Raw genomic sequence first — 57671 nt, 5'->3', positions numbered from 1 at the left:
GTGCCCGGCGGGCGCGGAGCAAGGGGGGAGAAGGGCGGGGGAGACGGAGCGAAGGACACGGGAACCACCACCTGTCACGAGGAATCGGCTTGCAAGGCCACGATGAGGCCTCGCGCCGTCCCCCGCCGAGACAGGTGGATCACCTACCGGTTGTGGACAACTCCCTCACTCGAACGAGCAGTTCCGCCCGTGCAGGGGCCGGGAACTGTTGGGGTTTGGCTGAGCGCGGGTGCGTTCTGGTGTGTGTGAGTGAGGCGGAGGGTCTGGGCGGGTGGCTGGGGGTTGCCGTCCTGAGAGGGGGATCGGAGTTCGTTCGTCGAATGTGTGACCTTTCCGGGCGGGGCTCGTTCATGTGATGACCGGGTTTTCTGGGGACCGTATGGGGTTGTGGGATGGGCGGGTTGCGGGAGCTTGCAGCGTCGTTTGTCGTGCCCGGCCCCTCGGGGGTGGCGGCCCGTACGAGGCTCAAGCAGCTCACGCCCGCCGATGAGAAGGTGCTCGCGCTGGTCGGTGCGCACCTCGGCTCTCTCGCCTCCCAGGACTTGAAAGTGCGGTGCTCGGCGGGGCCTGGAACATTCCGCGGAGACGTGGGCCGCGCGTAAGCGGGCTCTGACGGCTGTGTCGTCGTCGCGGTGGGGCAACAGGACTCACTCCCGCTCAGTCTTCAGGAACGGTGCTGTTCTCCGCAGCGCTACGGCAGTTCGAACCCGGGATCCATGCCGCCCAGCGCCGTTGTGCACAGGCAGTCCCGCTCTTCGTTCGCCGGCAGCGCGGCCACCGCGTCGAACAGCACCCCCCGCAGCCGGTCCACGTTCGCCGCGAACACCCGCAGCACCTCGTCGTGCGAGACGCCCTCACCGGTCTCGGCGCCCGCGTCGAGGTCCGTGACCAGGGTCAACGACGTGTAGCAGAGCTCGAGTTCACGGGCGAGCGCCGCCTCGGGGTGCCCGGTCATACCCACCACCGACCAGCCCTGCGCCCGGTGCCACAACGATTCGGCACGCGTCGAGAAGCGCGGCCCCTCGATCACGACCAGGGTCCCGCCGTCCACCGCCTCCCAGTCCCGGCCGTGCGCGGCCTTCAGCGCGGCCGCCCGCCCGACGGGGCAGTAGGGGTCGGCCAGCGACACGTGCACCACGTTGGGCAGGCTGCCGCCCGGCAGCGCCAGCCCGTCGAAGTACGTCCCCGCGCGGGACTTCGTACGGTCGACCAGCTGATCCGGCACGAGCAGCGTGCCCGGCCCGTACTCGGGGCGCAGCCCGCCCACCGCACACGGACCGAGGACCTGGCGTGCCCCGACCGACCGCAGCGCCCACAGATTGGCGCGGTAGTTGATCCGGTGCGGCGGCAGATGGTGGCCGCGTCCGTGCCGGGGCAGGAAGGCGACCCGACGGCCCGCTATCTCACCGAGGAACAGGGAGTCACTGGGCGGTCCGTACGGGGTGTCCACCTGGATCTCGGTCACGTCGTCGAGGAACGAGTAGAAGCCCGAGCCGCCGATTACGCCGATCTCTGCGTTCGCCATGACCCGCACACTAGCTGGCCCCGGCAGCGGGCAGAGAAGAGCTCCGCAAACACCGAGGACCCTGTCGTCGTACGACAACAGGGTCCCGTGAGTGCGTCTCTAGGCGGCGGAGGTGCTGCTGGAGGAGGTGCCGGTGCTCGACGACTTCGAGTCCGAGGACGACGACGTCGAGGTGGACGAAGAAGGCGTCGACGTCGAAGGCTTCGACGCCGGCGAGCTGCTCGACGAGGAGCCGCGGCTGTCGTTGCGGTAGAAGCCGGAGCCCTTGAAGACGATGCCGACTGCGGAGAACACCTTCTTGAGGCGGCCCTGGCAGTTGGGGCACTCGGTCAGAGCGTCGTCGGTGAACTTCTGCACCGCCTCGAGGCCCTCGCCGCACTCGGTGCACTGGTACTGGTAGGTCGGCACTGTCTTCCTCCTGGCACTCTCACTCATTGAGTGCTAACGAGGGTCCATAGTGACGTATTCCCGAGGATCAGTCCACCGCCACCGGCACGCGGTGACCGACGCCACGTGCGACGGTCCGGGTCCGGGGGCGTGTCGTCAGGCGTGACCGGAGGGCCAGCAGGGTCGCCAGGGCGAGCAGTGTGCCGACCATCGGGACGAGGAACCCTGCACCGTTCCAGAAGCGGTCCTCCAGCTGTCCGGCAGCCGTGACGGCGGCCGCCTGGCCGAGCGCCACCGCGCCGGTCAGCCAGGTGAAGGCCTCGGTACGGGCACCGGCCGGCACCAGGCTCTCCACCAGCGTGTAGCCGGTGATCAGCGCGGGCGCGATGCACATGCCGACCAGGAGGCCGAGCCCGGCGAGCGCGAGCACCGAGTGCGCGGCCCACAGTCCGGAGGCCACCAGCGCGAGCGCGCCGTACCCGACCACGAGGCGCTGCTGCGGAGCCACCTTCCACGCGATGGCACCGCAGACGATCCCGGAGAGCATGTTGCCCGCGGCGAAGACGCCGTACAGGACACCGTTCAGACCGGGCTCGCCGATCGAATCGGTGAACGCGGCCAGCGAGACCTGCATACCGCCGAAGACGGAGCCGATGCCCAGGAACGTCACGATCAGCACGCGCACGCCAGGCACGCGCAGCGCGGAACCGTGCTCCACGCGTGCGTGCCCGTCGAGGGTGACCAGTGGCTGCGTGCTCTTCTGCGCGGCGAACAGCAGACCGCCGAGCAGGGTCAGTGCCGACTCCGTCAGCAGGCCCGCGGCCGGGTCGACGGCGGTGCACAGCGCGGTGGCCAGCAGCGGGCCGAAGACGAAGGTCAGCTCGTCCGTGACGGACTCGAAGGCCGCCGCGGTGGTCATGAGGGGCGAGCCCTGGAGCTTCACGCCCCAGCGCGCGCGCACCATGGGACCGACCTGCGGCACCGAGGCGCCGGTGGGGACGGCCGCGGCGAACAGCGCCCACAGGGGCGCGTGCGAGAGCGCGAGTGCCGTCAGCGTCAGACCTGACGCCGTGTGCACGATCACGCCGGGGATCAGCACGGCGCGCTGCCCGTGGCGGTCGGCGAGGCGCCCGCTGTAGGGCGCGAACAGTGCCATGGAGACGCCGGTGACGGCCGCGGCGGCGCCCGCCGCGCCGTACGAGCCGGTGGTGTGCTGCACGAGCAGCACGATGGAGATCGTCAGCATCGCGAACGGCTGACGTGCCGCGAAGCCGGGGAGCAGGAACGTCCAGGCGCCGCGGGTGCGCAGCAGCTGCCCGTATCCCGGGCGTGCGGTGACCGTGGATGCCACGGCCCGTGCCTTTCTGCCGCCTGGTAGCGCGCCTGTGCGGGGGCGCCGAGAGCTGTCCTCTTGCGCGCACTGCGGTAGATACCGGGCCCACTGCGGAGGGGCGTTTCGGCCGCCATACGGTCGCGCCAGCAATGCGTCAGGCAGAGTTGGTTCGATCAGAATGCGCCTTCATCGTACAGGGATCAACGCCTGGTGCGCCTGTGAAAACGAGCACCATGAGCCGTGTTCACCTGCGATTATCGGGGGTGTGAACCGTACGAAACGCGCCCTTAACGACATGGGGCGACGTGGAGCGCGCGGCGCGCATCGAGATTGTGCGCTCCTGCACAAGCCGTGCGCGCCCCCACGGCGCGCACCGCCGAACGCACCCGCGCCCCCACCTCCGAGGCCGCGCCGCCCGGTCAGCGCCGCGGCGTCTTCCCGTTCCCGTTGGTGCCCAGCCACCCGGCCAGCTTTCCGTTGTGCCCCACCGCGCGCAGCCGCCGCTCCGCGGCGTCCCGCACGGGATCCGTGGCGACCACCAGCAGCTCGTCCCCGCGCCGCAGCACCGTCGTGGGCAGCGGAACGAACGATTCTCCATCGCGGACGACGAGGGTGACGGCGGCCCCGGCCGGCAGCCGCAGCTCGTTGACCTCGACGCCGTGCATCTTCGAGCCGTCGGGGATCGCGACGGACAGCAGGTGTCCGCGCAGCCGCTCCAGAGGCGCCGACTCGATGCCGAGGTCGGCGGCCTCCGCGTCCCCGCCCAGACGCAGCTGACGCGCGAGCCAGGGCAGCGTCGGTCCTTGGACCAGGGTGTAGACGACGACCAGGACGAAGACGATGTTGAAGATGCGGCGGCTGCCGTCGACACCGTTCACCATGGGGATCGTCGCCAGGATGATGGGCACGGCGCCGCGCAGCCCGGCCCAGGACATGAGGGTCTGCTCCTGCCACGGCACCCGGAACGGCGTCAGGCACAGCACGACGCTCAGCGGCCGCGCGACCATGGTCAGCACCAGGCCGATGACGAGGGCGGGCCACACGTCGTCGCCCAGCTCGTGCGGGGTGACCAGCAGGCCGAGCAGGACGAACATGCCGATCTGGGCGATCCAGCCGAGTCCTTCGGCGAAACCGCGTGTGGCGGGCCAGTGCGGCAGCTTGGCGTTGCCCAGCATCATGGAGGCGAGGTAGACGGCGATGAAGCCGCTGCCGTGCGCCAGCGCGCCGGCCGCGTACGCCGTCACGGCGATCGCCATGACGGCGATCGGATAGAGGCCGGAGGCGGGCAGCGCGACATGCCTGAGGCCCCAGGAGCCCAGCCAGCCGATCGCGATACCGATGGCGGTGCCGATGGCCAGTTCCAGGGTTATCTCGCCGAGGAGCATGTACCAGTGCTCGACCGGGCCCGCGGTGGAGAAGGCGACGACCAGGATGACCACGGGGGCGTCGTTGAAGCCGGACTCGGCCTCCAGCGTGCCCGTCACGCGCGCGGGGAGAGGGATCTTGCGCAGTACGGAGAAGACCGCCGCCGCGTCCGTCGAGGACACGACCGCCCCGATGATGAGCGCCTGGCGCCACTCCAGCCCGACGAGATAGTGCGCGGCTGTCGCCGTGACCCCGACGCTCACCGCGACCCCGACCAGCGCCAGCGCGGTGGCGGACGGCAGCGCGGGCTTGACCTCCTTCCACTTCGTGCCCAGTCCGCCCTCGGCCAGGATCACGACCAGGGCCGCGTATCCGATGACCTGGGTCAGCTCGGCGTTGTTGAAGTGGATGTCGCCGACGCCGTCCTGGCCCATGGCGACGCCGATGCCCAGATATACGAGCAGGCTGGGGAGCCCGCTGCGCGAGGAGATCCGGACCGCTGCGACGGCGACGAGCAGGACGAGCGAGCAGACGAGCAGAAGCTGGTTGAGGTCGTGGACGGTCAGCGGCTGTTCCCTTCCCTGGCCCACGGGCATCACGCGCGCGTGGGCTCACGTACATAGGACACGAAGAGGTGGACCTCCGCATCCAAGTACTTCGTTACCTTACCTAACTCTTGACGATTTCTTGACACTCCTGAAGGCAAGATCGAACGTCCGTCCGTGCTGGTACCCGACTCCGCGTCAAGTGGCGTCGGGCCCTGCGCCTATGGTTGCTCCAGCGCTCATTCAAAGTCACAGCCCCGCCTGCCGCTCGCGTTAGGACAGCAAGGACAGCGATGCCCCCCAACACCACCGCCTCATCGGGTCCGAAGCCCGGCAAGTCCGGCAGGAAAAAGGGGCGCAAAGCCCGTCTGATCGTCCTCGTCCTGGTACTGGCCATCATCGGGGGCGTCGCCTACGGGGCGTACTGGTCCATCAGCACCGTCCGTGCCTCCTTCCCGCAGACCAAGGGTTCGATCACGCTCGAGGGCCTGTCCGGACCGGTCGACGTGAAGCGCGACGGCTACGGCATCCCGCAGATCTACGCCTCCTCCGACGAGGACCTGTTCATGGCGCAGGGCTACGTCCAGGCGCAGGACCGGTTCTACGAGATGGATGTGCGCCGCCACATGACCTCCGGGCGCCTGTCGGAGATGTTCGGCACGGGCCAGGTCAAGAACGATGAGTTCCTGCGCACGCTCGGCTGGGACCGGGTCGCGAAGAAGGAGTACGACACCAAGCTGTCGGCCTCCACCAAGAAGTACCTCCAGGCGTACGCCAAGGGAGTCAACGCCTACCTGCAGGGCAAGGACGGCGAGGAGATCTCCCTCGAGTACGCGGTGCTGGGCTTCGCCAACGACTACAAGCCCGAGCAGTGGACCCCGGTCGACTCGGTGTCCTGGCTGAAGGCGATGGCCTGGGACCTGCGCGGCAACATGCAGGACGAGGTCGACCGCGCCCTGCTCACCAGCCGCCTCGGCCCCAAGCAGATCGAGGACCTGTACCCGGGCTACCCGTACGGCCGCAACAAGGCGATCGTCCAGGAGGGCCAGTACGACGAGCTGACGAAGACGTTCGAGCAGGGCAGCAGCACCTCGGGCACGGGTACGGGCACAGGCACGGGAACGGGCACAGGCACGTCCACCACGGGCACGAGCGGCACCACGGGCACCGCGTCCGCCTCGGGCACCACAGCCCTCACGAGCCAGCTCTCGGGCCTCTACGGCGTCCTGGAGGACCTTCCCGCCGCCGTCGGCGTGAATGGCAACGGCATCGGCTCGAACTCCTGGGTCGTCGCGGGCTCGCACACCATCACCGGCAAGCCGCTGCTGGCCAACGACCCGCACCTGTCGGCCTCACTGCCGTCCGTCTGGTACCAGATGGGCCTGCACTGCCGCACCCTCTCCAGCAAGTGCCAGTACGACGTCTCCGGCTACACCTTCGCGGGCATGCCCGGCGTGGTCATCGGGCACAACCAGGACATCTCCTGGGGCATGACCAACTCCGGGGTCGACGTCACCGACCTCTACCTGGAGAAGCTCAGCAGCAACGGCTACCTGTACGACGACAAGGTGAAGCCCTTCACCACGCGCGAGGAGACCATCAAGGTCGCCGGCGGCGAGTCCAAGACGATCGTCGTCCGTGAGACCAACAACGGCCCCCTGCTGTCCGACCGCGACGACGAGCTGGTCAAGGTCGGCAAGAAGGCCACCGTCGACACCGCCGCCCCCGACCGCGGCGACGGCTACGGCATCTCCCTGCGCTGGACCGCCCTGGACCCGGGCACCTCCGTGGACGCCGTGTTCGCGATGGACAAGGCGACCAACTGGAACGACTTCCGTGCGGCCGCGACCCTCTTCGACGTGCCGTCGCAGAATCTGGTCTACGCCGACACCCAGAACCACATCGGCTACACCCTCCCCGGAAAGATCCCCACGCGCGCGCAGGGCGTGGACGGCTCGATCCCGCAGCCCGGCTGGGACTCCAAGTACCGCTGGACCGGCTACATCCCGCAGGACCAGCTCCCCTACGAGTACGACCCCGCGCGCGGGTACATCGTCACCGCCAACCAGGCCGTGGTCGACAAGGACAAGTACCCCTACACGCTCACCACCGACTGGGGCTACGGCGCCCGCAGTCAGCGCATCACCGACCTGATCAAGTCGAAGATCGACGACGGCGGCAAGATCTCCACCGACGACATGCGCCAGATGCAGCTGGACAACAGCAGTGAGATCGCCAAGCTGCTCGTGCCCAAGCTGCTGAAGATCGACATCGAGGACAAGGACGTCCGCGAGGCGCAGAAGCTGCTGGAGGGCTGGGACTACACCCAGGACGCCGACTCGGCGGCCGCCGCTTACTTCAACTCGGTCTGGCGCAACATCCTCAAGCTCGCCTTCGGCAACAAGCTGCCCAAGGAACTGCGGGTCAAGGGCCAGTGCCTGTGGGTCGACCCCGTCAACACCACCGGCCCCGCCGACGAGGCGGAGAAGGTCCGCGAGTGCGGCCAGCGTGACGCCGACCAGGCGCAGCCGGACGGCGGCGACCGCTGGTTCGAGGTCGTGCGCAACCTCATGGAGGACGAGAAGAGCGACTGGTGGAAGACGCCCGCCGGGGTGGGAGACCGCCCCAAGGCGGAGAACCGCGACCAGCTGTTCAAGCGCGCCATGATCGACGCCCGCTGGGAGCTCACCGCCAAGCTCGGCAAGGACATCGACACCTGGAGCTGGGGCCGGCTGCACCGCCTGTTCCTGAAGAACCAGACGCTCGGCACCGAGGGCCCCGGCTTCGTCCGGTACATGCTCAACCGCGGCCCCTGGAAGCTCGGCGGCGGCGAGGCCACGGTCAATGCGACCGGCTGGAACGCCGCCGGCGGCTACGGCGTCGTCTGGGTGCCGTCGATGCGGATGGTGGTCAACCTCGGCGACCTCGACAAGTCGAAGTGGATCAACCTCACCGGAGCCTCCGGGCACGCCTACAGCGCCCACTACACCGACCAGACGGGCAAGTGGGTCAAGGGTGAACTGCTGGACTGGTCCTTCTCGAAGGACGCGGTCGACCAGAGCACGAGCGACACACTGGTGCTGAAACCGTGAGCCACTGACGGCGAATCGTCGAAGGGGCCCTCCACACACGCGTGGAGGGCCCCTTCGTATGCGCTCACATGCCGCGGCTCACGCGTCGTCCCGGAAGCGACGCACGCCCGACGGCGTCACCACCGCGTGCACCGCCTGGTCGTGCGCCTCCTCGGGGACGCGCTCGACGATCTCGGAGTCGTAGAGCAGCACGACCAGAGCGGGGTGTGCGCCCGCGCGCTCCAGGCGCGCGAGCACCCGGTCGTACGACCCTCCGCCGCGCCCCAGCCGCATACCGCGCGCGTCGACAGCCAGGCCGGGCAGCAGCACGACGTCGGCGCCGGTCACGGCTTCCGGGCCCAGACGCTCCCCGGAGGGCTCGAAGAGGGCCATCTTTCCGCCGTGTTGGACGCGCGCGAGGGAGCCCGCCCCGGTGTACGCGCCCCAGTCCAGATCGTTGTCGGGCAGGAGCGCCGGGAGCAGGACGTGCACGCCCCGCGCGCGCAGCGCGTCCAGGAGCGTGAGCGTGCCGGGTTCGCTCCCCACCGAGACGTACGCCGCCACCGTGCGTGCCCGCGCCAGCTCGGGCAGTTCGAGCGCCCGCCCGGCCAGCGCGGTCGCGGATTCGCGCACGTCATCGGCCGTCAACCTGTTCCTCACCGCGAGGAACTCTCGCCGCAACATTCGCTTGTCAGGCTCTCCAGGACGTCCGTTGTGACTCAAAGGTCGCTCCCGTACCCTTCCAATACGCTCATATCAGAGCTAATTAACCGGAGCCTCAGATTCCCTGCAAAGGCACCGGATAAGGTTGCGTGCATGACTCAGTCTCACCCTCGGATCAGCAAGGCTGTCATCCCCGCAGCAGGCCTCGGCACCCGGTTCCTGCCGGCCACCAAGGCCACTCCCAAGGAGATGCTGCCGGTCGTCGACAAGCCGGCGATCCAGTACGTGGTCGAGGAGGCCGCCTCCGCGGGTCTCGATGACGTCCTCATGATCACGGGCCGCAACAAGCGGCCGCTCGAGGACCACTTCGACCGCAACTACGAGCTGGAATCGGCGCTTCAGAAGAAGGGCGACGCCGGCCGGCTCGCGAAGGTGCAGGAGTCCAGCGACCTCGCCACCATGCACTACGTCCGCCAGGGTGACCCCAAGGGCCTCGGTCACGCCGTCCTGTGCGCGGCGCCGCACGTGGGCCACGAGCCCTTCGCCGTCCTCCTCGGCGACGACCTGATCGACCCGCGCGACCCGCTGCTCAAGCGGATGGTCGAGGTCCAGGAGCGGCATGGCGGCAGCGTCATCGCGCTCATGGAGGTCGAACCCGAGCAGATCCACCTCTACGGATGCGCGGCTGTCGACGCCACCGAGGACGCCGACGTGGTCAAGGTGCACGACCTCGTCGAGAAGCCGTCCGCGGCCGACGCCCCGTCCAACTACGCGATCATCGGCCGCTACGTCCTCGACCCGCACATCTTCGACATACTGCGCAAGACCGAGCCCGGCCGCGGCGGCGAGATCCAGCTCACCGACGCCCTCCAGCAGCTCGCGGCGGACGAGAAGGTCGGCGGCCCGGTGCACGGCGTCGTCTTCAAGGGCCGCCGCTATGACACCGGTGACCGTGGTGACTATCTGCGTGCCATTGTCAGACTCGCGTGCGAACGTGAAGACCTGGGCCCGGACTTCCGGACCTGGCTTCGCAGTTACGTAGCCGAGGAGATGTAGCAACGTTGAGCAGCGCCGCGCCCCACACCACCGGCCAGGACCACCTCTGGTCGGTGGACGAGCACCTGGAGGACATCCTCGCGACCGTCCGCCCCCTGGAACCCATCGAGCTGCAACTCCTCGACGCCCAGGGCTGTGTCCTGGTCGAGGACGTCACGGTGCCGGTCTCCCTGCCGCCGTTCGACAACAGCTCCATGGACGGGTACGCGGTGCGGGTCGCGGATGTCGCGGGCGCGAGCGAGGAGTTCCCCGCCGTCCTGGACGTCGTCGGGGACGTCGCGGCGGGCCAGGCCGAACTGCTCCACGTGGGCCCCGGCCAGGCCGCCCGCATCATGACCGGTGCCCCGCTGCCGCCCGGCGCCGAGACCGTCGTCCCCGTCGAGTGGACCGACGCAGGCCTCGGCGAGGGGCCCGCGACCGGGATGCGCGCCCGCGCCCTGGCTCCCGAGGGCGCCGAGGGGCACGTGCACGTGCACCGGCCCGCCGAGGCACGCGCGCACGTACGCGCGAAGGGCAGCGACGTGAAGGCCGGTGACCGCGCCCTCGAGGCCGGCACCGTCCTCGGCCCGCCGCAGATCGCACTGCTCGCCGCGATCGGCCGCGGCACGGTACGCGTCCGCCCGCGCCCGCGCGTGGTCGTCATGTCCACCGGCAGCGAACTCGTCCAGCCCGACGAACAACTGGGCAACGGCCAGATCTACGACTCCAACAGCTTCGCCCTCACCGCCGCCGCCCGCGACGCCGGGGCCATCGCCTACCGCGTCGGCGCCGTCGCGGACGACGCCGAGACCCTCCGCAACACCATCGAGGACCAGCTCGTCCGCGCCGACCTCATGGTCACCACGGGCGGCGTCAGCGTGGGGGCGTACGACGTCGTCAAGGAGGCGCTGTCGTCCGTCGGTGACGAGGACGAGGCCGGCAGTGGCATCGACTTCCGCAAGCTCGCCATGCAACCCGGCAAGCCCCAGGGCTTCGGCTCCATCGGCCCCGACCACACCCCGCTCCTCGCGCTGCCGGGCAACCCCGTCTCGTCGTATGTCTCCTTCGAACTGTTCGTCCGTCCCGCGATCCGCGCTCTCATGGGCCTGGAGGACGTGCACCGGCCGCGCGTGACCGCGAAGCTGACCGCCGGCAAGGCGCTGACCTCGCCGAAGGGACGCAGGCAGTTCCTGCGCGGGACCTACTCCGACGGCACGGTGACCCCGGTCGGTGGCGCCGGGTCGCACCTGGTGGCGGCCCTCGCGCACGCGGACGCGCTGATCGTCGTCCCGGAGGACGTGGAGTCCGTCGAGCCCGGCACCGAGGTCGAGGTGGTCCTGCTCGGCTGAGTGCTCCTGGTTGGCGGTACCGTGTCGCGCACAACAGGCCCGCGCGCCGTACCGCGAAGGGCCGGGACCGGGAGCGCCGCACAGCATGAGTACGCAGGACCGACTGACTCACATCGACGAGGCGGGCGCCGCCCGCATGGTCGACGTATCCGACAAGGACGTGACCGCGCGCACCGCCCGCGCCAGCGGCCGGGTCCTCGTCTCGCCCCGCGTGATCGAGCTGCTGCGCGGCGAGGGCGTCCCCAAGGGCGACGCCCTCGCCACAGCGCGGATCGCGGGCATCATGGGCGCCAAGCGCACCCCGGACCTGATCCCGCTGTGCCACCCGTTGTCGGTGTCGGGTGTGAAACTGGATCTGTCGGTCGTGGACGACGCGGTGGAGATCCTCGCCACGGTCAGGACGACGGACCGCACGGGCGTCGAGATGGAGGCCCTCACCGCGGTCTCCGTCGCCGCGCTCACCGTGATCGACATGGTCAAGGCGGTCGACAAGGGAGCGGTCATCACGGACGTTCGGGTGGAGGAGAAGACGGGCGGCAAGTCGGGCGACTGGAGCCGGGCATGACATATCGCGCTCTTGTGGTCACCGCCTCCAACCGGGCCGCCGCCGGGGTCTACGAGGACAAGGGCGGCCCGTTGATCGCCGCGGGCCTGAAGGGCTTCGGCTTCGACGTCGAGGGGCCGCAGATCGTGCCCGACGGGGACCCTGTCCGGGCGGCCCTGCGCGCCGCCGTCGACGCCGGGTACGACGTCGTCGTCACCACCGGCGGCACCGGCATCTCGCCCACCGACCGCACCCCCGAGGCGACCCGCGAGGTGATCGACCACGAAGTGCCCGGCATCGCCGAGGCCATCCGGGCGTTCGGACGGGAGAAGGTGCCGACCGCCGTGCTCTCGCGGGGCCTGGCCGGAGTGGCGGGACGGACCCTGATCGTCAACCTGCCGGGCTCCACCGGCGGAGTGAAGGACGGGCTCGCTGTCCTGGAGCCCCTGTTGGTCCACGCCGTCGACCAGATCCGCGGCGGCGACCACCCCAGACCCGGGGCCGGCACTGGGGGTGCGAGCTGAACAGCCCATCCTGGCCCGTCGTACTGGCGGACGGCGACGTCGTCCTCCGGCCCATAAAGGTGCGCGACCAGCGGGCCTGGCGCGAGGTCAACCGGCGCAACCGCGACTGGCTGCGCCCCTGGGAGGCGACCATCCCGCCGCCCACGCCCAGCGGGCCGATCGCGCACCGGCCGACCTACCGGCAGATGGTGCGCCATCTGCGGGCCGAGGCGAACGCGGGCCGGATGCTGCCGTTCGTCATCGAGTACCAGGGACGGCTCGTCGGACAGTTGACCGTCGCCGGGATCACCTGGGGCTCGATGTGCTCGGGACACGTCGGCTACTGGGTGGACGAGTCGGTGGCCGGCCGTGGGGTGATGCCGACGGCCGTGGCGCTCGTCGTGGACCACTGTTTCCGGAGCGTCGGACTGCACCGCGTCGAGGTCTGCATTCGCCCGGAGAACGGGCCCAGTCGCCGGGTCGTGGAGAAACTCGGATTCCGTGAGGAGGGGCTGCGGCCCCGTTATCTCCACATCGACGGGGCCTGGCGCGACCATCTCGTCTTCGCGCTCACCGCGGAAGAGGTGCCGGATGGGTTGCTCGGGCGATGGCGACGGGCACGTTCACAGAAGGCGCCGCACACCACGCCCCGGAACCCGCAGAACACGCCGGGGAATCCCACGTAGCCAGGAAAACGGCCGAGGGAAGTGACCCCGGGAATTGAATAAATGTTCGAAAGTGATCGGGCGGCGATCGTCTCAGGGCATTAAATTCACGGCTCCGGCAGCCTGCTGATCGCATCGGTCACAAAAAAAGCTCGAAATATCAGCCAGATCGTGCGACACACCGGCCCAATTGGCGGATGGCCTCACGCGAATCCCTCTACCGTGTGAGGCGTGAGCAGCAGCGGCCTCATCTACGCAGTCATTGTCGGGGCCTGGGCCGCCTACTTGGTGCCGATGTGGCTCCGTAGGCAGGACGAGCTGAACGAGGCCCGTCCGACGGAACGCTTCAGCACCGCCATCCGGCTGCTGTCCGGACGGGCGGGGATGGAGCGCCGGTACGCCAAGGACCTGCGGGCGCGCTCCACCGAGGAGGGGGAGCCCAGCGCCGTCGACCCGGATGCCGTCACCGACTCGGTGGACGTCCGGGCCTTCGCCACGCCTCCGACGCGCCCGCAAGTGCGCGCGGACGTGCACGCGGAGGCGTCGGCGCGCAGGGAAGCGGCGCGTGAGTCGGCACGCGAGAGAGCGGCCGACCCGGCAGCGCACGCCCCGGCATCCGTCTCCGCACCGGCGCCCGCATCCGCTCCGGCACGCAGGCAGGTGCCCGCAGCCCGGCGTTCGCCCGCTGCGGAAGCCGCCGCGGCGCGCGCCCGGCGCACGAAGGCACTCGCGCGCCGTAGGCGCACCACCGTGGTGCTCTTCATCGCTTTCACGCTCGGAGCGGTCGTCGCCGCCGTCGGAGGGCTCGCGTTCCTGTGGGCGCCCGGCGTGCCCGCCGTCCTGCTGAGCGGGTACATCGCCTACCTGCGTTCCCAGGAGCGCCGCCGCTTCACCTACCAGATGGACCGGCAGCGGGCCGAGGCGGCGGCGCGGCAGCTGAAGGAGCGTGCGCGTCAGCCGCGCCGGCGCCCGACGGCCGAAGCGATCGACGCGGACGAACCGGACGAAGGACCAGAGCCGGGGCAGGACCCCGGGCTGTCGGCGCTCGCCGCCGACCGGCGCGCCCTCGTCGAGCAGACCGACCACGCTGAGTGGGTCGACCAGCAGCGCGAGCGCCAGCGCAGGCCGGGGCACGGGGACAGCTGGGAGCCGGTGCCGGTGCCGTTGCCGACGTATGTGACGGCGCCGGTCGCTCCGCGGGCCACCTCGGAGGTGGACCTGGGCGCGCCGGACGCGTGGAGTTCGGCGCGGTCCAGCTCGGTCGCCGGGGAGCGGGAGGCGCGTGGCGCCGGTGCCGAGTCCGGTGCCGGGCAGGACGGTGCGGCGCAGGACGCCGAGGCGGGGGAGTCGTCCCACGCCGAGGACAAGACGGAGGACGACGAGCGCTGCGACGCCCGCCGGGCCGCGTCCGCGCGACGGGCGCGTGAGCGGGGACGTACGCCCCTCTTCGATCAGTACGAGGACGGGGAGCGGCCGCGCGCGGCCAACGAGTAGGCGCGGCGGCCCTGAGCGCCGCGCCCCGCCGTCGCGTCCCCCCGTCCCACCTGTGGCTGTACCGCAGCCGGGGCCGGGAACGGATTTCCAAGCACCCCGATCGGGGTGCTAAGGTTTCACTCGTTGCAAGGGCCTGTGGCGCAGTCTGGTAGCGCACCTCGTTCGCATCGAGGGGGTCTGGGGTTCAAATCCCCACAGGTCCACGCAGCATAGGGGCCCGTTCCTGATATCAGGAACGGGCCCCTTGCCATGCGTACGGCAGTGACGTACAGCGACCGCGTGGGCTGATCCCGCGTCAGAAGAATCGGCCGCGGCTATGGAGAGGTTTTCCGGCGCAGGGCATGAGCCGCCGAAAGCACCGCCGATACGACGGCGAGGAGCGCGCACGCGCCTGTGGCCGCGCCGAGTTCGGGCCAGGGGAGGCGGAGCGGGGAGCGTGCCGACAGCAGGTCCAGGGCGCCCCACATGCCGCCGAGGTTGAGAGCCGTCACCAGCAGGCCGAGGAGTGCGCCCACGGCCACCACCACCAGGGCCTCCGTGGCCACGAGGCGCAGCACCTGGCCGGTCGTGGCGCCCGCCAGCCGCAGGGACGCGAACTCGCGCTTGCGGTCGGACGTCGCCATGAGCAGGGTGTTGGCGAGGGAGATACCCGCGTACAGCAGCGCGATGCCCAGGACGAGGAGCAAGCCGAGGCGGGTCTTCTCGTCGGTGTCCGTGAAGGTGGCCGTGGGGTAAGTGGTCCGCAGCCACTCGTCGCGGGTGAGGACGGAGACGTCCGTGGCTCCCAGAACCCTGCGTAGCCCTGCCGCCGTTCCTCCCGTCACCTCGACCCGGTCGACAGCGGCCCCGCGCGCGTTGGCCGGCGTGACGTACACCCCGTTGTCGCCCGTGCCGACCGGCATCACCGCGGCGATGCGGAGCGACCTGCGGGTGCCGTCGCCGAGCCAGACGGTGACCCGGCGGCCGACTTCGTGCCGCGCCCACTCCTCGTTGACGATGACCGAGTCGTCGTCGAGGTCGGTGACGCGGCCCGCCGTCAGGGGCAGGCGCGTGGTCGCCGCTAGGGCCCTCGGATCGGCCGCGCGCGCCTCGGACTTGATGAGGGCGACCCCCTCCTCGAGGACGTACACGGAGCTCGACGCGGTCGCCGAGACCTCGGCGTCCGGGATCGCGTGCAGGTGGCGGAGCGTGTCCGGGGCGAAGCCGGTCGGCGACGTCAGCACGAAGTCGCAGACCGTCCGCTCCCGCGCCTGCGTCGCCCTCGCCTCGTTCAGCGTCGCCGTGGCGCCGAGCAGCGAGCCCGTCAGGGCCACCATGATCAGGACGGGGGCGGCGACGGCGGCCGTACGGCGGACAGCGGCGCCCGCGTTCGAGCGGACCAGCATGCCGCACGGGGCGAGGACCCTGGTGAGGGGGCGGACCAGAGCCGGGGCCAACAGGGCCGTCGCCGTGATCAGGAGCATCGGGCGGCTGACGTACGTCTTGCGGTGCAGCAGGTCGCCAGGGTCCGTCACCAGCGCGATTGTGAGGGTGACCGCGGCGGTGATCAGCAGGGCCGCCCCGCACAGCAGGCGGCCGAGCGGCAGGGCGCGTTCGTCCACCGCTGCCTCGCGCAGCGCCTGCGTCGGCGCGGTCCGGCCCGCCCGCCAGGACGCGGCCACCGCCCCGCACAGAGCCACCGACAGACCGGTCCAGAAGGCGAGATGGTACGGCCACACGTGGTCGCCGATCGCGAACCAGGCCGGTGCGACACCGCCGTCCACCACGCGCTCCGCCAGCCACGGGGCGGTGTACGCCCCCAGCGCGCAGCCCGCCGCGGACGCCGGTCCGCCGACGAGCAGCGCCTCAGTCAGCACCGTGCGCCGGATCTGTCCCGGCGTCGCGCCGGCCGTGCGCAGCAGGCCGAACTCCCGGCGACGCTGGGCCACCGCGAAGGCGAAGGTCGACGCGACGACGAACACCGACACGAACCCGGTCACCCCGCCCGCCGTGCCGAACAGGGCGTTCAGCGTCGTCAGCGCCTCGGCGTCCCGCTCGGGATCGGCGTCCGCGAGCCGGCGCTCGTCACCGGCCAGCACCCGCGCGCGGCCGTCCACCGCGCGCCGTACCGACGCGGCGTCCGCCTCCACCACGAGCTGTGTGCTGACCGGAGACAACGCGGCCGCCCGCGCATCCGTGTAGAACAGCGCGTTCTCGAAGCCGAGCGCGCCCACCGTGCCGACCACGCGCACCACCCCGCGCCCCGTGCGCAGGCGCTGTCCCACCGTCGTCCGGTCGTCCGTGGCCACGACCTCGTCCGCCGCGCGGGGTGCGCGGCCCGCGGTCAGTTCGTACGGTGCGAAGGCCGCGGTCGACCATGGATGCCCCACCAGGTCGCCGTGTACGACGAACGTGCGGTCCTGCGTGACCCTGCCCAGCTCCCGCAGCGCCGCCACCGTGCCCGCGGGCACGGGCCGCGGCTGGGCCAGCCTCTGGGTGCGGTCGCCGATGGAGGTCGGTACGTGCAGGGTGTCCTGGCCCTTCACCACGACCGGGGCCGCGGCGAAGCGTTCCGGTGCGCGCTCGGGGGCGTCGAGAGAGGAGGCGAGGGCAAGGCCCATCACGGCGATCACGGCGACGCCGAGGGCCAGGGCGACGAAGCTGCCGATGAAGGCGGTCCAACGGGAGCGCAGGGTCCGCAGGGCGAGCATCAGCACGGGACGACCTCCGAGGCACCGGTTCCCGAAGGCTTGGTCCCCGGAGCCTTGGTCACCGAGGCACCGGCCTCCGCCGCACCGACCTCCGAGCCCCCCGCCGACGCCCCCGTCTCCAGCGACGTCACACGCGCCGCGATCTCCCCCGCCGACGCCCCCACCACCTCCCCGTGCACGTGCCCGTCGACCAGGAAGACCACGCGGTCGGCGTACGACGCGGCCACCGGATCATGCGTGACCATCACGATCGTGCGGTCCTCGGTGTCGACCAGTGAGCGCAGCAAGGACAGCACCTCACGCCCGGCGGCGGAGTCCAGCGCACCCGTCGGCTCGTCCGCGAACAGCACGTCGGGGCGGGGGATCAACGCGCGGGCCAGGGCGACGCGCTGCTGCTGGCCGCCGGACAGCCGGTCGGGCCGGTGCCGGGCCCGTTCACCGAGCCCCACCCGCCGCAACGCCTCACGCGCGCGTGCCTTCGCTACCCGCCGACCGGCCAGCCGCAGCGGCAGGAGGACGTTCTGTTCGGCGGTCAGGGAGGGCAGGAGGTTGTACGACTGGAAGACGAAGCCGATGCGTTCGCGGCGCAGCAGGGTCAGCCGCCGTTCGCTCAGCCCGGTCAGTTCCGTGCCACCGATCCGCACCGAGCCCGACGTCGGCCGGTCCAGTCCGGCCGCGCACTGCAGCAGCGTCGACTTGCCGGAGCCGGACGGCCCCATGACGGCGGTGAACGTGCCCGGTCCGAAGCCGAGCGAGACACCGTCGAGCGCGGTCACGCCGCCGTCGCCCTCGCCGTACCGCCTGATGACGGAGGTCAGTCGGATCGCGTGGTCTGTCATCTGCCCTCATTAAGTCCGCAGAAGGCCGACGGCCCTCATTAAGTCGAAGAGAGCTCTACGAAACCGCGCCGCCGCCCCGCGAATCAGTGCGGCAGGACCGAGACTTGGGGTAGGGCCAGGCATACCCCCGGATGTCTGTCAGGACGGATTACGTCCGCCCGCACCCGTCTTCTACCGTGATCTCCATGACGGTGTGGCGGGCGCTGAGCAGGCGTGGATATCTGAGGTCGGCGTGGCCGTGGCGTTCGGTCGCGTTCCTGGCGAGCGGGGCGGTGTTCGGGTCGGTCGTGCTGGTGGTGATCGTCGCGGGGGCCGTCGTGGGCGGCGCCACGGCCGTCGTGCTCGTCGGACTGCCGCTGCTCGTACTCACCGCGCTGTGCGGGATCCCCGTGGCCGCCGCCGAGCGGTGGCGGCTGCGGCTGGCGGGGGTGGGGCCGGTGCCGCTCGCCCAGCACCGGGTGCCCGACGCGCCCGGACTCACCAGGTGGCTCACCGTGCGGCTCAAAGAGGCTGCCACCTGGCGGGAGTTGGCGTACGCCGTGCTGCTCGGTCTCGTGCTGTGGCCGCTGGACGCGCTCGTGGTGGCCTTCGCCGCCGGGGTGCCGCTGTTCCTGCTGGCCACGCCGCTGCTGGTCGCCGCCGACGGCGAGGCGAAGGTCGTCAAGCTGTGGACGGTCGACACCTGGCCGACCGCCTTCGGGGTCGCGGCGGCCGGGGTGCCGCTGCTGCTCGTGGGTGCGTACGCCCTCGGGCTGGCCGCCGGGGCGCGCGGCGAGGTCGCGAAGGCCCTGCTCGGCGCCTCCGGGGACAGCGACCGGGTCACCGAACTCGTCCGCTCCCGTGTCCGGTTGGTGGACGCCTTCGAGGCGGAACGCCGCCGTATCGAACGCGACCTGCACGACGGCGCCCAGCAGCGCCTCGTCGCGCTCACCATGACGCTCGGTCTCGCCCGCCTGGACGCCCCGCCCGGCCCCCTCGCCGACCAACTCGCCACGGCGCACGGGGAGGCCGAGAAGGTCCTCGCGGAACTGCGCGAACTCATCCACGGCATCCACCCCAAGGTCCTCGCCGACTACGGACTGGAAGCCGCCGTCGCGGATGCGGCGGACCGGAGCCCGGTCCCGGTGGACGTGGAGCTGGACATCGCCGGGCGTCTGCCCCAACCGGTCGAGACCGCCGCGTACTTCGTCGTCTGCGAGGCCCTCGCCAATGTGGCCAAGCACAGCGGGGCGAGCCGGGCGACCGTCAGTGGCGGACATGCGGACGGACGGCTGAGGCTGGACATTCGAGACGACGGACGCGGCGGCGCCTCCAGCGCGAACGGCACCGGGCTCACCGGTCTCGCCGACCGGGTGTCAGTGCTCGATGGCAGACTTTCCCTGTCCAGCCCGCCGGGTGGACCGACCCTGCTGCGAGTGGAGATCCCTTGCCGGCCGACCGAGCCCTGCGCATAGTCCTCGCCGAGGACAGCGTGCTGCTGCGCGACGGACTCGTCGGGCTGCTCACGCGGTTCGGGTACGAGGTGGTCGCGGCCGTCGGCGACGCGGACGCGCTCCTCGCGGCGGCCGCCGAGCACGCGCCCGACGTGGTCGTGACGGACGTCCGGATGCCGCCCGGCTTCCAGGACGAAGGGCTGCACGCGGCCGTGAAGCTGCGTGAGGAGCGGCCCGGGCTGCCGGTCCTGGTGCTCAGCCAGTACGTGCAGCGGGCATACGCGGCCGAGCTCCTCGACTCCGGCGACGGGACCGGTGTCGGCTATCTGCTCAAGGACCGGGTGGGCCAGGTCGAGGAGTTCGTGGACGCGCTGCGGGAGGTGGCGGCCGGCGGCACGGTCGTGGACCCCGAAGTCGTACGACAACTGCTGCGTCGCCGCCGGGATCCGCTCGCCCGGCTCAGCCCGCGCGAGCGGGAGGTGCTGGGGCTGATAGCCGAGGGCAAGTCGAACGGCGCGATCGCCAAGGCGCTGGTGGTGTCGGACGCGGCCGTGGGCAAGCACATCGGCTCGATCCTCACCAAGCTGGACCTGCCGCCGGCCGACGACACCCACCGGCGGGTGCTGGCGGTGCTCGCGTACCTCAGAAGCTGACCGCCGCGGGACTTCTCAGAGGGCCTTCGCGAAGCAGCGGCTCGCCTCGTGGTGCCGGTAGTAGCCGAACTTCTCGCACGGCTCGTAGCCGCTGGAGGTGTACAGCGCGATGGCCTCCGGCTGCTTGTCGCCGGTCTCCAGGACCATGCGGACCCGGCCCGCCGCCCGGGCGTCATCCTCCAGTGCCGTCAATATGCGCCGGGCGAGCCCTCTGCCCCGCACCTGCTCCGTGACGTACATCCGCTTGACCTCGGCGTCGCCGTCGCGGTTCCCCTCCTCGTTGGCGTCCTGGACACGCCAGCCGCCCGTGGCGACGGGGGCGTCGCTCTCGTCGTACGCGATGAGGTAGGCGCCGTTCGGCGGTTCGAAGTGGGCCGGATCCATGTGCGTGGCGTCGCCGTCGTCGCCGTAGCGGACGGCGTACTCGGCCTGGACCTGGTCGTTGAGCTTCACGGCGTCGGGGTGGTCGAAGGAGACGCGACGGATATTCATGCTTCCTACCGTATATCAATGCATTCCAGAACGGGATCCAGTCCAGTCTGCCGGTATCGTGCCGGAGTGCTCACTGTGACCTCTGTGAATGTGAACGGACTGCGCGCCGCCGCGAAGAAGGGCTTCGTGGAGTGGCTCGCGGACACCTCCGCCGATGTGCTGTGCCTCCAGGAGGTACGCGCCGAGCCGCAGCAGCTGCCCGAGGAGGTCCGCACCCCCGACGGCTGGCACGTGGTGCACGCGCCCGCCGCCGCCAAGGGCCGCGCCGGCGTCTCCCTCTACACCCGCCGCGAGCCCGACCGCGTCCGGATCGGCTTCGGCTCGTCGGAGTTCGACACCAGCGGCCGCTACGTCGAGGCCGACCTCCCCGGCGTCACCGTCGCCTCCCTCTACCTCCCCTCCGGCGAGGTCGGCACCGAGCGGCAGGACGAGAAGATCCGCTTCATGGGCGAGTTCCTGACGTATCTCAAGGGCCTGCGCGAGCGCGCCGCCGCCGACGGCCGCGAGGTCGTCGTCTGCGGCGACTGGAACATCGCCCACCAGCCGGCCGACCTGAAGAACTGGCGCGCCAACCAGAAGAACTCCGGGTTCCTGCCGGAGGAGCGGGAGTGGCTGACGCAGGTCTTCGATGCGGCGGACGGCGGGTACGTCGATGTCGTGCGGGCGCTGCATCCCGATGTCGAGGGGCCGTACTCGTGGTGGTCGTATCGGGGGCGGGCCTTCGAGCGGGATACAGGTTGGCGGATCGATCTCGCCGTCGCGACCCTGGGGCTTGCCGGCAAGGCGGTCAAGGCGTTCGTGGAGCGGGCCGCGAGCTATGACGAGCGGTGGTCGGACCATGCTCCAGTGACGGTCGTCTTCGACAAATGACATGGGGTGTGGGGGTGTGCCGGCATCTGGCACACCCCACACGTGTTGCAGGGCGCATCAGGAATGCGACCGGACCGTGAACGTCAAGCGGGCGGTGTCCGGTCCGGCCAGCCGCTCGGGTCCGCCGCCCGACCGTCCCTTGGCGTGTTCACGGTCGCGTTCCTCGTTGTCGGCATGCCCCGCTTCGTGGTGGCGGCGTTCACCGGCACCTTCGCTCCGCTGGCCGTGATGATGGCCATCGAGGGGTTGGCCTGTGGTGTGCTCAATCCGATCATGGCCACGGTGATGTACGAGACGGTGCCCGCGGAACTGCTCAGCCGTGTGCTCAGCGCGAGGACCGCCTCCGTACTAGTGATCACGCCCTTGGGGGGACTTGCGGCGGGCTTCGTCACGGAGACGGACGGTCTGTCCACGGCGATGTCGGCGTTCGGCGGGCTGTATCTGCTGGCCACGCTCTGCCCGGTGGTCTTCCCGGTGTGGAGGCGGATGGACGCCTCCGACCGGCCATCCGACTGACCACAGGTCCGGGAGAAGTCAGCCCCGCTTCCGCAACCGCCGGTCCAACGCCAGTGAAAGCTCCGCCTCCACCACGCTTCTCGCGAGGGGCCGCAGGCGTTGCATGTCGTTCTCGGTGGCGTGGCGGAGGACCAGTTCGGCGAACATCTCGGCCAGGTCGTCGACGTGTGCGCGGACGCGTTTGCCCGCTGCCAGGACCTCGGCGAGGGGGATGCCCTCGGCGACCAGGGCGGAGGAGACGTCGAGGAGGCGGCGGCTGATGTGGACGATCTCGTCGCCGTCGGTGCCGAGGTAGCCCAGCTCCAGCGCGGCGGCGAGGTTGTCCGTGGTGACCTGGCCCTCGAAGCGGGCGGCGAGCTCCTCGGGGGTGAGGCGGACCGGTTCCTCTTCCGTGGGGGTGGCCACGCCCAGGAGGTCGGCGACGTCCCGGCCGTGGTCGAGGGCTTCCGCCAGTTCCGCGATGCCGGTGAGGGTGTGGCCGCGTTCCAGGAGGGCGGCGATGGTGCGCAGCCGGGCCAGGTGGTGGTCGTCGTACCAGGCGATACGGCCCTCGCGGCGGGGCGGCGGGATCAGTTTGCGTTCGCGGTAGAAGCGCAGGGTGCGCGGCGTGATGCCGGCCAGGCGGGCCAACTCCTCCATGCGGTACTCGCGCTTCTCGGTCACGCCCGCAGCCTATGTTGTACCTCCGGTAACTTTCCTGGCCCCGCCCCCTACCCATCGGTAAGGAGCTGTCCTACCCTCCCATTGCGCCAGTGTTCACTGGCAGAGTCCGAAAAGCGATGCGTGGAGGCTTCGGGATGACCGAGCACGAGCATGTGCGGGTGGCGGTGATCGGGTCCGGGTTCGGGGGGCTCGGGGCCGCCGTGCGGCTGCGGCGCGAAGGTGTCACCGACTTCGTCGTCCTGGAACGGGCCGGCAGTGTCGGGGGCACCTGGCGGGACAACAGTTACCCGGGGTGCGCCTGTGACGTACCGTCCCACCTCTACTCCTTCTCCTTCGCGCCCAATCCCGACTGGCCGCGCACCTTCTCCGGGCAGGAGCACATCCGGGCCTATCTGGAGCATGTCGCCGACGTCTTCCGGCTCCGGCCCCATCTCCGCTTCGACTCCGAGGTCAAGATGATGACCTGGGACGCGGACCGGCTTCGCTGGGACATCGAGACCAGCAGCGGGCGGCTCTCCGCCGACGTCGTCGTCTCCGCCACCGGGCCGCTGTCCGACCCGAAGACCCCCGACATCCCGGGGCTGGACTCCTTCCCCGGCAAGGTCTTCCACTCCGCCCGCTGGGACCACGACTACGACCTGCGCGGCAAGCGGGTCGCGATGGTCGGGACGGGTGCCTCCGCGATCCAGATCGTGCCCGCCATCCAGCCCCTCGCGGAGAAACTCACTCTCTTCCAGCGCACCCCGCCCTGGGTCATGCCCCGCGTCGACCGGCCCATCACCGGCTTCGAGCGCCGGCTGCACCAGCAGCTGCCCTTCACCACCCACGCCCGGCGCGGACTCCTGTGGGGCATCCGGGAGTTGCAGGTCCAGGCCTTCACCAAGCGGCCGGGCGAGCTCGGGCTGGTCGAGAAGCTGGCCAAGGGCAACATGGCCCGTGCCATCAAGGACCCCGCGCTGCGGGCCAAGCTGACCCCCGACTACCGCATCGGCTGCAAGCGGATCCTGCTGAGCAGTGAGTACTACCCGGCGCTCGCCCGGCCCAATGTCGACCTGGTGGCGAGCGGGCTCAGCGAGGTCCGCGGCTCCACCCTCGTCGCCGCCGACGGCAGCGAGGCCGAGGTCGACGCGATCATCTTCGGGACCGGCTTCCACGTGACCGACATGCCGATCGCCGACCGGGTCGTGGGGGCGGACGGGCGCACCCTCGCCGAGGCCTGGAAGGGCGGGATGGAGGCCCTGCGCGGCGCGTCCGCCGCCGGGTTCCCCAACTGGATGACGATCATCGGGCCCAACACCGGGCTCGGGAACTCCTCGATGATCCTGATGATCGAGTCCCAGCTGAACTACCTGGCCGACTTCGTACGCCAGCTCGACGTCCTCGGCGGCCGCGCCGCCCTCGACGCCCGGCCGAGCGCCGTGCACGCCTGGAACCTGCGGGTGCAGGAGCGCATGAAGCGCACGGTGTGGAACACCGGCGGCTGCACCAGCTGGTACCTCGACGCGGGCGGCCGCAACACCACCATCTGGCCGGGGACCACGACCGAGTTCCGGCGCGCGACGCGGCGCGTGGACCTCGCCGAGTACGAGGTGCTCCGCAGCAAGGCGCCCGAAGCGAGCGAAGCGACCGAGGAAGAGGTGAACGTGTGAGCCGGCTCCTGCACGTCTCCTCCGGGCCCTACGCCCCACCCGTGCCCGCCCGTGAGCTGACCGCCGTCTCCGCCGACGGCGCACGTCTGCACGTCGAGGTGCACGGGCCCGAGAACGCGCCGCCCGTCGTCCTCGCGCACGGCTGGACCTGCTCGACCGCCTTCTGGGCGGCGCAGATACGCGACCTCGCCGTCGACCACCGGGTCATCGCCTACGACCAGCGCGGCCACGGACGCAGCCCGGCGAGCCCGGCATGCAGCACCGATGCCCTCGCCGACGACTTCGAAGCCGTACTGAAGGCGACTCTCGCACCCGGCGAGAAGGCCGTGATCGCCGGTCACTCCATGGGTGGGATGACGGTGATGGCGGCGGCCGACAGGGCGGCCTTCCGGGCGCACGCCGCCGCCGTCCTGCTGTGCAGCACCGGTTCCTCGCGACTGGTCGCCGAGTCGACCGTCGTACCGATGCGGCCCGGACGACCGCGGACCTGGCTGACCAAGCACATCCTCGGCTCGCGGGCACCGCTCGGGCCGGTCACTCCGCTCGCGCGGCGGATCCTCAAGTACGGGACGATGGGCCCCGGTTCGGCCCCGCACATGGTCGAGGCCTGCGCGCGGATCGTGCACGCGTGCCCCCGCAAGGTGCGGTACTCCTGGTCGCACGTCCTCGATCTGCTCGACCTCGACCACGGGGTGCGGTCCCTGGACGTTCCCACGGCCGTCGTCGTCGGTACGGCGGACCGGTTGACGCCGCCCGTGCACGCGCGTTCGCTGGTGGCGGCGCTGCCCCGCTGCGTCGGGCTCACCGAGCTGCCCGGGCTCGGGCACATGACGCCCGTGGAGGCGCCCGAGCTGGTCACCGGGAAGATCCGGGACCTCGTGACGACGTACGCAACGATCAAGGAGGGTGCATGAGCAGGGTCAGCCTCGAAGGACAGGTCGCCGTCGTCACCGGAGCGGCACGCGGTGTCGGTGAGCTGCTCGCCCGCAAGCTGTCCGCGCGCGGGGCGAAGGTGGCGCTGGTCGGTCTGGAGCCGGACGCCCTCAAGCAGGTCTGCGAGCGGCTGCACACCGACAGCGGTCACTGGTACGCCGATGTCACCGACGACGAGGCGATGGCGCGGGTGGCGCGCGAGGTGAAGGAGCGGTTCGGGAAGGTCGACATCGTGGTGGCCAACGCCGGTGTGGCCAGCGGCGGTCCCTTCGTCGACTCCGATCCGGAGGCGTGGCGGCGGGTGATCGAGGTGAACCTGATCGGGTCCGCGGTGACCGCCCGCGCCTTCCTGCCCGTGCTGATGGAGAGCCGGGGGTATCTGCTGCAGATCGCCTCGCTGGCCGCCATCACTCCGGCGCCGATGATGACCGCGTACTGCGCGTCCAAGTCCGGCGTGGAGGCGTTCGCGCACAGTCTGCGGGCCGAGGTCGGGTACCGGGGCGTGCGGGTGGGCGTCGGGTATCTGTCGTGGACCGACACCGACATGGTGCGCGGGGCCGATCAGGACGACGTCATGCGGGAGTTGCGGCGGCGGCTGGTGTGGCCGGCCAACAAGACGTATCCGCTGGGCCCGGCGGTCGACCGGATCGTGGCCGGCATCGAGCGGCGGTCGAGCCATGTGTACGGGCAGGGGTGGCTGCGCGGGATGCAGGGGGTGCGCGGGTATCTGCCGGGGCTCATCGGGACGGTCGGGCAGCGGGAGATGCGGCGGTTCGGGGACCGGTTGGCGGGGGTCCGTTCGGGACTCGTCGGTGCAGGTGGGGCGGCTGATGAGGAGGCGCGCGCTACGCGGCGTAACTGATCGAAATGCGCGCTCTGTCCTGGCGTGTGAATCTGGTCGAGGCCCCAGCTCGGGGCTCATCCCCTCACCCACTTCGGGAGTGAACCCACATGGGTATGAAGGACCAGTTCCAGGACAAGTCGGAGCAGTGGCAGGAGCAGGCCAAGCAGAAGGCCCAGCAGGCCAAGGAGCAGGGCCAGCAGCGTGGCCAGGAGCGCGGCCCGGAGCGTGGCCAGGAGCGCGGCCAGGAGCGTGGCCCGGAGCGCGGCAAGCAGCGGGACGAGGAGATGGAGCGCCTCCAGCAGGAGGAGCGGGACCGTCTCGACCAGGACTACGACGTTTAGCCGCTGCGCTCGGCTTTGACCGACTGACGTGGGGTGCCCTGTGTGTTGGGGCGCCCCACGTCCGCGTTGCCGCCTAGGCCGATTCCCGCGGCGGCAGTTCGGGTCGTGAACGATCCGGTACGTTCGCGTAGTCCGGTGGGGTTGCCGGGGGTGTTGTCGTCAGCAGGTCGACTGCCAGCTGCACCGCGTCGTCGAGCTGTACGTGTCTGCCCTCCGCCCAGTCCAAGGGGGTCCGCAGGACCTCCAGGTCCGGGGTCACGCCCCGGTTTTCCACCGTCCAGCCGTACGCGTCGAACCACGCCGCGTTCATCGGCACCGTGATCACCGTGCCGTCGCCCAGGGAGTGGCGGCCGGTCATGCCGACGACGCCGCCCCAGGTGCGTTGGCCCACCACCGGGCCGAGCTTCAGCAGCTTGAAGGCCGCCGTGATCATGTCGCCGTCCGAGGAGGTCGCCTCGTCGGCCAGTGCCACCACCGGGCCTCTCGGGGCGTTCGACGCGTACGACACCGGCTGGGCGTTTCTCGTCAGGTCCCAGCCGAGGATCGTGCGGGTGAGTTTCTCCACGACCAGTTCGCTGATGTGGCCGCCCGCGTTGCCGCGTACGTCGACGATGAGGGCGGGGCGGGAGACCTCCATGCGCAGGTCGCGGTTGAACTGGGCCCAGCCCGAGCCGCCCATGTCGGGGATGTGGAGATAGCCGCAGCGGCCGCCGCTCAACTCCCGGACCACCTCGCGGCGTTTGGCCACCCAGTCCTGGTAGCGCAGAGGCCTTTCGTCGGTGAGGGGGACCACCGCCACCCGTCTCGCCCGGCCCTCGCCCTCGGCCGAGTCAGAGGGGCCCGAAGGGCCTTCCTTGGAAGGGTGGTGGTGGGCGACGGGTCGGGCGAACGTCAGCTCCACCGTCGTACCGCCCGCGCCCGCCAGCAGCGGATAGGGGCCCGTCACCGCGTCCACCGGGCGGCCGTCCACATGGGTCAGGACCGCGCCCTCGCGGATGCCGGTGCCGGCCAGCGGGGAGCGGGCCTTGGAGTCGGAGGAGTCGCCGGGGAGGATGCGTTTCACCGTCCAACCGGCTTCCCGGTGTACGAAGTTGGCGCCCAGCAGGCCTTGTCGGCGCTGGTAGTGGGGTGGGCCCTCGTTGCGGCGGGCCGCCGTCACGTAGGCGTGGGAGGTGCCCAGTTCGCCCAGGACCTCGCGGAGCAGATCCGCGAACTCGTCCGGGGTCGAGACCCGGTCGACCAGGGGGCGGTACTGCGCCAGCACCTCGTCCCAGTCGATGCCGCACATCTCCGGCTCCCAGAAGTACGCGCGGATCAGCCGGCCCGCCTCCTCGTAGGACTGGCGCCACTCCGCCCCCGGGTCGACCTCGTGCAGGATGCGGCGGGCGTCGATCCAGACGGTGGAGTCGCTGTCGCCGGACTCGGTGGCGGGGACCGCGCGCAGCTCGCCCTCGTCGACGACGACCAGGCGGGAGCCGTCGCCGCTCACCGCGAACCAGTCGAGGTGCTCGATCAGTTCGGACTTCTTCGCCTTGGTGATGTTGAAGTATTCGAGGGTGGGGCGGCCGGTCGTGTCGTCGGGGTTCGCGAAGGTCTCGCCGAGCGCCCCCGAGATCGGCCAGCGCAGCCAGACCAGTCCGCCGCCCGCCACCGGATACAGCGCCGAGTACTTCGAGGCGGTGACCGGGAAGGGGGTCACGCGGCTCTCCAGGCCCTCCACCTCGACCGTGACCGTGCTGCCGTCCTCCGGTTCGTCCTCCGCCGGGTCCAGGCCGCCGGCCGCCGGGCGGCCCTCGGGGGTCAGTGCGAACGGGGAGGGGGTCGCCGAGGACAGGGGGACCAGGTACGGGCGGCAGCCGAGCGGGAAGGACAGGTCACCGGTGTGGACGTCGTAGACCGGGTCGAAGCCTCGCCAGGAGAGGAACGCCAGATAGCGGCCGTCCCTCGTGAACACCGGGTTCTCGTCCTCGAAGCGGCCGTTGGTGACGTCGACGATCAGGGGGGCCGCCCCTGCCTTCGGGGAGATGCGGGCCATCTTGATCTGGCGCAGCGACCTGCCGATGCCCGGGTGCGACCACGTCAGCCATGCCCCGTCCGGGGAGAAGGCGAGGTCGCGGACCGGGCCGTTGGTCGAGTGGATCAGTTCCGTGACCTCGCCGCCCGAGTCCTCCGTGCCCGCCTCCTCTGCAGCATCGGTCACGGTGATGAGGAGGAGGCGGCCGTCGTGGGAGGCGATGGCCAGGCGCTCGCCCTGGGGGTCGGCGACCATCTCCAGGACCCGGCCCAGCTCGCCGGAGGCCAGCCGCCGGGGGGCGCGGTCGCCCGTCGCCCGGGGGAGGTAGGCGATCTCCACCGCGTCCTCGCCCTCCGCGTCCGTCACATAGGCGACCTGGCCGACCGAGCCGAGCATCTCCGGGAGCCGGACCCGTACGCCCGGAGTGTCGGTGATGGTGCGGGCGGGACCGTCGCGGTGGGTCAGCCAGTACAGGCTGCCGCGGACGACGACGGCGCTCGCGCGGCCGGTCTCGTCGACCGAGGCGCCGTCCACGTGCTGGGCGGCCGGCACCTGGTACGTACGCCGTCCCGTGCGTGGCCCGCTCAGTCGTACGTCGAGTTTCCGCGGCTCGCCGGCGAGATCGTCCACGATCCACAGGTCGCCCGCGCACTGGTACACCACCCGGGTGCCGTCGCTCGCCGCGTGCCGGGCGTAGAAGGCGTCGTGGTCGGTGTGGCGGCGCAGGTCGGAGCCGTCGTGGGCGCAGGAGTAGAGGTTGCCGACGCCCTCGTGGTCGGAGAGGAAGGCGATGCGGTCGCCGACGAACATGGGGGAGTGGAGGTGGCCCTCCAGGCCTTCGAGGAGGCGGTGGCCGTGCAGCCACAGCCTTCCGGTGGCCCCGCCCCGGTAGCGCTTCCAGGCGGCCGGTTCGTGCGGCGGGGTGCCGGTGAGCAGGAGGGTTCTGCGCTCCCCTTCGAGGTCGGCCACCTGGAGGTCGGAGACCGGGCCCCAGGGGAGCTTGCGGCCGGGGTCGCCGTCGGTGGGGACCTTGTAGGCCCAGGTGAAGTAGGAGAAGGGCTCGCCGTGGGAGGCGACGGCCAGGATCTGGGCACCCTTGTCCCCGTCGGGGGGTGTCCATCCACAGACCTGGGTGTCCGCCGAGCCCCAGTACGTCAGCCGTCTGCCCGGGCCGCCCTCCACGTCCACCAGATGGATCTCCGGGACCAGGCTCCGCCAACTCGTGTAGGCGAGGTGGCGGCCGTCGGGTGAGAAACGGGGGTGGCCCACCTTGGTGCGGTCGACGGTGAGACGCCAGGCGCGTCCCTTTCCGTCGAGAGGGGCCAGCCAGAGGTCGTCCTCGGCCACGAAGCACAGGAGGTCGCCGCTCAGATGCGGCAGGCGCAGATAGCTCACCTCCCCATGCTTTTCCGGGGGATGGACCGGAGCAACTTATGAAAAATGGTCGAGGCTCGATCCAGCGTGAGCCACGACACGTACGAAACGGTTTCGTTTCGAATGGGGATGCGCTACATTCGTCATGTACGAAACCGTGTCGTTCGGAGGAGGCGGCGGGAATCATGACTGAGATCGCGACGGTGCGTCGCAGTCGGATCACCCCGGAGCGCGAGGCCGAGTTGTACGCGGCCGTGCTCGAACTGCTCCGCGAAGTCGGCTACGACGCCCTCACCATGGACGCCGTGGCGGCCCGCACCAAGTCCAGCAAGGCGACGCTCTACCGTCAGTGGGGCGGCAAGCCCGAGCTGGTCGTGAGGGCCATGCGGAGCCAGAAGCCGGGCGGCACCGCCGACGTGGACACCGGGTCCCTGCGGGGCGACCTCCTGACCCTCGTCACCCGCGAGGACGACTGCACCATGGAGCGCAACTCCGACCTGATGCGGGCCCTGGCCATGGCCGTGCACGGAAATCCGGACCTGATGCAGGCCTTCAGGGAACTCCTCGTCGAACCCGAGATGGGCGAGTTCAAGAAGGTCATGCAGCGTTCGGTCGACCGCGGCGAGGTCCGCGCCGACTGCCCGGCGCTGGACTACATCGTCCACATGCTGGTCGGAGCGTTCGCGACCCGCACGATGATCGACCAGCTGCCTCCCACCCAGGCCTTCCTCACCTCGTACATCGACGCCGTGGTCCTCCCTGCCCTCGGCGTGCCCACCCCCTGAGTCCTCTCCCCGTAGTCACCACCTGACGTCACCGCTCAAGTCGTCGGGACGATCACCCATGTCCCCATCGGGTCGATCACCCCTTCCCTGCACCGCCCCAACGACCTGACCGGGAGTACGCCCACGTGGCCACGTTCCTCTACAAACTCGGCCGGCTCGCCTTCCGGCGACGGCATTTCGTCGCCCTGATATGGGTCGCCCTGCTGACGCTCGCGGGTGTCGGCGCGGCAAGCGCCCCCAGTGCCGGATCCACCTCCTTCTCCATACCGGGGACCGAGGCGCAGAAGGCCTTCGACCTGCTCGAACAGCGCTTCCCCGGCGCCAGCGCAGACGGCGGGACCGGCCGCATCGTCTTCAAGGCGCCCGAGGGCGAGAAGATGACGGACGCCGCCAACAAGGCGACCGTCGCCAAGACCGTCAAGGAACTGAGCGACGGCTCCGAGGTCGTCTCCGTCACCGACCCGTTCACGACGAACGCCGTGAGCAAGGACGGCACAGTCGCCTACACGTCGGTCAAGTACGACGCCCCCGGCATGGAACTGGCGGACTCGACCAGGGACGCCCTGGAGAAGGCCGGGGACGAGGCCCGCGCCACCGGACTCACCGTCGACATCGGCGGTGACGCGCTGCAGGCCGCGGCCGAGCCGGGAGCCGCCGGCGAGATCATCGGCATCGCCATCGCCGCGGTCGTCCTCGTCATCACGCTGGGCTCGCTGGTCGCGGCCGGACTGCCGCTGCTGACGGCGATCATCGGCGTCGGCATCGGTGTCTCCACCATCACGGCCCTCGCCAACGCGCTCGACCTCGGCGACACCACCTCCACGCTCGCGCTGATGATCGGCCTCGCGGTCGGCATCGACTACGCGCTGTTCATCGTCTCCCGCTACCGCGGCGAACTGGCCGAGGGCCGCGACCGCGAGGAAGCGGCGGGACGGGCCACCGGCACCGCCGGCTCGGCCGTCGTCTTCGCCGGACTCACCGTCGTGATCGCCCTGGCGGGCCTCGCGGTCGTCAACGTCCCGATGCTCACCAAGATGGGCCTCGCGGCCGCCGGCACGGTCGTGGTCGCCGTCCTCATCGCGCTCACCATGGTCCCGGCGCTCCTCGGATACGCGGGCCGGAAGGTCCGTCCGGCGGGCGAGAAGCGCAAGGCGAACAAGACCAAGGCTCCTGAGGGGCAGACCAAGCCCGCCCTCGGCGTCCGCTGGGCCAGCTTCGTCATCCGCCGCCCGGCCGCCGTGCTGCTGCTCGGCGTGCTCGGCCTCGGCGCGATCGCCGTCCCGGCCACCCAGCTGGAACTGGGCCTGCCCGACGACGGCTCCCAGCCGACGTCCACGACCCAGCGCCGCGCCTACGACCTGCTGTCGGAGGGCTTCGGTCCCGGCTTCAACGGCCCCCTGATGATCGTGGTCGACGCCAGGAACAGCGACGACCCGAAGGCCGCGGCCACCACGGTCGCCGACGGCATCAAGGACCTCAAGGACGTCGTGACGGTCACCCCGGCGACGTTCAACAAGGCCGGCGACACCGCGATGATCACCGTGATCCCGGACTCCAAGCCGTCCTCGACCCAGACCGAGGACCTGGTCCACGCCATCCGCGACCAGGGCGCCGACGTCAAGGCCGACACCGACGCGAACGTCCTGGTCACCGGCACCACCGCGATGAACATCGACTTCTCGCAGAAGCTCAACGACGCCCTGGTCCCGTATCTGGGCCTGGTGGTGGGCCTCGCCTTCCTCCTCCTGATCGTGGTCTTCCGCTCGATCCTGGTCCCGCTGAAGGCGGCCCTCGGCTTCCTGCTCAGCGTGCTCGCCGCGCTCGGCGCCGTGGTCGCGGTCTTCCAGTGGGGCTGGCTGAGCGGCCTGATCGGTGTCGAGGAGACCGGGCCGATCATGTCGATGATGCCGATATTCATGGTCGGCGTGGTCTTCGGTCTCGCGATGGACTACGAGGTGTTCCTCGTGACCCGGATACGGGAGGCCTACGTCCACGGCGAGAGCCCGAGCCAGGCCATCGTGACCGGCTTCCGGCACAGCTCCCGGGTCGTGGTCGCCGCCGCGATCATCATGATGGCCGTCTTCGGCGGCTTCATCAGCTCCAGCGAGTCGATGATCAAGATGATCGGCTTCGGCCTCGCGATCGCCGTCTTCTTCGACGCGTTCGTGGTCCGCATGGCGATCGTCCCGGCGGTCCTCGCGCTGCTCGGCAAGAAGGCCTGGTGGCTGCCGAAGTGGCTGGACCGCGCCCTGCCCAACGTGGACGTCGAGGGCGAGGGGCTGCGCAGCCTGGACGACGACAAGAAGGACGACGACAAGAAGGACGAGGACCGGGAGCTCGTACGGGTCTGACGTACAGGTCCTGATCCTGAGATCCGAAGCCGTGGTGCGGTCCGCTGCACCACGGCTTCGGCAGCGCCCTCCCTCGTGGCGGCGAGCGCGGGACGGGAGTGTGGAGGACAGCTGGAAACCTCCTCCGCCCGCAAAGGAAACCCTCATGGCCTCGCCGCTCGCCGCCCCCAGGAAGTTCGTCTCCGACGTCGTGCTCTGGTCCGTCTTCGTGGGCGGCCTCGTCGCCAGTGCCGGCGGCGCCGGAGCCGTCCTCGACGAGATGCAGAAGAACGTGGCCACCTCGCGGTCGGCGGTGTCCTCGCGCTCATCGCCGGCTCGCGGATCGCGAAGAAGCCGGAGATCAAGGCGTTCCTGGGCACGCCCGGCACCCTGTGGTTTCTGTTCCTGTTCAACGGCGTCACCGCCGCCCCCATGTACTTCTCGATGGACGGCGCGAAGGGCGTCATCGGCGCCGCGGCCATGGGCCTGGTCTCGCTGGGCGCCCTGGGCGGCATCGTCGGGGCCCGCCGGAAGCGGGCCGAGGCCGAGGCCGTTGTCAGTGCCCGGGTCTAGCCTTACGACCATGACCACACTGCCTGATCGCTCCCGTACGGCACTGCTCGTCATCGACGTTCAGAACGGCGTCGTGGCCGGGGCCCACCGGCGTGACGAGGTCGTCGCCAACATCGCCGCCCTCGTGGACCGGGCCCGCGCCGAGGAGATACCGGTCGTCTGGGTCCAGCACTTCGACGAGGACCTGCCCCGGGGCAGCGAGGACTGGCAGTACGTCGCGGAGCTGCCCCGCCGCGACTCCGAGCCGCTGGTCCACAAGAGCTACGGCGACTCCTTCGAGGGCACCGACCTGGAGGAGGTCCTCGCCGGCGCCGGCGTCGGACGCCTCGTCGTCAGCGGCGCGGAGAGCGACGCCTGCATCCGCTCCACGATCCACGGGGCGTTCGTCCGCGGCTACGACGTGACGCTGGTCGCCGACGCCCACACCGCCGGCGACAAGAGCGCGTGGGGCGCCCCGCCGCCGGAGCAGGTCATCGCCCACACGAACCTCTACTGGCGCTGGCAGGCCGCGCCGGGGCGCACGGCCGGAGTGGTGGAGACGAAGGCCGTGACGTTCGAGGGGCCCGCACCGGCGGACCAGGCCTGAGCCGCACCCGTGCCGGGAACCGGGTCGCATGCCCTCTACACCGACCGCTAGCGTGCCGTGCATGACGACCACCGACGCCCCGGACTCCGGAGCCCACCCCCTGTTCGCCGCAGCCCTCGACACCCTCGGCCTCGGTGAGCTGCACGCCGAGATCCGCCGCTTCCCGGACGCCACCCGTACCGCCGCCGAGGCCGCCGAGGCGATCGGCTGCGAGCTGAGCCAGATCTGCAAGTCGCTGATCTTCGCGGCGGACGGGGTGCCGGTCCTGGTGCTCATGGACGGGGCGTCCCGGGTGGACGTGGAGCGGGTGCGGCAGGAGCTCGGCGCCGGAAAGGTGACGCGGGCCAAGGCGGACGTCGTACGCGAGACCACGGGGTACGCCATCGGCGGGGTACCGCCCTTCGGGCACCGGACCAGGACCCGGGTCCTCGCGGACCGTTCGCTGCTCGACCACGCCCTCGTGTGGGCGGCGGCGGGCACGCCGTACACCGTCTTCCCCATGGAGCCCAAGACGCTGATCGCCCACGCGGGCGCCACGCTGGTGGACGTCCGCGAGCAGACCGCGTGACCCCTCTGGTCACCACGGCCGTCCTGCTCGCCGCGGTCACCCACGCCAGCTGGAACGCCATCGCGCACAAGATCACCGACAAGCTGGTCGGGTTCACGCTCATCGCGGGCGGCGGGATGCTGATCGGGCTGGCGCTGGTGCCGTTCGCGGCGTTCCCGGCGGCCGGGGCGTGGCCGTATCTGCTCTCCTCGGCGTGCATCCACATCGCGTACTACGCGCTGCTGATGAAGTCCTTCCGGCTGGGGGACTTCGGCCAGGCGTACCCGATCGCGCGCGGCACCGCCCCGCTCGTGGTCACCGTGCTCGCCGCGGTGTTCGCGCACGAGGTGCCGGACGGCTGGGCGGCGGCCGGTATCGCGGTGTCCTGTGCCGGACTGACCGGCGTGGCCCTGTGGGGACTTCGCGGAAACCGGCCGGACTGGGCCGCGATCGGGGCGGCGCTGGCGACCGGGCTGACCATCGCGGCGTACACCGTCGTCGACGGGCTCGGCGTACGCGCCTCCGGGTCCCCACTCGGGTACATCGCCTGGCTGATGGCGGTGCAGGGCGTGGTGCTCCCGGCGTACGCGGCCCACCGCCGGCGGGGGCAACTGGTGCCCACGCTCCGGCCGTTCGCGGTCCTGGGGCTCGTCGGCGCCGCCCTCTCCGTCGCCGCGTACGGGCTGGTCCTGTGGGCCCAGACCGAGGCGGAACTGGCACCCATCGCGGCCCTGCGCGAGTCGTCCGTCATCGTGGGCGCGGCGATCGGGGCGGTGTTCTTCAAGGAGCGGTTCGGGATGCCGCGGATCGCCGCGGCGGGGCTGCTGTTGGTGGGGATCGGGCTGATGCTGCACTCCGGATAGGGCCCGTGCGGGTGAATTGCGCACGTACGCCGCCGTTTCTCTGGTAGCAACGGCCCCATGGGCGGCGTATTCATCAACTACCGCAGAGGCGACCACTCGGAGACGGTGGAGCACCTCTACGCGGAACTCGACCGGCACTTCGGCAGGGGCCAGGTCTTCCTGGACCGGCCGTCCATCGTGCCGGGGCAGCGCTTCTCGGACACGCTGCGGGCGCGGGTCGACGACTGCGAGGTGCTGCTCGCCGTGATCCACCCGGGGTGGGCGGACGTACGGGACGTGTCCGGGGCGCGGCGGCTGGACGACGAGGAGGACTGGGTCCGCCGGGAGATCGAGCAGGCCCTGGCGAGCGGCAAGGTACTGATCCCGGTGTTCCTGGACGGGGTCACCGCGCCGCGGCCCGCGGAGCTGCCGCCCTCGATCCGTGAACTCGTCGGCCGCAACGGTCAGCCGCTGCGCCGCACGCACCGGTCCTCGGACCTCGCGGAACTGATCGCCGTGCTGGAAGGGCTGGTGCGCCCGGACTGGCGGCCCGTCCCGGCGCCCGAGGAGCGCGGGATGCGCCCCGGCCGGTGGCTCGGCGTTCTCACCGCGGCGCTCGCCTGCGCGGTGCTGGCCGGGGTGCCCGCCCTGCCGCAGGACGACAGCTGGGCCGGCACGGACGTCCTGCCGTACACCCTGAGCGCCGCCCTGATGTCCACGGTCCTGATGTGCGCGCCGTTCGTCGCGGTCGCCGCCGTCCGTCTCGTCCGGCGGTCCGTCGACGACCTGGAGCGCGAGCTGCACGCGGTCCGGCACCGGACGTACATCCGGCACACCTGGCCCATCGGCCTGGGGATCGTCCTGCTCGGCGGGTACGGGGCGGTGCGCGGCGACCAGGGCATGGCGGTGGCCCTGCCGCTGCTGCTGGTCCTCGGGGTCGCCGTCGCCCGCGCGGCCGTCACCCACCTGCGCCTCAAGAAGCGGGACGACGACCTGTGGGCGCGCTGGCCCCACCGGCTGCCCGATCGTGTGCACCGGGCCGCACTGCGCCGAGCGGTCGCCCGCCTCCATGTCCGCCTGGACCGGATGACGGCTCCGCTCTCGCTCGAACAGCGGGAGAAGGCGGCCTGGGAGCTCGACGACATCGCCGACGCGGTGCGGCGCACGGAGCGTGCGGCGGGGCGGACGCGTCGCGAGTGGCTGAGCCAGGACCATCCGTGGCTGTTCGCCGGCTACGTCCTCTGGCTGGCCCTGACGGCCGCGCTGTTCGTGGCGTCGGGGCTCGCCTACGCCGCCGCGGGCGAGGGGACGGTCCGCCGGTACGTGGTGATGGGGGTCGTCGTCCTGATCGGCACGGCTCTGGCGCTGGGCACGCTGGAGACCGCCCACCGCTATCAGCGGCGCCAACGCCGTGAGCTGGCCCGACAGGTCACCGGCTTCCGGGACGGGCTGCTGCGGCGGGTCGCGGAGATGAGCCTGCCCCCGCGCACCAAGCCGACCGCCCCCGCCCCGCGGCCCGAGGAGTACGCCGAACCCGACTAGGCGTGGCCAGCCCCCGAGGAGCACTCTGGAAGGAGTTCTTCCGGAGGTGATCGTCATGATGCACACCGCTGTGGGATGGCACGTTGAGATGGAGTTCCAGGAGGACGACGAACACACGAGGGCGGTCGCGATGGTGCGCCTGCCCGACGGCTCCGAGGTACGGGCCCACGGACAGGCCAGCCGTCACCACACCGACTCCAACCAGCCGAGGGTGGGGGAGGAGATCGCGGGGGCCCGCGCGCTCAACAACCTCGCGATGAAGATGCTGGCCAAGGCGCACGGGGAGATCGACGCGGCGTCCGGGCGGACGTCGCATCCGATCCACGTCTAGGCACACCTACAGAGCCGCACGCACCGCCCGCACCAGCGCCTGCGCCCGCGGGTCCGCCGTGACCGTCTTGCGCAGGCCGTTGGTCACATAGCCGAACGCGATGCCCGTCTCCGGGTCGGCGAAGCCGAGGGCGCCACCGCGGCCCGGGTGCCCGAAGGAGCCCGGGCCGAGAAACGGCGAGGCGCTGCCGTGCAGCATGTAGCCGAGGCCGAAACGGGTGTTGATCACCAGCACCCGGTCGGGGCCGGCGGACTCCTCCGCACGGGCCAGCTCGACGGTCCGGGGCGTGAACAGCCGTACGCCGTCGACCTCGCCGATCAGCGCGGCGTAGACACGCGCCAGCCCGTCCGCGGTCGCGATGCCGTTCGTCGCGGGCAGGGCGCTCGCGCGGTACGCCGGGTCGTTCTGGTCCGGGAAGGGGGTGATCGCGCCGAAGGCACGGTTGGTGAGGGAGCCGGGGTCGGTGTAGGCCTCGGTCACCGCACGCTTGGGGCGGGCGCGCAGGGCGTTCGCGGCCTCGGGCGCCTCGACACGGCCGACCCGCCCCGTCCGGTACGCCTCCGACTCCGGCAGTCCCAGCCACAGCTCCGCGCCCAGCGGCCCGGCGATCTCCGCCGCGATCCACTCCCCGGCGCCGCGTCCCGTCACGCGCCGCACGAGCTCGTCCAGCAGCCAGCCGTAGGTCAGCGCGTGATACCCGTGGTCCGTGCCGGGCTCCCAGACGGGCGCCTGGGCCGCGACCGCCTCCGGCCCCCTGCGCGGGTCCAGGGCCTCCTTCGGGGTGAGCGGACGCTCCAGCACCGGCAGCCCGGCCCGATGGTTCAGCACCTGCCGGACCAGCACCCGCTCCTTGCCGTACGCCTTGAACTCCGGCCAGTACGCGGCCACCGGCGCGTCCAGGTCCAGCTGCCCGCGCTGGGCGAGCAGCAGGGGTACGGCGGCGGCGACGCCCTTGGTCGCCGAGCGCACGATCTGCGCGGTGCCGCGCTGCCAGGGCTCGGTGCCGGCGCTGCCGTCGACGTGCTGGGTACCGGCCCACAGATCGACGACCTTGCGCCCGTCCCGGTACACGGCGACCGCCGCGCCCCGGTCCCCGAGCGCCTCGAAGTTCCTGACGAACGCGTCCCTGACCGGCTCGAAGCCCTCGGCGACGGTGCCGTTCGCATCCACGTCCGTGCGCCCCGCTCTCGCTGTTCCCGCTGCTCTGTGCTCTGCTCCCCCCTCTACCCAAGCAGGACGGTCACGTCGATGTTCCCGCGGGTCGCGTTCGAGTACGGGCAGATCTCGTGGGCGGCGTCCACCAGCTGGGTGGCGACGGCCTGGTCGAGTACCGGGAGCGAGACGCTGAGGGCGACCGCCAGGCCGAAGCCGCGCTGGGCGTTGGGGCCGATGCCGACCTTCGCGGCGACCGTGGAGCCGGTCAGGTCGAAGCCGGAACGGCGGCCCACGAGCACCAGCGCGTTGTGGAAGCAGGAGCTGTAGCCCGCCGCGAACAGCTGCTCCGGATTTGTGCCGTTGCCGTCGCCGCCCATCTGCGGCGGCATCGCGACCTTCAGCTCGATCTGGCCGTCCTGGCTGGTGACATATCCGTCGCGGCCGCCGTGCGCGGTGGCCTCGGCGACGTACATGATCTTCGTCGGACGGGTGTCGACGGCGGTGTCCTCACTCATGACTGGCTCCCCCCAGAACAGGCGCGCACAAATACATCGTGCACAAGGTACCGGCCGGTAGGCAGGGGTTGGATTACCAGGGGGTGGCAACCGCGGGTAACAGGAGTTCAGAGAGGGCGCTCGGCCGCGGCCTGCGCCCGGCGAGTGAGCTCCCACAACTCCTCGCGCAACCGCACGACATCAGCGCCGCCAAGCCCGGTCGCCGAGCGCAGCGCGCCGGGCACCCGCGCCGCGCGCTCCCGCAGCTCCTCCCCGAGCCCCGTGCACGCGACGAGCACCGAGCGCTCGTCGTGGGCCGCCCGCTCCCGGCGCACCACCCCCGCGCTCTCCAGCCGCTTGAGCAACGGCGACACCGTGCCGTAGTCGAGCCGCAGCGCCTCCGCGAGCTCCTTCACCGTCGTCTCGCCGCGCTCCCAGAGCACCAGCAGGACGAGGTACTGCGGATAGGTGAGGCCGAGCTCCTCCAGCAGCGGACGGTACGCGGCCGTCACCGCGCGCTGGGCGGCGTACAGCGCGAAGCACAGCTGCTCGTCCAGGAGCAGTGAGCCCTCACCGGCGTGGTCCTCGTTCGTCACGCGCCCATTGTCACGGACGCCCGGTCGCGCCGGAGACCGAACGCGGATCGAAGCCGTAGGGCAGCTCCAGGCGGTGGGCGCGCATCAGGTCGTCGTCGGAGAGCAACTCGGCGGTCCTGCCGTCGGCGGCGATGACGCCCTCGCTGAGGACGAGGGAGCGCGGACAGAGTTCCAGGGCGTACGGCAGGTCGTGCGTGACCATGAGGACCGTGACGTCCAGGGAGCGCAGGATGTCGGCGAGTTCGCGGCGGGAGGCGGGGTCGAGGTTGGAGGACGGCTCGTCCAGGACGAGGATCTCCGGCTCCATGGCGAGCACGGTCGCGACCGCCACCCGGCGCCGCTGACCGAAGGAGAGGTGGTGCGGCGGCCGGTCCTTGAACTCGGCCATGCCGACCTGCGCCAGCGCCCGGTCGACCCGCTCCTCCAGCTCCGCGCCCTTCACGCCCGCCGCGGCCGGACCGAACGCCACGTCCTCCCGGACCGACGGCATGAACAACTGGTCGTCCGGGTCCTGGAAGACGATGCCGACCTTGCGCCGGATCTGAGCCATGTGCTGCTTGCCGACGGGCAGCCCGGCGACCTTCACCGTGCCCGTGCCGCCGGACAGGATGCCGTTGAGGTGCAGCACGAGGGTCGTCTTGCCGGCCCCGTTCGGGCCGAGCAGCGCGACCCGTTCGCCGCGCGCGACGCAGAAGTCCACGCCGAACAGGGCCTGATGGCCGTCGGGGTAGGCGTAGGCGAGGCCGGAGACCTCGAGGGAAGCGGTCACAGGGTCCATCCCAGCAGACATACGACGAGGGCGGCGAAGGGGAGCGCGAACGCGTACGTCCACTGCGCCCGGGAGGCGGTCACCTCGTCGATGACCGGCATCGAACCGGCGTACCCACGGCTCACCATGGCGAGGTGGACGCGCTCACCGCGTTCGTAGGAGCGGATGAAGAGGGCACCCGCCGACTTGGCGAGCACACCCCAGTGGCGCACGCCGGACGCCTCGAACCCGCGTGACTCCCGCGCGATCCGCATCCGCCGCATCTCGTCCGTGATGACATCGCCGTAGCGGATCATGAAGGACGCGATCTGCACGAGCAGCGGCGGCAGCTTCAACCGCTGCAGGCCCAGCAGGAGTTCACGCAGCTCGGTGGTGGAGGCGAGCAGCACGGAGGCGGCGACGCCCAGGGTGCCCTTGGCGAGCACGTTCCAGGCGCCCCACAGCCCGCTCACGCTGAGGGACATCCCCAGCACCTCGACCCGCTCGCCCTGCGCCACGAACGGCAGCAGCACCGCGAACGCGACGAACGGAACCTCGATCAGCAGCCGCTTGAGGACGAACCCGGCCGGCACGCGCGCGACGTGGGCGACGACGCCCAGCAGCACGGCGTACAGACCGAAGGCCCACATCGCCTCCCGCGGTGTGGAGACGACGACCACCACGAAGGCGAACACCGCGGCGAGCTTGGTGTGCGGCGGCAGGCCGTGCACGGGCGAGTGCCCGTGCCGGTAGAGCTTGTGCGCGTGCCCGGCCCCCATGTCAGGCGACCGTCGTGCTCACCGGGGAGACGTCCTGCGTACGGCGCCTGCGCACCGCCCAGAAGACCGTGCTGCCCGCGACGACCGTGACCCCCACGCCGATCACGCCCGCGAGACCGCCGGAGAGCCGGGCGTTGTCGATGTCCTTGACCCCGTAGTCGGCGAGCGGGGAGTCGGCGGCGGCGTGGTCCTCGGCCTTCGCGTCGATGCCCTTGTCGGCGGCGACCTTCTCCAGGCCGTCGGGGTTGGCGGAGGCGTAGAAGCTGACGACGCCGGCGAGGGCGAGGGAGGTGGCGAGGCCGGCGAGCCACACCGTGCGGTGCGAGGAGCGGGCGGCGACCGGGGCGGGGGCGGCCGGAGCGGCTGGTACATCAACGAGTTCGCCGTTGACCCGCAGCTTGAGCTTCTGCTGGAGCCCGCGCGCCCCGTACACCAGGTCGGGGCGTACGGCGATGACGGCGCCGACGGTCAGCGCGGTGATCGCGGCCTCGCCGATGCCGATCAGCACATGCACGCCGACCATGGCGGTCGCGACCTTGCCGATGGCGACGTCGGTGGTGCCGCCGATCCAGTAGATGAGGGTGAAGGCGAGGGCGGCGGCCGGCACGGACAGCACGGCGGCCACGAAGGAGGCGGCGGTGACGGACCGGCGGGTGCGCGGCAGCACCTTCACCAGGCCGCGGAAGACGGTGTACGCCACGACCGTCGTCACACAGCCCATGACGGTGATGTTCACGCCGAGCGCGGTCAGACCGCCGTCCGCGAAGAGGATGCCCTGCATGAGCAGGACGACGGAGACACAGAGGACCCCTGTGTAGGGGCCGACGAGTATCGCCGCCAGCGCACCTCCCAGGAGATGGCCGCTCGTCCCCGCGGCGACGGGGAAGTTCAGCATCTGTACGGCGAAGATGAACGCCGCCACCAGGCCGGCCAGCGGCGCGGTGCGCTCGTCGAGCTCGCGGCGGGCACCGCGCAGGGACACCGCGACGGCCGCGGCGGCGACCGCTCCGGCGGCGGCGGAAGTGGGGGCGTCGATAAATCCGTCAGGCACATGCACGCATCGATGATGTGGCTTAATGCGAATGTTTTGCAAGAGCGAGTCCCTCGTGCATCGTGCATGTGAGATGTCCTACGCCCGGGGGCGCGATCGGAAAAATATGCGACATTGGAGAGGAAGCGGGCGCACAGCTTCCGCACAGGTCACGCAGCGTAAGGGGCCGAACCGATGTCCGTAGTCGAGCAGTACGCGCGAGCCCACATCGTTACGGACGCCGACATCGCGGTGGCGGAGCCCGAGGCCGTCCCGGTCGTGCTGCGCTACGACCCCGACACCGACCCGCGCGCGGTACGGGTCGGCCTTCCCGGCCCGCACGAGTGGACCTTCCAGCGCGAGCTGCTGGAACGGGGCCTGCGGGCGCCGGTCGAGGCCGGGGACGTCCGGGTGTGGCCGTGCGGCCGGGTGCAGGCCGTGGTGGAGTTCCACTCCGCCAAGGGCGTCTCCGTGGTGCAGTTCGAGTCGAAGGCCCTGCTCAGGTTCCTGCGCCGGACCTACACGGCCACACCCGTACGCGGTTAGCCGCCCAGCTTCAGCAGCGCCGCCACGATCGGGCCCGCCGTGTCACCGCCGTGCCCGCCCGCCTGGACCACACCGGCCGCCGCCAGATCGCCGCGGTACGCCGTGAACCAGCCGTTGGGCTTCTTCTGACCGTCGACCTCCGCCGAGCCGGTCTTCGCGCCCACGGTGCCGTAGACACCCTGCATCGCCTCGGCCGCCGTGCCGTAGGCCGCCGTGTACGACATCAGCTCACGCAGCTGGGAGAGCGTGCCCGACGACATCGTGCGCGCGGCCTTGGCCAGCGTCCGCCCGTCCACGTCCGGTGAGACCAGATAGGGCTGCTTGAAGACGCCCGACTCGACGGTCGCCGACACCGACGCCATGTTCAGCGGGTTCATCCGCACCCCGCCCTGGCCGATCAGCGAGGCCGCCATCTGTGCCTGCGACTGGACCGGCACCGAGCCGTCGAAGGTGGGCACGCCGACCGCCCAGTTGTTCATGGACAGACCGAAGACCTGCTGGGCCTGCTTGGTCAGCGAGTCGTCGTCCAGCTCGGGCGCCTGGCTGATGAAGGCGGTGTTGCAGGAACGGGCGAAGCTCGCCTTGAAGGTGCCGCCCTTGATCTGGAACTTGTCGTCGTTCTGGAACTTCCAGCCGCCGTACGTGAAGTACTTCGGGCACGGGTGCGCCTTGTCCGCCGACGCGAGGTCCTTCTCGATCAGCAGTGACGAGGTGACGACCTTCATCGTCGAACCCGGGGCGAGCGAGCCCTGGAACGCGACGTTGAAGCCGTGGGAGGCGTTCGCGGCGGCCAGGATCTCCCCGGTCGACGGACGCAGCACCACCACGGACGACTTCGCCTTCTTCGCGACCTGCGCCTCGGCGGCCGCCTGCATGGCCGGGCTGAGCGTGGTCTTCACCGTGCCCGGCGTGCCCTTGCTCAGTGTCAGCAGCGTCTTGTCGGACAGCTCCTGCGCCTTGGACTCCTTGCCGCGCACCACCTGGAGCTCGACGCCCGCCTTGCCGCCGGCCTTCTTGCCGTACTTCTCCCGCAGCCCGTCCAGGACCGAGCCCAGCGACGGGTACTTCTTCTCGGTGATCTCCCCGCCGTCCCGGTCGAGCGCCTTGATCGGCGGGGTCCCGGACTCGCCGGTGACCAGGGTGTCGCCGTCCTTCAGGTCGGGGTGGACGACGGAGGAGTGCCAGTCGACCTGCGGCTTGCCGGTGGCGGTGTCGCGCACGACGGTCAGCGAACTGCCGTACGTCAGCGGCTTGCCGGTGTCCTTGTACGACACCGTCGCCTTCACGGAGAACGGGACCTTGTCACCGGTGCGGGTGCCGGGGGTGAGGGTGACGTCCTTGAGGTGGGCGTCCTTGGTGTAACCGGTGAGCAGCTTCGCGGCCGCCCCGGCGTCGTCCGTGACGGCCGCGGCCTGGGTGACCTTGCCCGACTGCCAGGACGTGAGGAAGGTCTGCGCCGCGGTGTTGACCTCTTTCGCGGACAGCGGGCCGGTCTTGACCTTCGGCTTCTGGTCGGCGACGGCGGATGTCCGGTCCTCGGCCGCCGCCCCGCCGCCGTACAGCACGTACACGGCGAAGCCGGCGCCGCCGACGACCACGGCGATCATCCCGCCGATCACGGCGGGGCGATTCGTCTTCCGTCGCTCGGCGACGCGCCTTCTCTTGCCCACAGCTCTCTGTCCTCCGCGATTCCCCAAGGTCCCCGTTGCCCTCGTCCCTCACACCAACGATGGCCACCACCCTAGAGTCCCGTCCTGTGCGGGTGAGTTCAGCCACCCGCCGCCAGTACGGCCTTCACGATCGGGCCGGCCGCGTCGACGCCGTGGCCGCCGTTCTCGCTCATGGCGGCCGCCGCCACATCATCGCGGAACCCGGTGAACCAGCTGTTGGAGGTTTCCACTCCGTCCACCTCGGCGGACCCGGTCTTCGCCCCGATGTCCCCGCCGAGCCCCTGCATGACCGGTGCCGCGGTGCCCTGAGTGGCGGTCAGCCGCATCATCTGCTTCAGCTGGGAGGCCGTGTCGTACGGCAACCCCCTGGCGGTCGCCAGCTTCCGGCCGTCCAGCTTCGGCGAGACCAGATAGGGCTGACGGAAGTCGCCGGTGATCGCGGTGGCGGTCACGGACGCCATGTTCAGCGGGTTCATGGTGACCTTGCCCTGGCCGATGGCATTGGCCGCGCGGTCCGGGCCGCTCTCCGCGGGGATGCTGCCGTCGACCGAGGTGATGCCGGTCTTCCAGTTGTCCCGGCCGAGCCCGAAGCGGGTCTGCGCCTCCGTGGTCAGCGACTCGTCCGTGAGCGGCTTCTCGTCGATGAGCTTGATGAAGGCCGTGTTGCAGGACCGCATGAAGCTGTTGGCGAGCGTGGCGCTCTCGTTGGGCGCCATGTTCTTGAGGTTGCGGAAGGTCTGCCCCTGCCACACCGCGTCGTCCGGGCACGGCGCCGGACCGTTCATCGAGGTCACGCCGTTGTCGATGAGCATCGCCGAGGTGACGATCTTCATCGTGGAGCCGGGTGGTGCCGCGCCCTCGAAGGCCGCGTTCCAGCCGTCCGTACGGTTGTTGGCGACCGCCAGCACCTCGCCGGTGGTCGGCTTGACCGCCACCACGGACGACTCGGCGTACTTCTTCACCGCGGTCTCGGCAGCCGCCTGCGCGCTCGCGCTGATCGTCGTCTTCAGCTTGCCCGCCCTGCCCTCGGAGAGGGTCAGCAGCGGGGTGTCGGGGGTGCCGTCGCCGTCGTGCCGGACGAACAGCTCGACGCCCGGGGTGCCGCCCGCCTTCTCACCGTACTTGGCGCGCAGGGCGTCCAGGATCGGGCCCAGCGAGGGGTACTTGTCCTTCGCCAGCACCTTGCCGCCCCGGTCCACCGCCTCGATGGGCGGGGCCGAGGAAGGCCCGGTGACAAGGTTGTCCTGGTCCGTCCTCAGCTCGGGATGGACCACGGCCGGCTTCCAGTCGATCAGTGCCTTGCCCGTGGTCAGACCGCGCACGACGGTCAGACTGCTCTTGTATCGCAGGGGCTTGGAGTCCCCCTTGTAATCCACCTCGGCCCGCACGGTGAACGGCACGGTCGTGTTCTGCGCGGTCCCCGGCGTGATCCTGACGTCCGTGATGTGCGCGTCCTCGGCGTACTCCGTCAGCAGGGTGCGGGCCGCGGCGTTGTTGTTGGTGAGCTGGGCCGCGGAATCCGCCGACCCCTTCTCCCACGCCGCGAAGAACTTCTCCGAGGTCTCCTTGACCTCGTCACCGCTCGGCGGCCCCGACTTCACCTCGGATCCGCCGGACCCCCCGTCGCCGTTCAGCGCGGACATGACGTTGAACGCGCCGTACCCGGCCCCACCCACCATCACGGCGAACACGCTGCCTATGACGGCGGCCTTGACCCCCTTGCCCATGGAACTGAACCCCTCCCCGTTATCAGTCCTTCGCACTGTAAGTGGCGTGGGGGAATCCTGTGAGACCTGTTTCCTTTTGTTGACCGAAGAGAGATCCGGTCACGGGACGACCGTAACCGGAATCACATATTTCTCTTGATCGCTAAGGGCCCTGCGTGAGAGCCTGCGCGCTCCTTGAAATTCTCCAGATCGGAAAATCACCGAGATGAATGCAATATCACGGGGTCGTCTTACGGCTGTCGCCGCCGCGGCGGCGTGCCTGGTGATGGGAACCGCCACGACTGCCAGCGCCGGCACCAACTCGCCCATCTCCAACGCGAGCAACGGTGACGGTTACGCCTATTTCGTGGCCGACGGCGACAACTTCATCGTCTACGACGGCAAGTGTGACGGCGACACCGTCTGGGCCCAGCTGACCTGGTACAAGTCCGGCGAGGGCTGGCACTACCGGACGGTTCGCAACACGTCCGGGTGCGGGCTCGAGGACACGCGGCACCCGTGGAACATCCCCGAGGGCGCGTCCGTGTGGGTGCGGGCCTGCGGCAGCGTGGAGGACAACTACTCCAACAGCGGCGACGGCTACCTCGGCACCGGCCACGACTGCGACCTCACCCAGGGCGGCCAGCGCGGCACGGCCTGACCCGCCGACGAGCCCAGGTCCCCCTCCGCTCGCAGGGGGACCGGGGCTCACCGCTAGACCCAGGTGTCCAGCCACATCCGTGACCGCCAGTCGTCGATCGGGATGGCGGTCCCGGTGTACAGGGGCCAGAAGTAGATGAAGTTCCAGGCGATCAGCAGCACCAGCACGCCCGCCCCCGTCGCCCCCGCCACGCGTCGGGTGTCGCTGGAGCCGGGTCGGCCGATGATCGCGCCGAGCATCATCGCGACGGCCAGGCACAGGAAGGGCAGGAAGACGACGGCGTAGAAGAAGAAGATCGTGCGTTCCTGGTACAGGAACCAGGGGAGGTAGCCGGCGGCGATGCCACAGGCGATCGCGCCCGCGCGCCAGTCGCGGCGCAAGAGCCAGCGCCACAGGACGTAGGCGATCGCGAAGGCGGCCGCCCACCACAGCAGCGGGGTGCCGATGGCGAGGACCTCGCGGGCGCACTTCTCGCCGGCGTCGACGGGGCAGCCGTCGTTGCCGGGCGTGGGGGACTCGTAGAAGAACGAGACCGGGCGGCCGTCGACGATCCAGCTCCACGGGTTGGACTGGTACGTGTGCGGGGAGTGCAGGCCGACGTGGAACTCGTAGACCTGGTGCTCGTAGTGCCACAGGCTGCGCCACCAGTCCGGGAACAGCCAGGACCAGTCGCTGTTCCTGCCGTCGGTCGCGGCCCAGTTGCGGTAGTAGCCGCCGGTGCCGTCGGTGGGGGAGAGGATCCAGCCGAGCCAGGAGAGCAGATACGTGGCGATCGCCACCGGCACCGTCGCCAGGAAGGTCAGGCCCAGGTCGCGCTTGAGGACCGCCTCGTACGGGTGGCGGGCGCCCGCCACCTTGCGGGAGCCGACGTCCCACAGGACCGCCATCACACAGAACGCGGCCAGGATGTAGAGGCCGTTCCACTTGGTGCCGATGGCCAGGCCCAGCATCAGACCGGCCAGCCAGCGCCAGGGGCGCCATCCGAAGCGGGTCGTCTCGGCGATGTGCGCGTCGGGGCGGGCCCGGCCGTCCGCGTCGAGCGGCAGCGCGGCCGCGAGTTTCTCCCGGGCCCGGTCGCGGTCCACGACCAGAGCGCCGAACGCGGCCAGCACGAAGAACATCAGCACGCCGTCGAGCAGCGAGGTGCGGGCCATGACGAAGGCCAGCCCGTCCACCGCCATCAGCGCGCCGGCCAGGCAGCCAAGGAACGTCGAGCGGAAGACACGGCGGCCGATACGGCACAGCATCAGCACCGAGAGGGTGCCGAGGAGGGCCGTCATGAACCGCCAGCCGAACGGGTCGAACCCGAACACCAGCTCGCCGAGTCCGATGACGTACTTGCCGACCGGTGGATGCACGACGTACGACGGGTCCGTCGGGATCGTCACCTTGCCGCCGACGTCCAGGATCAGGTCGTTGGCGTTCTTGTCCCAGTTGACCTCGAAGCCGCGGTGGACGAGCGCCCAGGCGTCCTTGGCGTAGTACGTCTCATCGAATATCACCGCCTTCGGGCCGCCCAGGTTCCAGAACCGGATGACGCCCGCGAACAGGGTGACGAGCAGCGGACCGCCCCAGCCGGACCAGCGCACGATCCGGTCGACCAGCGCTTTCGGCAGCCCGAGCGCCGCCCACATCCGCGGGTTGGGCTGCGCGTACGGCGGTACGAGCCGGTCGCGCACGTCGCTTCTGGGTCCGGCCGTGTAGCCGAAACGGCGCAGCCGCTGCTGCCAGGACGGCCGCTGGTCCTGCGGTGCCTGGGCCTGTCGGGTGTCCGTGGAGTCCATGGACGACGCTGTACTGGTCACCGCGCCATCGTAGGGAACACGGCTGTGGGAGTCCCGTGGATGGGTGCTGCGAGGATGGAAACGTGACAGGAACCCTTGTTTTGGCAGGCACCCCCATCGGCGACACCGCGGACGCTCCGCCCCGGCTCGCCGCGGAACTGGCCGGCGCGGACGTGGTCGCCGCCGAGGACACCCGGCGGCTGCGGCGCCTCACCCAGGCGCTCGGGGTGACGCCCAAGGGGCGCGTCGTGTCGTACTTCGAGGGCAACGAGGCCGCCCGTACTCCGGAGCTGGTCGAGGAGCTCGTCGGCGGCGCGCGCGTGCTGCTCGTGACCGACGCCGGGATGCCGTCCGTGTCCGACCCCGGCTACCGGCTCGTCGCCGCCGCCGTCGAGAAGGACATCCGCGTCACCGCCGTCCCCGGCCCCTCCGCCGTCCTCACCGCGCTCGCGCTGTCCGGGCTGCCCGTCGACCGGTTCTGCTTCGAGGGATTCCTGCCGCGCAAGGCGGGCGAACGCCTGACCCGGCTGCGGGAGGTCGCCGGGGAGCGGCGGACCCTCGTGTACTTCGAGGCCCCGCACCGGCTCGACGACACCCTCGCCGCGATGGCCGAGGTGTTCGGCGCGGGGCGGCGGGCCGCCGTCTGCCGCGAGCTGACCAAGACGTACGAGGAGGTCAAGCGGGGTCCGCTGGAGGAGCTCGCCGCGTGGGCCGCGGAGGGGGTGCGCGGGGAGATCACCGTCGTCGTCGAGGGGGCGCCGGCGAAGGGGCCCGAGGAGCTCGACGGCCCGGAGCTGGTGCGCAGGGTGCGGGTGCGCGAGGAGGCGGGCGAGCGACGCAAGGAGGCGATCGCGGCGGTGGCGGCGGAGGCGGGGTTGCCGAAACGGGAGGTCTTCGACGCGGTCGTCGCGGCCAAGAACGCGGCCTCCTAGAAGAGGGCGCGTGACCCAGCGCACAGGCCCTCTGAGCAGGGCGCATGTCTTTTGAGCGTGCGCCCCACGGGCAGGCAAAGGGGGATGGCCGAAGGCAAAGCGCAGCCCCTGCCGCAGAGGCCGTTTCGGCAAGGAAAGTCCAAGACGGTTCCAACACTCGACAGGGCTGATGCATTCGCTCCGGCGGAAGCGTCCACTGGGTGAAGGGACGCACCCGTCCCTGTGTCCAGCGGACCAGAGGAGCTGGCATGAGCGAGATCGCAGGGCAGACCGCCGCACTGCGCAGCGGCGCCACCGCCGTCGTCCACGAGTCGTATTCCTTCGCCTGCATGCGGTGCGGGCACGGCTGGGAGCAGTCGTACGAGATCGAGCACCACACCGGTGCCGACGGCCACGACTTCGTCATCTACGTCGCGAACGGCCAGGTCGTGCCGTCGCCGCTGAGCCGGCCCACGTGCCAGAACTGCGACGGGCACGTCGTACGGATCATGCGCCCCGGACAGGTGTCCTCGGTGCTCGACGCCGTGCACCGCCGGCAGCGCCGCGCCCCGCAGGCCGGGCCCGTCGAGGCGCCCGAGGTGCCCGCGCAGGCCAAGGAGCGCCACCACTGGCAGCTGTCCGATCTCCTGCATCCGTTCCACCACCGCAAGGCGAGCTGAAGCCCCGCCTCCCCCGGGGAGAGGGCATGCCCCTTTCGTAGGATCGGGGCATGCCCTCCTCAAGCTCCAGCCCTCGTGAGAAGCCCGCAAAGAGCACAGCGCCGCCGCTGCCCGAACCCCTCCGGGTGGCCGTCGCCGACTCCCACACCCACCTCGACATGCAGTCCGGGACGGTGGAGGAGGCCCTCGCGAAGGCCGCGTCGGTGGGCGTGACGACGGTCGTGCAGGTGGGCTGCGACGTACGGGGCTCGCAGTGGGCCGCGCAGACCGCGGCGCGATACGACGCCGTCCATGCCACCGTCGCCCTGCATCCCAACGAGGCGCCGCGCATCGTCCACGGCGACCCCGACGGCTGGTCCCGGCAGGGCGCGCGGCAGCCGGGGGGAGCGCAGGCCCTCGACGAGGCGCTCGCGGAGATCGAGCGCCTGGCCGCACTCCCGCAGGTCAAGGGCGTCGGCGAGACCGGTCTCGACTACTTCCGCACCGGCCCCGAGGGCAAGGAGGCGCAGGAGCGCTCCTTCCGCGCCCACATCGAGATCGCCAAGCGGCACGGCAAGGCCCTCGTCATCCACGACCGCGACGCCCACGCCGACGTCCTGCGCGTGCTCAAGGAGGAGGGCGCCCCCGAGCGCACGGTCTTCCACTGCTACTCCGGCGACGCCGAGATGGCGGAGATCTGCGCCCGCGCCGGATACTTCATGTCCTTCGCCGGCAACGTCACCTTCAAGAACGCCCAGAACCTGCGGGACGCGGTCGCGGTGGCCCCGCCGGAGCTGCTCCTCGTGGAGACCGACGCGCCCTTCCTGACGCCGGCGCCGTACCGCGGACGGCCCAACGCGCCCTATCTCATTCCGGTCACGGTGCGCGCGATGGCCGCGGTGCGGGGTGTCGACGAGGACGCGTTGGCTACAGCACTCGCCTCGAACACCGCTCGGGCGTTCGACTACTGACCCGATCGGCCGTAACCACCAGTAGCCGCGCCGCTTTGGAGAGTGACGGCCACTCCGCTAGGTTCTGGGTCTCTCTGGACCCTGGAGCGTGTCGGCGTGAGCAACTCCCAGTACCAGACGTACGAGACGTACGGCCCCAACGATCCGTACGGCGCGGGGTACGACCCGCACAGCGCGGAGACGGTGGCGTACGGCGTCCAGGTCGCGCCGCCGCTGCCGACCCCGCCGATGCCCGTGTCGTACGAGGACACGTACCGGCCCGCTTACGAGCTGCCCGAGGCGCCCGCGCCCGCCCCGCACACCGGAGCGAGCCGGCGGGCCGCACGCCGGCGCAAGGGGCGGGGCGTCGAGCGCGCGGACAGCGCGATGCGCCGGCTGCTGCCGCAGGCGCTGGTCGTGGCGTTCCTCGCCGGCGGCACCACCGCGTTCGTCGCCAAGGACAAGGCGATCGAGCTGACCGTCGACGGCAAGCCGCGCACGCTGCACACCTTCGCCGACGACGTGACCGAACTCCTCGCCGACGAGGGCGTCGACGTCGGGGCGCACGACGTGGTCGCGCCCGCCCCCGGGACGGCGCTCTCCAGCGGCGACGAGATCGCGGTGCACTACGGGCGCCCCGTACGGCTCACGCTCGACGGGGAGCGGCGCGAGGTGTGGACGACGGCGCGCACGGTGGACGGGGCGCTGAAGCAGCTGGGGGTGCGCGCGGAGGGCGCGTATGTGTCGACCTCGCGCTCCCGGCCGATCGGGCGCGAGGGGCTCACGCTGGACGTGCGCACCGAGCGCGCGGTCACGGTCATGGCGGACGGCCGCTCGCGCACCGTGCGCACGAACGCGGCGACCGTGGCGGAGGTCGTCGAGGAGGCCGGCATCACGCTGCGCGGGCAGGACACGACGTCGGTCGCGCCGGGGAGTTTTCCGCGTGACGGGCAGACCGTCACCGTGTTGCGGATCACGGGGACCAAGGAGGTCCGCGAGGAGGCGATCCCGTTCCGGGTGGCGCGGACCCAGGACCCCTCGCTGTTCAGGGGGACGGAGGTCGTCGAGCAGGCGGGGCAGACGGGGCTGCGGCGGATCACGTACTCCCTGCGGACCGTCAACGGCGTCAGGCAGAAGCCGCGGCGGATCAGGTCCGAGGTGGTGCGGGAGGCACGGACGCAGGTGGTGAAGGTGGGGACCAAGCCGTTGCCGATGTCCGTGCAGGGCGCGGACGGGCTGGACTGGCAGCAGCTGGCGAGGTGCGAGTCGGGGGGCCGGCCCGACGCGGTGGACCCCTCGGGGACGTACGGCGGGCTGTACCAGTTCGACACCCGGACCTGGCAGGGGCTGGGCGGGAGCGGACGGCCGCAGGACGCACCGGCGGCGGAACAGACGTTCCGGGCGAAGAAGCTGTATGTGCAGCGGGGGGCCGGCCCGTGGCCGCACTGCGGGAGGCGGCTGCACGGGTGAGGGGCGCTCCCACCGCCCCGTACCCTTGTGGCCGTGAGCAGCAGCCCCGCCCCCGACGCCCTTCTCGGCCCCGCCGACGTCCGTGAGCTCGCGGAAGTCCTCGGTGTGCGACCGACCAAGCAGCGCGGGCAGAACTTCGTGATCGACGCGAATACGGTGCGCCGTATCGTCCGTACCGCAGACGTCCGCCCGGACGACGTCGTCGTCGAGGTCGGTCCGGGGCTCGGGTCCCTCACCCTCGCGTTGCTCGAGGTCGCGGACCGGGTCACCGCGGTCGAGATCGACGACGTGCTCGCCGCTGCGCTGCCCGCCACCATCGAGGCCCGCATGCCCGGCCGGGCCGACCGCTTCGCGCTGGTGAACTCCGACGCGATGCAGGTCGACGAGTTGCCGGGCCCGGCACCCACCGCGCTCGTGGCGAACCTGCCGTACAACGTCGCCGTGCCCGTCCTCCTGCACATGCTGGAGACCTTCCCGACCATCGAGCGGACCCTCGTCATGGTCCAGGCGGAGGTCGCGGACCGGCTCGCCGCGGGGCCCGGCTCCCGGGTGTACGGCGTGCCGTCGGTGAAGGCCAACTGGTACGCCGAGGTCAAGCGGGCCGGGTCCATCGGCCGCAAGGTCTTCTGGCCCGCGCCCAACGTCGACAGCGGGCTCGTGTCGCTCGTCAAGCGCGCCGAGCCGATCAGGACCACCGCCTCCAGGCGCGAGGTCTTCGCCGTCGTCGACGCGGCCTTCGCACAGCGGCGCAAGACACTGCGGGCCGCCCTCGCCGGGTGGGCCGGGTCCGCGGCCGCCGCCGAGGTCGCGCTCGTCGCCGCCGGGGTCTCGCCGCAGGCGCGCGGGGAGGCCCTCACCGTCGAGGAGTTCGCCCGTATCGCCGAGAACCGCGTCGAGCACGACAACGAGGAGCCGAGCCGCCCGTGAGCGTCACCGTCCGCGTCCCCGCCAAGGTCAACGTGCAGCTCGCGGTCGGCGCCGCCCGCCCCGACGGCTTCCACGACCTGGCCAACGTCTTCCTGGCGGTCGGCCTCCACGACGAGGTGACGGTCACCCCGGCCGACGAGCTGCGCATCACCTGCGCGGGGCCGGACGCGGGGCAGGTGCCTCTTGACCGTACGAACCTGGCGGCGCGCGCGGCGCTGGCCCTCGCCGGGCGACGCGGCATCGAGCCCGCCGTGCACATCCACATCGCCAAGGACATCCCCGTCGCCGGCGGTATGGCCGGCGGCAGTGCGGACGGTGCCGGGGCCCTGCTGGCCTGCGACACCCTGTGGGGCACGAACGCCTCCCGCGCGGAACTGCTCGAGATCTGCGCCGAGTTGGGCAGCGATGTGCCGTTCAGCCTGGTGGGCGGGGCCGCGCTCGGGACCGGGCGGGGGGAGAAGCTGCGCGTGCTCGACGTCGGCGGGACCTTCCACTGGGTCTTCGCGATGGCGGGGCGCGGGCTGTCCACCCCGGCCGTCTTCCGGGAGTTCGACCGGCTGGCCGAGGGGCTGGACGTCCCCGAGCCCGTCGCCTCCCAGGAGTTGATCGAGGCGCTCGCGAAGGGTGACCCCGACGCGCTCGCCGCGGCCGTCTCCAACGACCTTCAGCCCGCCGCCCTCTCGCTCTTCCCGGAGCTCGCCGACACCCTCGCGGCCGGCCGGACCGCCGGTGCGCTCGCCGCGCTGGTGTCGGGGTCGGGTCCGACGACGGCGTTCCTGACGCGCGATCCGGAGGCCGCGGTGAAGGTGGCCGAGGCGCTGTCGGCGTCCGGTACGTGCCGGGCCGTGCGGACCGCGTCGGGGCCCGTGCCGGGGGCGACCGTGGTGGCTGGATCCTGACGTTCCCCCTGACAATTTCCCGATCTTCCTCAAAGCCTTCACGGAGTAGGGGTTGACTGCATATATATGCAGGTCAGGTGTTACATACGCCACAGTATTTGAATGTTCACCATTGGCATTCAAGGTCCTTTTTCGCATGCTCTGTGTCATGGGTGGGGCTGGCATGATCAGCCAACCCCGGTCCTCTGTTACCGGTGGTACTTCCGTGTGCGCGGCGACCCCCCGCCCGTGCCACATGCGAGAGGAACTCCCCCCATGGGTCACATGGATCACTTCAGTGCCGGCTGGGTCACCCCCGTCCTTTCCTATGTCATGGCGTGCGTCGGCTCGGCGCTGGGACTGCGCTGCACCCTCAGGGCGCTCGAATCGGACGGCACCTCGAAACGGAACTGGCTGACGCTCGCCTCCGTCGCCATCGGCTCCGGCATCTGGACCATGCACTTCATCGCCATGCTGGGCTTCAGCGTCGAGGGCACACCCATCCGCTACGACGTCCCGCTGACCGTGCTCAGCCTGCTGATGTCCGTCGGTGTCGTCGCGGCCGGCGTCTTCACCGCCGGATACGGCAAGTCCCGGGTGACCTCGGTCGTCTTCGGCGGCCTGGGCACCGGTGTCGGTGTCGCCGCCATGCACTACACCGGCATGGCCGCGCTCAATCTGCACGGTCGGGTCGACTACGACCCCGCCCTCGTCATCGCCTCCGTCGCGATCGCCGTCGTCGCCGCGACCGCGGCGTTGACGCTGACGCTGGTCGTGCGGGGTGGGGTGCTGGCCGTGCTCGCCGCGCTGGTCATGGGGCTTGCGGTGAGCAGCATGCACTACACCGCGATGTTCGCGGTCGAGATCTCGCTGACGCCCAGCAGCGCGGGTCTGCCGGGGGCGACGCCGACGGAGTTCATCTTTCCGTTGGCGGTGGTGCTCGGGTCGTTCCTGTTCCTGGCCGCCGCGTATGTCGCTCTGTCGCCCACCGGGAAGCGGCATGAGTCGGCCATCGCCGCGGAGATTCTCCGTGAGGTCGAACTCGCGACCGCCTGAGGGCGCCAACGGATCTGCCACGCCATGGCTGTTGGCGTCCGCGGGTTCGTTGTGGCTGGTCGCGCAGTTCCCCGCGCCCCTTTCGGGGCGCCTTACGCACCGCATTTCCCAGTAACGAGGTTCCTCCATGCGCGTTCTCCGTACCACGACCGGCAGGCTTCGGCCCAGATCCGTCCGGGCGAGGATCGTCTCCCTGCTGATGCTGCCCATCGTGTCCCTCATGGCGCTGTGGGGCTTCGCCGCCGTGACGACCGCGTCCAGCATCGGCGACACCGAGCGGGCCAAGGACGTCAACGCCGAACTCCTCACCCCCGTCAGCAGGTTCGTCACCGCGTTGCAGGCCGAGCGCACCGCCGTCATGCGGCACAAGGACGCGCCCGCCGCCTACGCCACCGCCCGCAAGGCCACCGACAGGGCCGCGACCGCCGTGCTCGACGGCATCAACGCCTCCAGCTCGGACGCGGCCCTCCTCGACGCGAGCCTGCCGCAGCGCATCGAGACGCTGGAGGGCGAGGCCGACCGGCTCCCCCAGCTCCGTACCGAGGCGGCCGCGAAGCCCTCGACGGCGTACCCGAAGTACACCGCGGTCATCGGGCACGCCTTCTCGGTCGCGGGCGGTCTCACCGGCGACCGGAGCACCGACGCCGCCTCCGACGCGCGCGTGGTGCTCGAACTCTCCCGGGCGCGCGAGGCGTTGGCCCGTGAGCAGGCGCTGCTGGGCGCCGCCGAGGCCGCCGGGACCCTGACGGGGCAGAGCTACGCGCAGTTCGTCGGCGCGGTCGCCACACAGCGGCAACTGCTCCAGCCGGCGGCCGACGACCTCAAGCCCGCGCACCAGGCGGCGTACGAGGAGATCCTGTCCGGCGACCGGTACGCCCGGCTCCAGTCGGTCGAGAACCGGGTGCAGAGCGCCGGTCCCGGCGCCTCGGCCGTGGCGCCGGGGCTGCTGACCGGCTGGGACGCGGCGTCGGCCGGGGTGCTGAAGGACCTGACCGCGGCCGAGAGCGCCGCCGGTATCGGCGCGACCGCCAAGGCCGACCCGTTCGGCTGGGACACCCTCGGCGCCTCCGGCGTCGCCGTGGTGCTGGGCCTCGTGGGTGTGCTGCTGTCGCTGCTCGTGTCCGTCCTCGTCGGACGCGGCCTCATCGTCGAACTGCTCGACCTGCGCAACGACGCCCTGGAGGTGGCGGGGCGCCGACTGCCGCAGGCCATGCGCAGACTGCACGCCGGGCAGGGCGTCGACATCGACGCCGAGGCCCCCATGCGCCGCCTCGTCGGCGATGAACTCGCCCAGGTGGGCACCGCGTTGACCGCCGTCCAGCGCGCCGCGCTCAAGGCCGCCTCCGAGCGCGCCGAACTCCTCAGCGGCATCTCCGGCGTGTACGTCAGCCTCGCCCGCCGCAGCCAGGTGCTGCTGCACCGCCAGCTCGACCTGCTGGACGGCATGGCGCACCGGCAGCGGGACCCGAACGAACTGCAGGACCTGTACCGCGTCGACTACCTGGCCACCCGCATGCGCCGGCACTCCGAGTCGCTGCTGATCCTGTCCGGCATCGCGCCCGGCCGCGGCTGGCGGGACCCGATCCCGCTCGCGGACGTGCTGCGCGCCGCGACCGCCGAGATCGAGAGCGCGGGCCGGGTGCAGATCTGGGCGGTGCCGAAGGTGTCCGTGGTGGGCGGTTCGGTCGCCGACGTCATCCACCTGCTCGCCGAACTCGTCGAGAACGCGACGGCGTTCTCGCCGCCCAGCGCCAAGGTGCAGTTGCGCGCGGCCCGGATGCGGGACGGGGTGCTCATCGAGGTCGAGGACAGCGGCTTCGGCATGAACGAGCAGGCTCTCGCGGACGCCAACAGCAAGATCCAGTCCGAGAAGGTCGACCTCCTCGACGCCAAGCAGATCGGCCTGTTCGTGGTGAACCGGCTGCGCGAGCGCCAGGGTCTGCGGGTGGAGCTGCGCGCCTCGCCCAACGGCGGTGTCACCGCGGCGGTGTTCATCCCCGAGCCCCTCATACGCGACGACATGCCGGTGGGCGAGCAGGTCTTCGGCGGGCGCGGACTGGCCCCGGCCGCGGCGCTGATCCCGCAGCAGCGGATCTCCGGCGCCGGGGCGTGACGTCTTTGCCCGATCTCCACACGATCTACTGCGGACGTAGTACGTGCCGGACACCCGGGGCCCCTAGGGTCACTTGACACTTCAAGCGCCACCGGCGCCCCTCGGGTGCCGCACGCGCCCCCCAAGTGAACGCATCGGAAGGCACGTCCGTGTCCGAATCCCCCACCCCCACCCCCTCCCCCGCCTCCCATCGCAGGAAGCGGCCCCTGTCC

General features: G+C 71.1%; 53 protein-coding genes, 1 tRNA gene and 1 pseudogene (1 of these 55 running past the window's edge). 35 read left to right on the top strand and 20 right to left on the bottom strand.

All coding sequences use genetic code 11. The features are described 5' to 3' along the window. Positions 1–59, bottom strand: the 5' portion of a protein-coding gene (locus TN53_RS28005) for a hypothetical protein (protein ID WP_046261462.1). The gene continues 487 nt to the left of window position 1, outside the view; 59 of the gene's 546 nt are visible here — the first part of the coding sequence; its start codon is at positions 57–59; its stop codon lies off the left edge, out of view. A 333-nt stretch (positions 60–392) separates the two neighbouring features. Here TN53_RS28005 and TN53_RS48505 point away from each other — a divergent pair. Continuing rightward, a pseudogene (locus TN53_RS48505) lies at positions 393–636 on the top strand (IS200/IS605 family accessory protein TnpB-related protein); the annotation flags it as partial. Between the two features lie 55 nt (positions 637–691). Here the strand turns inward: TN53_RS48505 and TN53_RS27995 are convergent. The 4 genes from TN53_RS27995 to TN53_RS27980 all read right to left on the bottom strand — a co-directional run bounded on the left by TN53_RS27995 (position 692) and on the right by TN53_RS27980 (position 5206). After that, a complete protein-coding gene (locus tag TN53_RS27995) occupies positions 692–1525 on the bottom strand; it encodes an S-methyl-5'-thioadenosine phosphorylase (RefSeq protein ID WP_046261460.1) in 834 nt (277 codons plus the stop codon). 99 nt (positions 1526–1624) lie between these two features. Then, positions 1625–1933 (bottom strand): FmdB family zinc ribbon protein, encoded by a 309-nt coding sequence (locus tag TN53_RS45650; protein WP_046261459.1) that lies wholly within the window; start codon positions 1931–1933, stop codon positions 1625–1627. 67 nt (positions 1934–2000) lie between these two features. Next, positions 2001–3263, bottom strand: coding sequence for an MFS transporter (locus TN53_RS27985; RefSeq protein WP_046261458.1), 1263 nt, complete (start codon positions 3261–3263; stop codon positions 2001–2003). Positions 3264–3664: 401 nt separating this feature from the next. Then, positions 3665–5206: a potassium/proton antiporter gene (locus tag TN53_RS27980; protein WP_046261457.1), complete on the bottom strand. Its 1542-nt coding sequence runs from the start codon at positions 5204–5206 to the stop codon at positions 3665–3667. A 242-nt stretch (positions 5207–5448) separates the two neighbouring features. Here TN53_RS27980 and TN53_RS27975 point away from each other — a divergent pair, with 242 nt between their 5' ends. Continuing rightward, positions 5449–8247, top strand: a complete 2799-nt coding sequence (locus TN53_RS27975; RefSeq protein WP_046261456.1) for a penicillin acylase family protein — start codon at positions 5449–5451, stop codon at positions 8245–8247. Positions 8248–8325: 78 nt separating this feature from the next. Here TN53_RS27975 and TN53_RS27970 read toward each other — a convergent pair whose 3' ends face one another. Next, entirely contained in the window at positions 8326–8910 is a 585-nt protein-coding gene (locus TN53_RS27970; RefSeq protein ID WP_063776279.1) for a 5-formyltetrahydrofolate cyclo-ligase, read from the bottom strand. A gap of 132 nt (positions 8911–9042) precedes the next feature. On the opposite strand from TN53_RS27970, the gene galU reads away from it, so the two are divergent. The 7 genes from galU to TN53_RS27935 all read left to right on the top strand — a co-directional run bounded on the left by galU (position 9043) and on the right by TN53_RS27935 (position 14682). Further along, positions 9043–9945: a UTP--glucose-1-phosphate uridylyltransferase GalU gene (gene galU, locus TN53_RS27965; protein ID WP_046261454.1), complete on the top strand. Its 903-nt coding sequence runs from the start codon at positions 9043–9045 to the stop codon at positions 9943–9945. Positions 9946–9950: 5 nt separating this feature from the next. Next, positions 9951–11273 carry a gephyrin-like molybdotransferase Glp gene (gene glp / locus TN53_RS27960; protein ID WP_046261453.1) on the top strand — a complete coding sequence of 441 codons (1323 nt, stop codon included), beginning with the start codon at positions 9951–9953 and terminating at the stop codon, positions 11271–11273. A gap of 85 nt (positions 11274–11358) precedes the next feature. Then, on the top strand, positions 11359–11838 hold the full coding sequence (moaC, locus tag TN53_RS27955) for a cyclic pyranopterin monophosphate synthase MoaC (protein ID WP_046261452.1): 480 nt from the start codon (positions 11359–11361) through the stop codon (positions 11836–11838). Beyond that, positions 11835–12341, top strand: coding sequence for a MogA/MoaB family molybdenum cofactor biosynthesis protein (locus tag TN53_RS27950; RefSeq protein WP_046261451.1), 507 nt, complete (start codon positions 11835–11837; stop codon positions 12339–12341). Before moaC ends, TN53_RS27950 begins: the two co-directional genes overlap by 4 nt. Beyond that, positions 12338–13006: a GNAT family N-acetyltransferase gene (locus TN53_RS27945; protein WP_046261450.1), complete on the top strand. Its 669-nt coding sequence runs from the start codon at positions 12338–12340 to the stop codon at positions 13004–13006. Before TN53_RS27950 ends, TN53_RS27945 begins: the two co-directional genes overlap by 4 nt. A 210-nt stretch (positions 13007–13216) precedes the next feature. After that, positions 13217–14479: a gephyrin-like molybdotransferase receptor GlpR gene (gene glpR, locus TN53_RS27940; RefSeq protein WP_046261449.1), complete on the top strand. Its 1263-nt coding sequence runs from the start codon at positions 13217–13219 to the stop codon at positions 14477–14479. Positions 14480–14608: 129 nt separating this feature from the next. After that, positions 14609–14682 (top strand) — tRNA-Ala (locus TN53_RS27935). Positions 14683–14793: 111 nt separating this feature from the next. On the opposite strand, the gene TN53_RS27930 is transcribed toward TN53_RS27935, so the two are convergent. Further along, the gene (locus TN53_RS27930) at positions 14794–17175 is read right to left on the bottom strand and encodes an FtsX-like permease family protein (protein WP_046261448.1); all 2382 of its coding nucleotides are present in this window, start codon (positions 17173–17175) and stop codon (positions 14794–14796) included. Then, on the bottom strand, positions 17169–18008 hold the full coding sequence (locus TN53_RS27925) for an ABC transporter ATP-binding protein (protein WP_095046773.1): 840 nt from the start codon (positions 18006–18008) through the stop codon (positions 17169–17171). The genes TN53_RS27930 and TN53_RS27925 overlap by 7 nt, the downstream gene beginning before the upstream one ends. A 185-nt stretch (positions 18009–18193) precedes the next feature. On the opposite strand from TN53_RS27925, the gene TN53_RS27920 reads away from it, so the two are divergent. Together TN53_RS27920 and TN53_RS27915 are read left to right on the top strand one after the other, a co-directional pair. Next, positions 18194–19462, top strand: a complete 1269-nt coding sequence (locus TN53_RS27920) for a sensor histidine kinase (protein WP_095046776.1) — start codon at positions 18194–18196, stop codon at positions 19460–19462. Beyond that, positions 19435–20094: a response regulator transcription factor gene (locus TN53_RS27915; RefSeq protein WP_046261446.1), complete on the top strand. Its 660-nt coding sequence runs from the start codon at positions 19435–19437 to the stop codon at positions 20092–20094. The genes TN53_RS27920 and TN53_RS27915 overlap by 28 nt, the downstream gene beginning before the upstream one ends. A gap of 15 nt (positions 20095–20109) precedes the next feature. Here TN53_RS27915 and TN53_RS27910 read toward each other — a convergent pair whose 3' ends face one another. Then, on the bottom strand, positions 20110–20586 hold the full coding sequence (locus TN53_RS27910; protein ID WP_046261445.1) for a GNAT family N-acetyltransferase: 477 nt from the start codon (positions 20584–20586) through the stop codon (positions 20110–20112). A 66-nt stretch (positions 20587–20652) separates the two neighbouring features. On the opposite strand from TN53_RS27910, the gene TN53_RS27905 reads away from it, so the two are divergent. Together TN53_RS27905 and TN53_RS27900 are read left to right on the top strand one after the other, a co-directional pair. After that, positions 20653–21456 carry an exodeoxyribonuclease III gene (locus TN53_RS27905; RefSeq protein ID WP_046261444.1) on the top strand — a complete coding sequence of 268 codons (804 nt, stop codon included), beginning with the start codon at positions 20653–20655 and terminating at the stop codon, positions 21454–21456. Positions 21457–21600: 144 nt separating this feature from the next. After that, positions 21601–21972 (top strand): MFS transporter, encoded by a 372-nt coding sequence (locus tag TN53_RS27900; protein WP_046261443.1) that lies wholly within the window; start codon positions 21601–21603, stop codon positions 21970–21972. Between the two features lie 18 nt (positions 21973–21990). On the opposite strand, the gene TN53_RS27895 is transcribed toward TN53_RS27900, so the two are convergent. Continuing rightward, entirely contained in the window at positions 21991–22635 is a 645-nt protein-coding gene (locus TN53_RS27895) for a MerR family transcriptional regulator (protein WP_095046772.1), read from the bottom strand. 134 nt (positions 22636–22769) lie between these two features. Here TN53_RS27895 and TN53_RS27890 point away from each other — a divergent pair, with 134 nt between their 5' ends. The 4 genes from TN53_RS27890 to TN53_RS27875 all read left to right on the top strand — a co-directional run bounded on the left by TN53_RS27890 (position 22770) and on the right by TN53_RS27875 (position 26402). Beyond that, positions 22770–24284 (top strand): flavin-containing monooxygenase, encoded by a 1515-nt coding sequence (locus TN53_RS27890; protein ID WP_046261442.1) that lies wholly within the window; start codon positions 22770–22772, stop codon positions 24282–24284. After that, on the top strand, positions 24281–25198 hold the full coding sequence (locus TN53_RS27885; RefSeq protein WP_046261441.1) for an alpha/beta fold hydrolase: 918 nt from the start codon (positions 24281–24283) through the stop codon (positions 25196–25198). Before TN53_RS27890 ends, TN53_RS27885 begins: the two co-directional genes overlap by 4 nt. Next, positions 25195–26079, top strand: a complete 885-nt coding sequence (locus tag TN53_RS27880; protein ID WP_046261440.1) for an SDR family oxidoreductase — start codon at positions 25195–25197, stop codon at positions 26077–26079. The genes TN53_RS27885 and TN53_RS27880 overlap by 4 nt, the downstream gene beginning before the upstream one ends. Positions 26080–26168: 89 nt before the next feature. Continuing rightward, positions 26169–26402, top strand: coding sequence for a hypothetical protein (locus TN53_RS27875; RefSeq protein ID WP_046261439.1), 234 nt, complete (start codon positions 26169–26171; stop codon positions 26400–26402). A 73-nt stretch (positions 26403–26475) separates the two neighbouring features. Here TN53_RS27875 and TN53_RS27870 read toward each other — a convergent pair whose 3' ends face one another. Further along, positions 26476–29811 carry a S41 family peptidase gene (locus TN53_RS27870; RefSeq protein ID WP_046261438.1) on the bottom strand — a complete coding sequence of 1112 codons (3336 nt, stop codon included), beginning with the start codon at positions 29809–29811 and terminating at the stop codon, positions 26476–26478. A gap of 164 nt (positions 29812–29975) precedes the next feature. Here TN53_RS27870 and TN53_RS27865 point away from each other — a divergent pair, with 164 nt between their 5' ends. The 8 genes from TN53_RS27865 (at position 29976) to TN53_RS27830 (ending at position 37326) form a co-directional block, all read left to right on the top strand. Further along, positions 29976–30575, top strand: a complete 600-nt coding sequence (locus TN53_RS27865) for a TetR/AcrR family transcriptional regulator (protein ID WP_046261437.1) — start codon at positions 29976–29978, stop codon at positions 30573–30575. Between the two features lie 125 nt (positions 30576–30700). Beyond that, the gene (locus tag TN53_RS27860) at positions 30701–32926 is read left to right on the top strand and encodes an MMPL family transporter (RefSeq protein WP_046261436.1); all 2226 of its coding nucleotides are present in this window, start codon (positions 30701–30703) and stop codon (positions 32924–32926) included. Between the two features lie 411 nt (positions 32927–33337). Then, positions 33338–33478, top strand: a complete 141-nt coding sequence (locus TN53_RS48500) for a hypothetical protein (RefSeq protein WP_234441725.1) — start codon at positions 33338–33340, stop codon at positions 33476–33478. A gap of 10 nt (positions 33479–33488) precedes the next feature. After that, on the top strand, positions 33489–34064 hold the full coding sequence (locus TN53_RS27850) for a cysteine hydrolase family protein (RefSeq protein ID WP_046261435.1): 576 nt from the start codon (positions 33489–33491) through the stop codon (positions 34062–34064). A 28-nt stretch (positions 34065–34092) separates the two neighbouring features. Continuing rightward, a complete protein-coding gene (locus TN53_RS27845; RefSeq protein ID WP_095046771.1) occupies positions 34093–34632 on the top strand; it encodes a YbaK/EbsC family protein in 540 nt (179 codons plus the stop codon). Continuing rightward, positions 34629–35474: a DMT family transporter gene (locus TN53_RS27840; RefSeq protein ID WP_046261434.1), complete on the top strand. Its 846-nt coding sequence runs from the start codon at positions 34629–34631 to the stop codon at positions 35472–35474. Before TN53_RS27845 ends, TN53_RS27840 begins: the two co-directional genes overlap by 4 nt. Positions 35475–35531: 57 nt before the next feature. After that, the gene (locus TN53_RS44255; protein ID WP_052745328.1) at positions 35532–36995 is read left to right on the top strand and encodes a toll/interleukin-1 receptor domain-containing protein; all 1464 of its coding nucleotides are present in this window, start codon (positions 35532–35534) and stop codon (positions 36993–36995) included. Positions 36996–37050: 55 nt separating this feature from the next. Beyond that, entirely contained in the window at positions 37051–37326 is a 276-nt protein-coding gene (locus TN53_RS27830) for a DUF1876 domain-containing protein (RefSeq protein WP_046261470.1), read from the top strand. 6 nt (positions 37327–37332) lie between these two features. Here TN53_RS27830 and TN53_RS27825 read toward each other — a convergent pair whose 3' ends face one another. From TN53_RS27825 to TN53_RS27800, 6 genes are all read right to left on the bottom strand, one after another. Beyond that, complete coding sequence (locus tag TN53_RS27825; protein ID WP_046261433.1) at positions 37333–38496, bottom strand: serine hydrolase domain-containing protein; 1164 nt, start codon at positions 38494–38496, stop codon at positions 37333–37335. A 53-nt stretch (positions 38497–38549) separates the two neighbouring features. Further along, positions 38550–38996: an organic hydroperoxide resistance protein gene (locus TN53_RS27820; protein WP_046261432.1), complete on the bottom strand. Its 447-nt coding sequence runs from the start codon at positions 38994–38996 to the stop codon at positions 38550–38552. Positions 38997–39103: 107 nt separating this feature from the next. Next, positions 39104–39571 carry a MarR family winged helix-turn-helix transcriptional regulator gene (locus TN53_RS27815; RefSeq protein WP_046261431.1) on the bottom strand — a complete coding sequence of 156 codons (468 nt, stop codon included), beginning with the start codon at positions 39569–39571 and terminating at the stop codon, positions 39104–39106. A 10-nt stretch (positions 39572–39581) separates the two neighbouring features. Continuing rightward, the gene (locus TN53_RS27810) at positions 39582–40349 is read right to left on the bottom strand and encodes an energy-coupling factor ABC transporter ATP-binding protein (RefSeq protein ID WP_046261430.1); all 768 of its coding nucleotides are present in this window, start codon (positions 40347–40349) and stop codon (positions 39582–39584) included. Next, a complete protein-coding gene (gene cbiQ, locus TN53_RS27805; RefSeq protein ID WP_046261429.1) occupies positions 40337–41098 on the bottom strand; it encodes a cobalt ECF transporter T component CbiQ in 762 nt (253 codons plus the stop codon). The genes TN53_RS27810 and cbiQ overlap by 13 nt, the downstream gene beginning before the upstream one ends. 1 nt (position 41099) lies before the next feature. Further along, on the bottom strand, positions 41100–42155 hold the full coding sequence (locus TN53_RS27800; protein ID WP_046261428.1) for an energy-coupling factor ABC transporter permease: 1056 nt from the start codon (positions 42153–42155) through the stop codon (positions 41100–41102). A gap of 168 nt (positions 42156–42323) precedes the next feature. Between TN53_RS27800 and TN53_RS27795 the strand changes: the two genes are divergently transcribed. Beyond that, positions 42324–42674 carry an SsgA family sporulation/cell division regulator gene (locus TN53_RS27795; RefSeq protein ID WP_046261427.1) on the top strand — a complete coding sequence of 117 codons (351 nt, stop codon included), beginning with the start codon at positions 42324–42326 and terminating at the stop codon, positions 42672–42674. Here TN53_RS27795 and TN53_RS27790 read toward each other — a convergent pair. After that, entirely contained in the window at positions 42671–44344 is a 1674-nt protein-coding gene (locus TN53_RS27790; RefSeq protein WP_046261426.1) for a penicillin-binding transpeptidase domain-containing protein, read from the bottom strand. The two genes, TN53_RS27795 and TN53_RS27790, sit on opposite strands and share 4 nt — an antisense overlap. A 98-nt stretch (positions 44345–44442) precedes the next feature. Further along, entirely contained in the window at positions 44443–46071 is a 1629-nt protein-coding gene (locus tag TN53_RS27785) for a penicillin-binding transpeptidase domain-containing protein (protein WP_046261425.1), read from the bottom strand. Positions 46072–46276: 205 nt separating this feature from the next. On the opposite strand from TN53_RS27785, the gene TN53_RS27780 reads away from it, so the two are divergent. After that, the gene (locus tag TN53_RS27780; protein WP_159038213.1) at positions 46277–46711 is read left to right on the top strand and encodes a hypothetical protein; all 435 of its coding nucleotides are present in this window, start codon (positions 46277–46279) and stop codon (positions 46709–46711) included. 53 nt (positions 46712–46764) lie between these two features. On the opposite strand, the gene TN53_RS27775 is transcribed toward TN53_RS27780, so the two are convergent. Continuing rightward, a complete protein-coding gene (locus tag TN53_RS27775; protein ID WP_046261423.1) occupies positions 46765–48516 on the bottom strand; it encodes a dolichyl-phosphate-mannose--protein mannosyltransferase in 1752 nt (583 codons plus the stop codon). Between the two features lie 62 nt (positions 48517–48578). Here TN53_RS27775 and rsmI point away from each other — a divergent pair, with 62 nt between their 5' ends. The 8 genes from rsmI (at position 48579) to TN53_RS27735 (ending at position 57459) form a co-directional block, all read left to right on the top strand. Next, on the top strand, positions 48579–49427 hold the full coding sequence (gene rsmI, locus TN53_RS27770) for a 16S rRNA (cytidine(1402)-2'-O)-methyltransferase (protein WP_046261422.1): 849 nt from the start codon (positions 48579–48581) through the stop codon (positions 49425–49427). 248 nt (positions 49428–49675) lie between these two features. Further along, positions 49676–50086 (top strand): hypothetical protein, encoded by a 411-nt coding sequence (locus TN53_RS27765; protein WP_046261421.1) that lies wholly within the window; start codon positions 49676–49678, stop codon positions 50084–50086. A gap of 50 nt (positions 50087–50136) precedes the next feature. Further along, complete coding sequence (locus tag TN53_RS27760; RefSeq protein ID WP_046261420.1) at positions 50137–51036, top strand: TatD family hydrolase; 900 nt, start codon at positions 50137–50139, stop codon at positions 51034–51036. A 96-nt stretch (positions 51037–51132) separates the two neighbouring features. Next, positions 51133–52485, top strand: a complete 1353-nt coding sequence (locus TN53_RS27755; protein ID WP_046261419.1) for a resuscitation-promoting factor — start codon at positions 51133–51135, stop codon at positions 52483–52485. 33 nt (positions 52486–52518) lie between these two features. After that, on the top strand, positions 52519–53412 hold the full coding sequence (gene rsmA, locus TN53_RS27750; protein WP_046261469.1) for a 16S rRNA (adenine(1518)-N(6)/adenine(1519)-N(6))-dimethyltransferase RsmA: 894 nt from the start codon (positions 52519–52521) through the stop codon (positions 53410–53412). After that, positions 53409–54311 carry a 4-(cytidine 5'-diphospho)-2-C-methyl-D-erythritol kinase gene (locus TN53_RS27745; protein ID WP_046261418.1) on the top strand — a complete coding sequence of 301 codons (903 nt, stop codon included), beginning with the start codon at positions 53409–53411 and terminating at the stop codon, positions 54309–54311. Before rsmA ends, TN53_RS27745 begins: the two co-directional genes overlap by 4 nt. Positions 54312–54566: 255 nt before the next feature. Beyond that, positions 54567–55346, top strand: coding sequence for an MHYT domain-containing protein (locus TN53_RS27740; RefSeq protein ID WP_046261417.1), 780 nt, complete (start codon positions 54567–54569; stop codon positions 55344–55346). A 127-nt stretch (positions 55347–55473) separates the two neighbouring features. After that, entirely contained in the window at positions 55474–57459 is a 1986-nt protein-coding gene (locus tag TN53_RS27735; RefSeq protein WP_046261416.1) for a nitrate- and nitrite sensing domain-containing protein, read from the top strand. Positions 57460–57671 lie beyond the last annotated feature (212 nt).

The organism is Streptomyces sp. WM6386 (assembly GCF_000972385.1).
Lineage (GTDB): Bacteria > Actinomycetota > Actinomycetes > Streptomycetales > Streptomycetaceae > Streptomyces.
The sequence above is the reverse complement of the archived record's forward strand: the minus strand, read 5'-3'. Positions and strand labels throughout refer to the sequence as shown.

Excerpts from the sequence above, each read along its gene's own strand:
- TN53_RS27765 (WP_046261421.1), top strand. The coding sequence starts at position 49,676 with ATGAGCGAGATCGCAGGGCAGACCGCCGCACTGCGCAGCGGCGCCACC.
- TN53_RS27780 (WP_159038213.1), top strand. The coding sequence starts at position 46,277 with ATGAATGCAATATCACGGGGTCGTCTTACGGCTGTCGCCGCCGCGGCG.
- TN53_RS27995 (WP_046261460.1), bottom strand. The coding sequence starts at position 1,525 with ATGGCGAACGCAGAGATCGGCGTAATCGGCGGCTCGGGCTTCTACTCG.
- TN53_RS27810 (WP_046261430.1), bottom strand. The coding sequence starts at position 40,349 with ATGGACCCTGTGACCGCTTCCCTCGAGGTCTCCGGCCTCGCCTACGCC.
- TN53_RS27795 (WP_046261427.1), top strand. The coding sequence starts at position 42,324 with ATGTCCGTAGTCGAGCAGTACGCGCGAGCCCACATCGTTACGGACGCC.
- TN53_RS27975 (WP_046261456.1), top strand. The coding sequence starts at position 5,449 with ATGCCCCCCAACACCACCGCCTCATCGGGTCCGAAGCCCGGCAAGTCC.
- TN53_RS27970 (WP_063776279.1), bottom strand. The coding sequence starts at position 8,910 with ATGTTGCGGCGAGAGTTCCTCGCGGTGAGGAACAGGTTGACGGCCGAT.
- TN53_RS27760 (WP_046261420.1), top strand. The coding sequence starts at position 50,137 with ATGCCCTCCTCAAGCTCCAGCCCTCGTGAGAAGCCCGCAAAGAGCACA.
- TN53_RS27910 (WP_046261445.1), bottom strand. The coding sequence starts at position 20,586 with ATGAATATCCGTCGCGTCTCCTTCGACCACCCCGACGCCGTGAAGCTC.
- TN53_RS27875 (WP_046261439.1), top strand. The coding sequence starts at position 26,169 with ATGGGTATGAAGGACCAGTTCCAGGACAAGTCGGAGCAGTGGCAGGAG.
- cbiQ (WP_046261429.1), bottom strand. The coding sequence starts at position 41,098 with ATGGGGGCCGGGCACGCGCACAAGCTCTACCGGCACGGGCACTCGCCC.
- TN53_RS44255 (WP_052745328.1), top strand. The coding sequence starts at position 35,532 with ATGGGCGGCGTATTCATCAACTACCGCAGAGGCGACCACTCGGAGACG.
- TN53_RS27880 (WP_046261440.1), top strand. The coding sequence starts at position 25,195 with ATGAGCAGGGTCAGCCTCGAAGGACAGGTCGCCGTCGTCACCGGAGCG.
- TN53_RS27925 (WP_095046773.1), bottom strand. The coding sequence starts at position 18,008 with ATGACAGACCACGCGATCCGACTGACCTCCGTCATCAGGCGGTACGGC.
- TN53_RS27850 (WP_046261435.1), top strand. The coding sequence starts at position 33,489 with ATGACCACACTGCCTGATCGCTCCCGTACGGCACTGCTCGTCATCGAC.
- TN53_RS27785 (WP_046261425.1), bottom strand. The coding sequence starts at position 46,071 with ATGGGCAAGGGGGTCAAGGCCGCCGTCATAGGCAGCGTGTTCGCCGTG.
- moaC (WP_046261452.1), top strand. The coding sequence starts at position 11,359 with ATGAGTACGCAGGACCGACTGACTCACATCGACGAGGCGGGCGCCGCC.
- TN53_RS27820 (WP_046261432.1), bottom strand. The coding sequence starts at position 38,996 with ATGAGTGAGGACACCGCCGTCGACACCCGTCCGACGAAGATCATGTAC.
- TN53_RS27735 (WP_046261416.1), top strand. The coding sequence starts at position 55,474 with ATGCGCGTTCTCCGTACCACGACCGGCAGGCTTCGGCCCAGATCCGTC.
- TN53_RS48500 (WP_234441725.1), top strand. The coding sequence starts at position 33,338 with ATGTACTTCTCGATGGACGGCGCGAAGGGCGTCATCGGCGCCGCGGCC.
- TN53_RS27950 (WP_046261451.1), top strand. The coding sequence starts at position 11,835 with ATGACATATCGCGCTCTTGTGGTCACCGCCTCCAACCGGGCCGCCGCC.
- TN53_RS27890 (WP_046261442.1), top strand. The coding sequence starts at position 22,770 with ATGACCGAGCACGAGCATGTGCGGGTGGCGGTGATCGGGTCCGGGTTC.
- TN53_RS27865 (WP_046261437.1), top strand. The coding sequence starts at position 29,976 with ATGACTGAGATCGCGACGGTGCGTCGCAGTCGGATCACCCCGGAGCGC.
- TN53_RS27845 (WP_095046771.1), top strand. The coding sequence starts at position 34,093 with ATGCCCTCTACACCGACCGCTAGCGTGCCGTGCATGACGACCACCGAC.
- TN53_RS27830 (WP_046261470.1), top strand. The coding sequence starts at position 37,051 with ATGATGCACACCGCTGTGGGATGGCACGTTGAGATGGAGTTCCAGGAG.
- TN53_RS27920 (WP_095046776.1), top strand. The coding sequence starts at position 18,194 with ATGACGGTGTGGCGGGCGCTGAGCAGGCGTGGATATCTGAGGTCGGCG.
- galU (WP_046261454.1), top strand. The coding sequence starts at position 9,043 with ATGACTCAGTCTCACCCTCGGATCAGCAAGGCTGTCATCCCCGCAGCA.
- TN53_RS27980 (WP_046261457.1), bottom strand. The coding sequence starts at position 5,206 with ATGCCCGTGGGCCAGGGAAGGGAACAGCCGCTGACCGTCCACGACCTC.
- TN53_RS27740 (WP_046261417.1), top strand. The coding sequence starts at position 54,567 with ATGGGTCACATGGATCACTTCAGTGCCGGCTGGGTCACCCCCGTCCTT.